At 74.3% G+C, this 40689-nt stretch carries 34 protein-coding genes and 1 pseudogene (1 of these 35 running past the window's edge); 15 read left to right on the top strand and 20 right to left on the bottom strand.

The window, feature by feature from the left end:
- Positions 1 to 62, bottom strand: the 5' portion of a protein-coding gene (locus tag LG634_RS11525) for a succinate dehydrogenase cytochrome b subunit (protein WP_226733626.1). Its footprint begins 658 nt before the window's first position; only the first 62 of its 720 coding nucleotides appear in the window; its start codon is at positions 60 to 62; its stop codon lies off the left edge, out of view.
- An 88-nt stretch (positions 63 to 150) separates the two neighbouring features.
- Between LG634_RS11525 and LG634_RS11530 the strand changes: the two genes are divergently transcribed.
- A complete protein-coding gene (locus LG634_RS11530) occupies positions 151 to 1038 on the top strand; it encodes a LysR family transcriptional regulator (protein ID WP_226733627.1) in 888 nt (295 codons plus the stop codon).
- Between the two features lie 21 nt (positions 1039 to 1059).
- Here the strand turns inward: LG634_RS11530 and LG634_RS11535 are convergent, their stop codons facing one another.
- Entirely contained in the window at positions 1060 to 2205 is a 1146-nt protein-coding gene (locus LG634_RS11535; protein ID WP_226733628.1) for a winged helix DNA-binding domain-containing protein, read from the bottom strand.
- A gap of 116 nt (positions 2206 to 2321) precedes the next feature.
- Between LG634_RS11535 and LG634_RS11540 the strand changes: the two genes are divergently transcribed.
- Entirely contained in the window at positions 2322 to 2834 is a 513-nt protein-coding gene (locus LG634_RS11540; RefSeq protein WP_226733629.1) for a mycothiol transferase, read from the top strand.
- A gap of 37 nt (positions 2835 to 2871) precedes the next feature.
- On the opposite strand, the gene LG634_RS11545 is transcribed toward LG634_RS11540, so the two are convergent.
- Both LG634_RS11545 and LG634_RS11550 read right to left on the bottom strand, forming a co-directional pair.
- Entirely contained in the window at positions 2872 to 5034 is a 2163-nt protein-coding gene (locus LG634_RS11545) for a putative bifunctional diguanylate cyclase/phosphodiesterase (protein WP_226733630.1), read from the bottom strand.
- Positions 5031 to 5897 (bottom strand): SAM-dependent methyltransferase, encoded by an 867-nt coding sequence (locus LG634_RS11550; RefSeq protein ID WP_226733631.1) that lies wholly within the window; start codon positions 5895 to 5897, stop codon positions 5031 to 5033. The genes LG634_RS11545 and LG634_RS11550 overlap by 4 nt, the downstream gene beginning before the upstream one ends.
- 292 nt (positions 5898 to 6189) lie before the next feature.
- On the opposite strand from LG634_RS11550, the gene LG634_RS11555 reads away from it, so the two are divergent.
- From LG634_RS11555 to LG634_RS11565, 3 genes are all read left to right on the top strand, one after another.
- A complete protein-coding gene (locus LG634_RS11555) occupies positions 6190 to 6942 on the top strand; it encodes a hypothetical protein (RefSeq protein WP_226733632.1) in 753 nt (250 codons plus the stop codon).
- Between the two features lie 61 nt (positions 6943 to 7003).
- Entirely contained in the window at positions 7004 to 7765 is a 762-nt protein-coding gene (locus LG634_RS11560; RefSeq protein ID WP_226733633.1) for a bestrophin-like domain, read from the top strand.
- 161 nt (positions 7766 to 7926) lie between these two features.
- Positions 7927 to 8466, top strand: coding sequence for a hypothetical protein (locus tag LG634_RS11565; protein ID WP_226733634.1), 540 nt, complete (start codon positions 7927 to 7929; stop codon positions 8464 to 8466).
- A gap of 101 nt (positions 8467 to 8567) precedes the next feature.
- Here the strand turns inward: LG634_RS11565 and LG634_RS11570 are convergent, their stop codons facing one another.
- On the bottom strand, positions 8568 to 9110 hold the full coding sequence (locus tag LG634_RS11570) for a hypothetical protein (protein ID WP_226733635.1): 543 nt from the start codon (positions 9108 to 9110) through the stop codon (positions 8568 to 8570).
- Between the two features lie 343 nt (positions 9111 to 9453).
- Here LG634_RS11570 and LG634_RS11575 point away from each other — a divergent pair, with 343 nt between their 5' ends.
- On the top strand, positions 9454 to 10119 hold the full coding sequence (locus LG634_RS11575; RefSeq protein WP_226733636.1) for a class F sortase: 666 nt from the start codon (positions 9454 to 9456) through the stop codon (positions 10117 to 10119).
- A 64-nt stretch (positions 10120 to 10183) separates the two neighbouring features.
- Here LG634_RS11575 and LG634_RS11580 read toward each other — a convergent pair whose 3' ends face one another.
- The 3 genes from LG634_RS11580 to LG634_RS11590 all read right to left on the bottom strand — a co-directional run bounded on the left by LG634_RS11580 (position 10184) and on the right by LG634_RS11590 (position 15986).
- The gene (locus LG634_RS11580; RefSeq protein WP_226733637.1) at positions 10184 to 11083 is read right to left on the bottom strand and encodes a polysaccharide deacetylase family protein; all 900 of its coding nucleotides are present in this window, start codon (positions 11081 to 11083) and stop codon (positions 10184 to 10186) included.
- A 137-nt stretch (positions 11084 to 11220) separates the two neighbouring features.
- Complete coding sequence (gene lysX / locus LG634_RS11585) at positions 11221 to 14526, bottom strand: bifunctional lysylphosphatidylglycerol synthetase/lysine--tRNA ligase LysX (RefSeq protein WP_226733638.1); 3306 nt, start codon at positions 14524 to 14526, stop codon at positions 11221 to 11223.
- 245 nt (positions 14527 to 14771) lie between these two features.
- Positions 14772 to 15986 carry a CapA family protein gene (locus LG634_RS11590; protein ID WP_372482410.1) on the bottom strand — a complete coding sequence of 405 codons (1215 nt, stop codon included), beginning with the start codon at positions 15984 to 15986 and terminating at the stop codon, positions 14772 to 14774.
- 274 nt (positions 15987 to 16260) lie between these two features.
- Between LG634_RS11590 and LG634_RS11595 the strand changes: the two genes are divergently transcribed.
- Together LG634_RS11595 and LG634_RS11600 are read left to right on the top strand one after the other, a co-directional pair.
- Positions 16261 to 16791: a sigma-70 family RNA polymerase sigma factor gene (locus tag LG634_RS11595; protein WP_226733639.1), complete on the top strand. Its 531-nt coding sequence runs from the start codon at positions 16261 to 16263 to the stop codon at positions 16789 to 16791.
- Between the two features lie 279 nt (positions 16792 to 17070).
- Positions 17071 to 17541, top strand: a complete 471-nt coding sequence (locus LG634_RS11600) for a hypothetical protein (RefSeq protein WP_226733666.1) — start codon at positions 17071 to 17073, stop codon at positions 17539 to 17541.
- A 29-nt stretch (positions 17542 to 17570) separates the two neighbouring features.
- Here the strand turns inward: LG634_RS11600 and LG634_RS11605 are convergent, their stop codons facing one another.
- From LG634_RS11605 to LG634_RS11635, 7 genes are all read right to left on the bottom strand, one after another.
- Positions 17571 to 18791, bottom strand: coding sequence for a histidine kinase (locus tag LG634_RS11605; protein WP_372482411.1), 1221 nt, complete (start codon positions 18789 to 18791; stop codon positions 17571 to 17573).
- On the bottom strand, positions 18788 to 20503 hold the full coding sequence (locus LG634_RS11610; protein WP_226733640.1) for a sodium/solute symporter: 1716 nt from the start codon (positions 20501 to 20503) through the stop codon (positions 18788 to 18790). Before LG634_RS11610 ends, LG634_RS11605 begins: the two co-directional genes overlap by 4 nt.
- Positions 20500 to 20925 (bottom strand): hypothetical protein, encoded by a 426-nt coding sequence (locus tag LG634_RS11615; protein WP_226733641.1) that lies wholly within the window; start codon positions 20923 to 20925, stop codon positions 20500 to 20502. Before LG634_RS11615 ends, LG634_RS11610 begins: the two co-directional genes overlap by 4 nt.
- Complete coding sequence (locus tag LG634_RS11620) at positions 20925 to 21695, bottom strand: LytR/AlgR family response regulator transcription factor (RefSeq protein WP_226733642.1); 771 nt, start codon at positions 21693 to 21695, stop codon at positions 20925 to 20927. Before LG634_RS11620 ends, LG634_RS11615 begins: the two co-directional genes overlap by 1 nt.
- 18 nt (positions 21696 to 21713) lie before the next feature.
- Positions 21714 to 22574, bottom strand: coding sequence for an Fpg/Nei family DNA glycosylase (locus tag LG634_RS11625; protein WP_226733643.1), 861 nt, complete (start codon positions 22572 to 22574; stop codon positions 21714 to 21716).
- 88 nt (positions 22575 to 22662) lie between these two features.
- Complete coding sequence (locus tag LG634_RS11630; RefSeq protein ID WP_226733644.1) at positions 22663 to 24708, bottom strand: SpoIIE family protein phosphatase; 2046 nt, start codon at positions 24706 to 24708, stop codon at positions 22663 to 22665.
- Between the two features lie 51 nt (positions 24709 to 24759).
- A complete protein-coding gene (locus tag LG634_RS11635; protein WP_226733645.1) occupies positions 24760 to 26118 on the bottom strand; it encodes a DUF6777 domain-containing protein in 1359 nt (452 codons plus the stop codon).
- A 227-nt stretch (positions 26119 to 26345) separates the two neighbouring features.
- Here LG634_RS11635 and LG634_RS11640 point away from each other — a divergent pair, with 227 nt between their 5' ends.
- The 3 genes from LG634_RS11640 (at position 26346) to LG634_RS11650 (ending at position 29215) form a co-directional block, all read left to right on the top strand.
- Positions 26346 to 27167: a YndJ family protein gene (locus LG634_RS11640; RefSeq protein WP_226733668.1), complete on the top strand. Its 822-nt coding sequence runs from the start codon at positions 26346 to 26348 to the stop codon at positions 27165 to 27167.
- Positions 27164 to 27697 (top strand): DUF1990 domain-containing protein, encoded by a 534-nt coding sequence (locus LG634_RS11645; protein WP_226733646.1) that lies wholly within the window; start codon positions 27164 to 27166, stop codon positions 27695 to 27697. The genes LG634_RS11640 and LG634_RS11645 overlap by 4 nt, the downstream gene beginning before the upstream one ends.
- Positions 27698 to 27760: 63 nt before the next feature.
- Positions 27761 to 29215 (top strand): lipase maturation factor family protein, encoded by a 1455-nt coding sequence (locus tag LG634_RS11650; protein WP_226733647.1) that lies wholly within the window; start codon positions 27761 to 27763, stop codon positions 29213 to 29215.
- Between the two features lie 32 nt (positions 29216 to 29247).
- On the opposite strand, the gene LG634_RS11655 is transcribed toward LG634_RS11650, so the two are convergent.
- From LG634_RS11655 to LG634_RS11665, 3 genes are all read right to left on the bottom strand, one after another.
- Positions 29248 to 30231, bottom strand: a complete 984-nt coding sequence (locus tag LG634_RS11655) for an NAD-dependent epimerase/dehydratase family protein (RefSeq protein WP_226733648.1) — start codon at positions 30229 to 30231, stop codon at positions 29248 to 29250.
- Between the two features lie 260 nt (positions 30232 to 30491).
- On the bottom strand, positions 30492 to 30662 hold the full coding sequence (locus LG634_RS11660; protein ID WP_226733649.1) for a hypothetical protein: 171 nt from the start codon (positions 30660 to 30662) through the stop codon (positions 30492 to 30494).
- Positions 30663 to 31027: 365 nt separating this feature from the next.
- On the bottom strand, positions 31028 to 32491 hold the full coding sequence (locus LG634_RS11665) for an SDR family NAD(P)-dependent oxidoreductase (protein WP_226733650.1): 1464 nt from the start codon (positions 32489 to 32491) through the stop codon (positions 31028 to 31030).
- A 265-nt stretch (positions 32492 to 32756) separates the two neighbouring features.
- Here LG634_RS11665 and LG634_RS11670 point away from each other — a divergent pair.
- Positions 32757 to 33527: pseudogene (locus LG634_RS11670) on the top strand (DMT family transporter); the annotation flags it as partial.
- A 180-nt stretch (positions 33528 to 33707) separates the two neighbouring features.
- On the opposite strand, the gene LG634_RS11675 reads toward LG634_RS11670, so the two are convergent.
- A complete protein-coding gene (locus LG634_RS11675; RefSeq protein ID WP_226733651.1) occupies positions 33708 to 34910 on the bottom strand; it encodes a transglycosylase family protein in 1203 nt (400 codons plus the stop codon).
- A 736-nt stretch (positions 34911 to 35646) separates the two neighbouring features.
- Here LG634_RS11675 and LG634_RS11680 point away from each other — a divergent pair.
- The 3 genes from LG634_RS11680 to rocD all read left to right on the top strand — a co-directional run bounded on the left by LG634_RS11680 (position 35647) and on the right by rocD (position 39671).
- Positions 35647 to 36837, top strand: a complete 1191-nt coding sequence (locus tag LG634_RS11680) for an alpha/beta hydrolase family protein (protein WP_226733652.1) — start codon at positions 35647 to 35649, stop codon at positions 36835 to 36837.
- 324 nt (positions 36838 to 37161) lie between these two features.
- Positions 37162 to 38457 (top strand): ATP-grasp domain-containing protein, encoded by a 1296-nt coding sequence (locus tag LG634_RS11685; RefSeq protein ID WP_226733653.1) that lies wholly within the window; start codon positions 37162 to 37164, stop codon positions 38455 to 38457.
- Positions 38454 to 39671, top strand: a complete 1218-nt coding sequence (rocD, locus tag LG634_RS11690; RefSeq protein WP_226733654.1) for an ornithine--oxo-acid transaminase — start codon at positions 38454 to 38456, stop codon at positions 39669 to 39671. The genes LG634_RS11685 and rocD overlap by 4 nt, the downstream gene beginning before the upstream one ends.
- Positions 39672 to 39878: 207 nt before the next feature.
- On the opposite strand, the gene LG634_RS11695 is transcribed toward rocD, so the two are convergent.
- Complete coding sequence (locus tag LG634_RS11695) at positions 39879 to 40562, bottom strand: 4'-phosphopantetheinyl transferase family protein (RefSeq protein WP_226733655.1); 684 nt, start codon at positions 40560 to 40562, stop codon at positions 39879 to 39881.
- Between the last annotated feature and the right edge of the window lie 127 nt (positions 40563 to 40689).

Below are 40689 nucleotides of genomic sequence, written 5' to 3' on the forward strand. Positions count from 1 at the left end.
CGGCCGACGGGGGTGCGCGGGGTGGGGGACGGCCGGGGGGCCGTCCGCGTTGCCAGAGCCATGCCGTCGACGCTAGGGCCGCAGGTCCCGAGAGGTCCAAGACATGATGCGGCTGAATTCCATAGGCCATACCTATGCAAGGCTGGTGCGATGCAATTCCAGCAGCTGGTGTATTTCGTGGCCGTGGCCGAGACCCGGCACTTCACCCGGGCCGCCGAGCGGGTGCACGTGGCGCAGCCCTCGCTGTCCCAGCAGATCAAGGCGCTGGAGCGGGAGCTGGGGGCGGAGCTGTTCAGCCGGGCGCGGGGCAACATCGCGCTGACCGACGCGGGCGAGGCGCTGCTGCCGCTGGCCCGGCGGATCCTCGCGGATGCGGACACCGCCCGGCTGGAGGTGCAGGAGCTGGCGCAGCTGCGGCGGGGCCGGGTGCGGCTGGGGGCGACTCCGAGCGTGTGCACGGGCCTGCTGCCGGAGGTGCTGCTCGCCTTCCACTCGGCGCATCCGGGGATCCGGCTGCTGATCGAGGAGAGCGGCTCGCTGGACCTCGTGCGGGAGCTGGCCCGCGGCGCCCTGGACCTGGCGCTGATCGCACTGCCGCTGCCGCCGTCCGCGCCGGCGCTGACCACGGTCGAGCTCCTGACGGAGGACCTGGTCGTGGTGTCCTCGCCGGACCGGCCTGCGCCGGGCGGCGGCGGCCCGCTGACGGTGGCGGAGCTGCGCGACCAGCCGCTGGTCATGTTCCGGCACGGCTACGACCTGCGGGAACTGACGGTGGCGGCCTGCCGGGCGGAGGGCTTCGAGCCGTCGTTCGTGGTGGAGGGCGGAGAGATGGACGCGGTCCTGGGCTTCGTACGGGCCGGCCTGGGACCGGCGGTGGTCCCCGCCATGGTGGCCGAACGCGCCGGCCCGGGCCTGCGCACCACCCCGCTCGCCGGCTCCCCGCTGCGCCGCACGATCGCCCTGGCCCACCGCACCGACGTGGCGCCGCCCCGCGCGGCCCGGGAGCTGATGTGGGACCTCATCGGGCGGTACGCCTGACCGCTCGCGGGACGTGCCGGGTCAGGCGGCGGGCAGCAGCCTGGTCTCGGCGTCGGCGGGGATCTTGCTCCACCAGTGGCCGTAGCGGGCGTACACCTGCGGTTCGCGGCCGGCCAGGAAGGCCGTCAGGGCACGGGCCTCGGCGGCCAGCCCCTCCCAGACGTCTCCGGGCAGCGGGTGGAAGGCCGTGGCCTCGATCCCGCCCGGTCCGGGGCGCCACACCCCGGCCACGTACCCGTCGACGAGCAGCGTCGGCAGGACGTCGCCGTTGCGCCGGATCACGAGTGGCCGGTAGGCGGGCGGGATGACGCGGGAGCGGTCCGCGTACGCCAGCAGGATGCTGTCCCACATGGCCATCAGCCGGGGCGGGGCGGGAGTGCCGGCGTCTGGGCGCGCAGCTCCGGGCAGGTCGAACAGCTCCTCGCCGCCGGGGCCTTCGAGCCGTTCCAGCCGGTCGCCGAGCGCGTGCAGGGCGGCGCGCGCCCGCCCCTTCGGGACCAGTCCGAACTGCGCCACGTCCGCGGCCGAGGCCGGTCCGAACCCCGCAAGGTAGCGGAGCACCAGCGTCCGGAGCCGGGCGTCGGACGTGCCGGCGTCCGCGAGGACCGGCCGGACGTCCGGGGCGCGGTAGGCGGGCCGGGCGCCGAAGGACCAGGGCGGGGCGGTCGGGGCGTGCACCAGCGGCGTGTAGTGCCGCAGCCCCCACCAGGCGCCCGGGTGCGGCGGCGTCCCGAGCCGCTCTTCGAGCCAGGCGGTGAAGTCCGTGTTGGTGCGGGGCCGGTCGGCGTACCCGAGCACCTCGGGGACCAGCCGGTCGGCGTCCTGCGCGGTCAGGCCGGACACGGTGAAGCGGGGGCCGAGCCGGGCGCCGCGGAGCACGGGCTGGAGGGCCTCGTGGAAGGCGGGCAGGTCGTCGGCGTGGACGGCGTGCAGGGTGATGCGCATCAGGGTGGCCTTGACCACGCTGCGCCCGGCGAACGCGCCGTCCAGGTCGGCCGGATCGAAGCCGGCGAGCCGGTTCCAGAGCGCGAGGTAGGGGGAGGCGGGCTGCTGGGCCTGGAGGGCGACGGCCCGCCGCACCCCTTCGGCCGCGCCGAGCGGTTCGCGGTGGAGCAGCATCTGTCGGGCGAGCGTGGCCCGGTTGAGTCCGCGCGCGGTGATCACCATGGTCGTCCCGGCCCCTTTCCCCCGGCCGTCCCTCCCCCGGGGCCGGCGCCGGAAGCCTAACCCGAACGGGTGGCGGCGGCGCACCGGACCCGGAACGGCCTGGCAGGGTGGGGGCCATGAAGGCCACCCAGCTCCTGGCGGACTGTTTCCAGCGCATCCACGAGGTCGTCCACGAGACCGTGGACGGGCTCGGTGCGGAGGACCTCGCCGCACGTCCGGACGGTCACGCGAACTCCGTCGCCTGGCTCGTCTGGCACCTGACCCGCATCCAGGACGACCACGTGTCCGAGCTGGCCGGACGTGAACAGGCCTGGACCGCCGAGGGCTTCGCCGACCGCTTCGCCCTGCCGCTGGCGCCCTCCTCCACGGGGTACGGCCACACCGCCGCGGAGGCGGCGTCCGTACGCGTGGCCTCGGGCGGCCTGCTGCTGGCCTACTTCGACGCCGTCCACTCCCGGACCACTGCCTGGCTGCCCACCGTCCAGGCCGCCGACCTCGACCGGGTGGTGGACACCCGCTGGGACCCGCCGGTGACCATGGGCGTCCGCCTGGTCAGCGTGATCGCCGACGACCTCCAGCACGCCGGCCAGGCCGCCTACGTCCGCGGCCTGCTCCGCCGCGGCGCCTGAGGCGGTCCGCGGCGGCCCTCCCGGGACGGATCGGCGGTCAGGACGGCACGGCGTCCGCCAGCGAGAGGGCGTGGATGCGGTCGGGGGCACCCGGGCGGGCGTAGTACCAGCCCTGGGCGGTGTCGCAGCCCAGGGCGCGGAGCTGGGCCGCCTGGGCGCCGGTCTCCACGCCCTCGACGGTGACCGCGAGTTCGAGGCTGTGGGCGAGGGCGACGATCCCCTCGACGATCTTCACGTCGACCGGGTCGGCGGGCAGGCGCTGCATGCTCTGGGTGAAGGACCGGTCGAGCTTGAGCACGCTGACCGGCAGCCGGCGCAGGTTGGCGAGGTTCGAGTAGCCGGTGCCGAAGTCGTCGAGGGCGATGTCCACACCCAGGGCGGCCAGCCGGCGCAGCGGCTCCAGCAGCTGGTCGTCGGCGCCTATCAGCGCGGACTCGGTGACCTCCAGGCACAGCGCGCCCGGCGCCAGTCCGGACTCCTCCAGGACGGCGACGGTGTCGGCGACCAGCCCGGGGTGGTGGAGCTGGGTCGGGGAGAGGTTGACGTTGATGCGGAGCGGGCCGCCGTGCTCGCGCTGCCAGGTGCGGGCCTGCCGGACCGCCTCCTCCAGGACCCAGCGGCCCAGGGGGACGATCAGGCCGGTGCGTTCGGCGAGCGGGATGAACCGGTCGGGCCCCAGCACCCCGTGCTGCGGGTGGGACCAGCGGACCAGGGCCTCCGCGCCGTGCACGCTGCCGTCGTGGAGGTGGACCAGCGGCTGGTACTCGATGAAGAACTCGCCGCGCTCCAGGGCCGCCGGGAGGGCGTTGGTCAGCCCGTGGCGGGTGATGGCGCGGGCGTCGGCCTCCGCGTCGGCCAGCTCGAAGCGGTTGCCGCCCGCGCCCTTGGCCCGGTACATCGTGATGTCGGCGCTGCGCAGCACCTCGGCCGGGCCGCGCTCCCCCGCCGGGCCCTCGACGATGCCGATGCTGCCGCGGACCGAGAGTTCGCGGCCGTCGAGGCGGACCGGCGCGGAGAGGGTGCTGAGGATCCGCATCGCGAGGTCGGTGACGTCCTGCGGGCCGGCGGCCGAGGTGGTGAGGGCGACGAACTCGTCGCCGCCGAGGCGGGCCACCATCTCGCCCGGGCCGGTGGCGCAGCTCTGCAGCCGGTCCGCGACCTCCACCAGGAGCCGGTCCCCGGCCGCGTGGCCGAGGCTGTCGTTGACGGCCTTGAAGCCGTCGAGGTCGAGGTAGCAGAGGCCGAAGCGGCCGCCCTTGCCGGCGAGCGCCTTCTCCAGCCGCTCGAAGAACAGGGTCCGGTTGGGGAGGCCGGTGAGGGCGTCGTGGGTGGCCTCGTAGCGCAGCCGCAGGTTCAGCAGGCGGCGCTCGGTGGTGTCCTCCATCAGCGCGAGCTGGTACTGCGGCTTGCCGTCCGCGTCGCGGAGCAGGGAGACCGTCAGGTTGGTCCACAGGACGGTGCCGTCGTGGCGGTAGTACGGCTTCTCGACGCGGTAGTGGTCGCGCTCGCCGCGGACGAGTTCGCCGTACATGCGCCAGACCTGCGGGGTGTCCTCCGGGTGGCTCCAGTCACAGACGTTGCGGCCGCGGATGTGGCCCTCGACGCCGCCGAACATCCGGGTGAGGGCCTCGTTGCACTCCAGCACGTTGCCGTCGAGGTCGGCGATGCCGATGCCGACGGCGGCGTCCTCGAAGACGGCGCGGAAGCGCGCCTCGCTCGCGTGCAGGGCCTGCTGGGCGTCGGTGCGGGCGCTCAGCGCGGAGCGGGCGATGGCCTCCTGCTCGCCGAGGGTGCGCTCGCGCAGGGCGCGGGCGTAGCCGGCGGCCAGGGCGTGCTGGAGCCGGGCGCAGCGGGCCCGGTACTCCTCGCCGTCCTCGCGGCCGGCGGGGCCGCAGTAGAGGACGAGGTACGACTCGATGACCCCGAGGGTGCCGGAGAGGGCGTCGGGGTCGGTGCAGTGCACGGCGACCAGGTCGGCGCCGATGCGCTGGGCGGGGGCCGGGTCGAAGGGCTGGGCGTGCAGGGCCCGGGACAGCTCGCGGGCCAGGGGGACGAGGTGGACCTCGAACTCCTGGCGGGTGAGGGAGGTGGCGGTGACCGGGAAGATGGCCCGGCTCCAGATCCGCGCGAAGCGCGTGATCCGGTCCTCCGGGCTGTCGGGGAGCGCGGTCGCCTCCCCCGTCTGTACGGGGATTCTCACGCCTTGCGTCCCACGCCTGCGAATCCCGCGAAGGTGTACGGGTCCTCGTCGTCGTCCGGCCCGTCCGGGAGGGCGGCGCCGGGGTCGCCGGCGGGGGCGTCGGGGTCGGCTTCGGGTTCGGGGCGCCAGCGGGGCATGGCGACGACGCCGGGTTCGAGGATCTCGAAGCCGTCGAAGAACGCGGTCACCTCCTCGCGGCTGCGCATCACGAGCGGGTTGCGGGTGCCGCGGTAGACGTCGACGGCGCCGCCGGCGACCTCGCGGGCGGTGGGCAGCCCCTCGTAGGAGGCGTGGGTGAGGACGATCAGGCTGCCGGGGGCGAGGGCGTCGCGGAGTTCGGCGACCGCCTCGTGGGGGCGGTCGTGGTCCTCCAGAAAGTGCAGGACGGCGACGAGGAGCAGCGCGACGGGCCGGTCGAAGTCGAGGAGGGACAGCGCCTGCGGGCTGTGCAGGATGTCGGCCGGCTTGCGCAGGTCGGCCGCGACGATGTCGCTGCGGTCGTCGGCGGCGAGGACGGCCCGGCTGTGGGCGACCGCGACCGGGTCGTGGTCGACGTAGACGACGCGGGCGTCGGGGGTCGCCGCCTGCGCGACCTCGTGGACGTTGCCGAAGGTGGGGATGCCGGAGCCGATGTCGAGGAACTGGGTGATGCCTTCGGCCACCGCGTGGCGGACGGCGCGGCGCATGAACGCGCGGTTGGCCTGCATGATCTTGGGGAGGCCCGGCAGGAATTCCATGGCCCGGCGGGCCGTCTGCCGGTCGACCTCGAAATTGTGCGACCCGCCCAGGTAGTAGTCGTAGATACGGGACACGCTGGGCACCGATATGTCGATGCCTGGCGGTGCCCAGTCCGGGCGCTCCATCACTTCTCCAAGACCTAGTCCGACGGCTGTCCGAGCCGAATCTACTGATCATTGCCCAACCGGGCGAGCCAAAGCGGAAATTGGCGATCCGTTCTTCGTCACACACCAAAGGCACGTGCCCGCACCCGCGCAAGCGTTGACCGAAGCCGACAAATCCCTTTTGGGTTTTAACGACACCTGACCGGGTAGACGGCATCCTTGGCTCAAACCTATCGGGTTGAAAGTCCGCCCGATCGGGCGAATCCGGTGGGCTCGCCGCGTGTGCCGCGGGCCGCTCGCCCATGCTCCCCGCGTGAACAGACCCAGAGCCAGACGGATGGCGGCGGTCACGGTCCTGCTCTGGGCCGCACTCGCCGTCACCCCTGCCGTGGCCGATAGCTGCGCCTTCGGCTGCGCGGACGACACCGGCGCGGCGGCGCTGCCGTACGCCGTCCCGGGCCCCGGCGCGTTATCCGGGGGTGGCGACCGTCACAGTCGCGGCGCGCCCGGCGAAGGCCGGGGCAAGGGCCACGAGAAGGGCCGGGGCAAGGGCCACGGCAAGGACCGGTGCCACGGCAAGGGGCACGGCTGCCGCCCCGGCTGCCACGGTCACGGCCATGGGCACGGCCACTGCAAGTGCCACTGCCCGTGCCCGAAGCCCACCCCGACCCCGACGCCCGAGCCCACCCCCAAGCCGACACCGAAGCCCACGCCGAAGCCGACTCCCAAGCCCACGCCGACGCCGACGCCGACCCGGAAGCCGACGCCCGAGCCCCGCCCGACGCTCACCGAGGCACCCCCCGTGCCGCCGCGCCCCGCGCCGCCGTCGCCCGCCGGGCCCCGGACCGCAGCGCCGCCCGTGGTCCGCGCCGAACCGGTGCCCGCGGCGCCGCGCCGCACGCCCGCCGCGCGGCCCACCCCGGCGCCGACCCGCACCCCGGTCCCACGGCCCGCCTACCGCGCCGCGGCCCGCAAACCGCCGCAGCACCACATCTCGCCGGTGACCTTCACCCTGCTCGCCACGGCGCCCGCGGTGCTCGCCATCGTCGCCCTGCGCCCGCGCTGACCCGCCGACGGCAGGCACCCGCAAGCCCGCAGATCCCGTCCGCTCGCACCCGGAGACCCCCTTGTCGGAATGGCTCGTCCTGTCCCTCGCGATGGCCGCGGCATGCGCCGTGGTCCTCTCCATCGCGTTCCTCAACCACCGGCGGATCGGCGACGACGACGATCCCTCGGAGACCCCCGACGTCATCGAGTACATGACGATGATGATCGGCGTGATCTACGCGATCGTGCTGGGCCTGGCCATCGCCGGCGTCTGGGAGGGCCGCAGCGCGGCCCAGGAGTACGTCCGCCAGGAGGCCCAGGCCCTGCACGAGGTGAGCGTCCGGGCGGAGGTGTACCCGGCGGACGTGCGCGCCCGGATCCGGGCCGACGTCACCGCCTACGCCGCGTACGTCGTCGAGGACGAGTGGCAGGTGATGGCCGAACGGGGCGAGCTGACCGACGAGGGGGAGCGGCTGCTGGAGCGGATCCGCCGGGACGTCACCGACTACGAGCCGAAGACCGACCACGAGGGGCAGGCGTACCAGCCGCTGGTGGACCAGGTCGCCGCCGTGGACGACGCGCGCAGCGCCCGGGCCGCGGGCGCCGGCGCGACCATGCCGGGGGTGGTCTGGTTCGGGCTCATCGCCGGGGCGGCGGTGACCGTCGGTCTGATCTTCACCCTGCAGATCAGGCGCTCGTTCCGGGAGATGCTGCTCGCCGGACTGTTCAGCGCGCTGATCGCCTTCCTGCTGTTCCTGATCTGGGACTTCGACGCGCCGTTCGGGCGGGGCATCTCCGCCACCGCGGACCCGTTCTTCGAGAAGTTCCCGGGCCTGCGCTGACGGCGGGGTTCGCCCACACGGACGAGACGGCTCCCCCGTTCGCCTGACCCTGATCGCGGGTCACCTTGCGCGCACCTAGCGTGGCGTTCATCGAGGTGCACGAACCCCCACATGTGGAACAGGTTTCCGCAGCGGCTCCTCGGGGACCCGGAGGTCCGACCATGCGCGCGATACGCAACACGTCCAGGCATCTGATCGCGGCGGGCGCCGCAGCCGCCGTGCTCTCGCTCTCCGCGCCGGCCGCCGTGGCGGCCGGCACCCAGCCGATCACACCGTTCGGCTTCGCCGTCACGCCGTCGACCCAGGTCCAGCCGGGCGGGCAGGTCAGCCTCATGCTCACGAGCTGCGACGGCCCGGGGCAGGCCTCGTCGGGGATCTTCGACACCGTCAACTTCGCCCGCGGGACCACCACGGCGTCCGCCACCGTCGACCTGGACGCCCGGCGCGGCGACAGCTACGCGGTGACCTTCACCTGCAACGGAGTGTCAGGCTCGACCAACCTCACGATCGCCGCGGCCCCCCTACCGTCGAGCTCCCCCGTCACCAGCTCGACGACGGCGGCGGCGCAGGGCGTGCGCGGCGGCTTCGGCGGCAGCGTCTCGGGCGTCTCCGGCGGCCAGATCGCCACCGGCGCCGCCCTCTTCCTCATCGCCGCCGCGGGTACGACGTACGCGATGCGCCGCCGGCCCGGCCGGCGCTGACGGGACGCCCGCCCGGGTCCCCCGAACCGCCCGGAGCCCCGAGTCCGCCGTGGACTCGGGGCTCCGGGCGGTTGCGCGTCGGGCCCGGGAGGTTCGGGCGGTCAGATGCGGCCGCGGAGCGAGCGGCGGCGGCGCATCACGTGCACGCCGGCGCCCAGCGCCGCCACGCCCACCAGCCCGGCGCCCATCGCGGTCTCGGCGGTGGACGGGCCGAACGAGCCACCGAGGCCGCCCTGCGCGCCACGGGCCGGGAGGACCCGGAACTCGTGGGTGCCGAGGACGTCGCTGCCGTGGCAGCGCACGGTCAGCGTGTGGCGACCGGGCCGGGCCTCGTCGAAGATGCGGACCGTCGCGAAGCTGATCCGGCCCGGGGACATCTTCTTGTCACGGAAGGCATCGGGGGACTCGACCTCGCCGCCGTCCCGGCAGCCGGTCGCGGTGACGTCCATCCGGGCACCCTGGTGCACGTTGAGGGGGTTGACGGTGATGTCACGGGGGCCCCGGCCGTCACCGCCGCCGCCGTTGCCGCCGCGGCCGCCGCCGTCCCCGCCCACGGGGGCACCGCCCGCGAGGGCCGCCGGTGCGGCCAGGCCGATGGCTGCGACGGCTGCGGCCGTCGCCAGGAATACGCGTGCAACACGCATGGTGGAACCTCCAGAGGAGAGGCGCGCCGGGGCAGTTGCCACGGGCTGATCGACGAGAACGCCTCCCATGACGAACCCTCACGGAGTCTTTGATTCCGCGCATTTTGGACCGGGGCCGCCCCGCCCGCCGACACGCCGGGCGAATCTGACGGATCCGCAGGTCACACACCGTCAGGTGTTTTATATGACCTTTACTCGTATGGGCGCATCCGTCCCGGTCCGGGGCCGGCCCGGCCACTCGTTCGCCGCCTCCCCGGTCGCCGCCCGCAGCGCGCCGCCCTACGGTGCGGGACAAGGGGGAAGAGAACGCGGGCGGGGAACCCCGCGTCGGGAAGGGAGAGAGATGACCGAGGACGAGACCGGGCCGGACCGCAGGAAACGCTCCCCGTGGGGGGTGCTGGCCCTGGTCATGCTCACCGGCCTCGCCATGATCCGGAACGGGGCGGACGCCGAGAACGGCCCGCCTCAGCCGGCCGCGGCCGCCGCGGTCAAGGTGCAGCCGGACAGCCAGGCCGCGGCCGCGCCCACGCCCCCGGCCGGCCTGGAGGTCCTGGACCACTCCACGGTGGAACGGATCCGGATCCCCTCGATCCGGGTGGACGCGCCGACCATGACGGTCGGTCTGGACGCGGAGGGCTGGATCGACGCGCCTCCCCCGCAGGACCCGAACCTGGCCGGCTGGTACCTGAACGGCGTCGCCCCCGGGCAGCGCGGCACGGCCGTGGTCGTCGGCCACGTCGACAACGAGAAGGGCCCGGCGGTCTTCTACGGCCTGGGCTCGGTGCACAAGGGCGACGAGGTGGAGGTGGCGCGGTACGACGGCCGCACGGCCGTGTTCGAGGTGTACGGCGTCGAGGTCTTCTCGAAGCACGACTTCCCCGGCCCGCGGGTCTACGGCGACACCGGGCACGCCGAACTCCGCGTGATCACCTGCGGCGGCGGCTACTCCAAGGCCGGCGGCTACGACGGCAACGTGGTGGTGTTCGCCCGCATGGTGGCGGTGCGCTGAGACCCGTCGTCGAACGCGGACTGCATGAACGTTGCTGCGGGCCCCTCGCCGGGGCCCGCAGGCGTCAGTCGCGCAGCGGCAGTGCCGGCAGGGTCATGCGGTAGCCGCGCTCCAGCAGCCGGGGCAGGTAGCTGCGCAGGGCGGCCACGCTCTGCGAGCGGTCGCCGCCCGCGTCGTGGGAGAGGACGACCACGCCGGGGGCGGCGCCGCGCAGCACCCGGGTGACGATCGTGGAGGTGCCCGGCTCCTGCCAGTCCAGCGTGTCCACGGTCCACGCCAGGGGTTCCATGCCGAGGTCCGCCCCGATCTCGAACGCCGCCCGGTTCCAGGCGCCGAACGGGGCGCGGAACCAGACGGGTGCCGTGCCGGTCACACGGTCGACGAGTTCGCTGGTGCGGCGGATCTCCCGGTCGAGGGCCGGCCGGCTCAGCCTGGGGATGAGCGGGTGGGTCCAGGTGTGGTTGCCGATCACGTGGCCCTCGTCGGCCATGCGGCGCAGCAGGTCGCGGTGTTCGGTGGCCATCTCCCCGCAGACGAAGAACACCGCCTTGACATCGTGGCGGGCGAGGGTGTCCAGGATCTTCGGGGTGTAGCGGGGGTCGGGTCCGTCGTCGAAGGTCAGCGCCATGCTGCTGCCGGCGGGCGGCATGTCGAGCAGCGGGCGGGTGCGGACCGGCGGCTTGGCGGGGCGGCGGCGGGGCATCTCGTCGGCCATCGGGCTGAGCCGGTACGGGGCGCGGGCCCCGGGGCGCACCGCCTGCGGGGGGCCGGGGGCGGGTGCGGGGGCAGCACCCGGCGCCGCTCCGCTCGCCTGCGGTCCGCCCGCCCCGGGGGCGGCGGCCGTGTGCCGGCCGGGGGTTCCGGCCTCTCCCCCGGTGAAGAGTCCGGAGGCGACGGCGGCTCCGAGGAAGACGGCGGTGCGCAGCACCATCCGGCGACCCGGAATCAGCTCTTCAGATTTCATTACCAACAGCTCGCACGCCAGACAGCGTGGAGCGCTCATCGACACTGGTCAAGTGGGTTAAAGCACCCGATGGGAGGAGCCCGCACGGGCGGTGGCCGGTTTCGCCCGGTGCGGCCGGAAATCGCCGGCCGAGTGTGTCAGGACCTGCGGACCAGCGGGAACGGGAGCGTCTCGCGGATCGTGAGTCCCGTGAGGAACATGACGAGCCGGTCGACGCCGATGCCCAGGCCGCCGGTGGGCGGCATCGCGTACTCCAGGGCGTCGAGGAAGTCGTTGTCGAGTTCCATCGCCTCGGGGTCCCCGCCGGCGGCGAGCAGGGACTGGGCGGTGAGCCGGCGCCGCTGCTCGACCGGGTCGGTCAGTTCCGAGTAGGCGGTGCCCAGTTCGGTGCCGAAGGCCACCAGGTCCCAGCGTTCGGCGAGCCGCGGGTCGGTGCGGTGCTGCCGGGTGAGCGGGGACACGTCCGTGGGGAAGTCCTTGTAGAAGGTGGGGAGCTGGGTACGTTCCTCGACGAGCCGCTCGTACATCTCCAGGACCACGTCGCCGCGGGTGTCCTCGGGGGTGTGCGGGACGCCGGCCCGGTCGCAGAGGGCGCGCAGCACGTGCTCCTCGGTGTCGGCGTCGACCGGCTCGCCGAGCGCCTCGCTGACCGCGCCGTACAGCGTCTTCACCGGCCAGGGGCCGGAGATGTCGTGTTCGACGAGCCGGCCGTCCTTGCCGGCCTTGCGGGCGACGGGGGCGCCGAAGGCTGCGGTGGCGGCGCCCTGGATCAGCTCGCGGGTCAGCTCGAGCATCACGTCGTAGTCGGCGAAGGCCTGGTAGGCCTCCAGCATCGTGAACTCGGGGTTGTGCTTGTACGAGACGCCCTCGTTGCGGAAGGTGCGGCCCATCTCGAAGACCTTCTCCATGCCGCCGACGCAGAGCCGTTTGAGGTACAGCTCGGGTGCGATGCGCAGGTAGAGGTCGAGGTCGTAGGCGTTGATGTGGGTGGTGAAGGGGCGGGCGTTGGCCCCGCCGTGGATCTGCTGGAGCATCGGGGTCTCGACCTCCAGGAAGCCGCGTTCCAGCAGCCCCTGGCGGAGGGCCTGGACGGCCGCGGAGCGGGCCCGGACCACGTCGCGGGCCTCGGGACTGGCGACCAGGTCCAGGTAGCGGCGGCGGACCCGGGCCTCGGGGTCGGCGAGGCCCTTGCGCTTGTCGGGCAGCGGGCGCAGGCACTTGCCGGTGAGCTGCCAGGAGCGGACGAGTACCGACGGCTCCCCGCTGCGGCTGGCGGCGATCTCCCCGGTGGCCGTCACGTGGTCGCCGAAGTCGACGTCGGCGGTGAACGAGCCGAGGGCGGTGCCGGAGCCGTCGCGGGTGAACATCAGCTGGAGGTCGCCGGACCAGTCGCGCAGGACGGCGAAGACCACGCCGCCGAGGTCGCGGACGACCATCACCCGGCCGGCCACGGTGACCGTGTCGCCGGTGCGGGCACCGGGGGCGAGTCCCGGGTGGGCCGCGCGGACCTCGGCGAGGGTGTGCGTACGGCGTGCGATGACGACGGGGTACGGGTCGGTGCCGGCGGCGCGCAGCCGCTCCAGCTTCCGGTGCCGGACCCGGACCTGATCGGGCAGCGCGGGCCCGGCCGTCTCCTGTTCCTCCTCGCCGAGGCCGAGGGAGGCGATGGAGGGCAGGCCTTCGGTGGTGGCGGGGGCGGTGACGCCGGACGGGTGCCCCTTGCCCCACAGCTTGCGCAGGCTCGGTACGGAGACGAACCCCTCGGCGATGCCGGAGGCGAGGCTGATCCGGGCCAGCGAACCGGCGTCGGCGTAGCAGAGCATCCGCGGGTACCACTCGGGCCCGTACTTCACGTTGGAGCGGTACAGGGCCTCCAGCTGCCACCAGCGGGAGAAGAACAGCAGCAGCCGGCGCCACAGCCGCAGGACGGGGCCGGCGCCGATCCGGGCGCCCTCCTCGAAGACGGAGCGGAAGACGGCGAAGTTCAGTGAGATCCGGCGGATGCCGAGCTTGGGCGAGGCGGCGCACAGTTCGGCGACCATGAACTCCATGACGCCGTTGGGGGCGCGGCGGTCGCGGCGCATCAGGTCGAGGGAGATGCCGTCCTTGCCCCAGGGGACGAAGGACAGCAGGGCGATCAGGGTGCCGTCGGCGTCGAAGGCCTCGACGAGCAGGCAGTCGCCGTCGGCGGGGTCGCCGAGCCGGTCGAGGGCCATGGAGAAGCCGCGTTCGGTCTCGGTGTCGCGCCACTGGTCGGCGCGGTCGATGATGCGGTTCATCTCCTCGTCGGTGAGGGCGGAGTGGCGCCGGATCTGCGTGCTGCAGCCGGCCCGCCGGACCCGGTTGACGGCCTGGCGGGTGACGCGCATGTCGCGGCCCGCCAGGTCGAACTGGGCCACGTGCAGGATGGCCTCGTCGCCCAGCTGGAGCGCGCCGAGACCGGAGCGGGCGTAGGCGGTGGCGCCGTGCTCGGAGGCGCCCATGACGGCGGGGGCCCAGCCGTGTTTGCGGGCCACCGCGAGCCAGGCGTCGACGGCCGGGGTCCAGGCTCCGGGGTCGCCCACCGGGTCGCCGCTGGCGAGGCAGACGCCGGCCTCGACGCGGTAGGTGACGGCGGCCTTGCCGTTCGGGGCGAACACGACGGCCTTGTCGCGGCGGGTGGCGAAGTAGCCGAGCGAGTCGTTGTGGCCGTAGGCGCCGAGCAGGGCGCGGATGCGGGGTTCCTCGTCGCCGTGCAGGGCGGCGGTGAGGCGCTGGGAGCGGAAGAGCGTGGCAGCGGCGTTCAGCAGGGCGAGGGCGCCGAACAGGCCGCAGAAGAAGAACAGCGGGCGGGGCGGGCGGCCGTCGAACTGGCGGGCGGAGAAGAGGCCGCCGAAGACCTGCTTGGCGGCCCAGTCGAGCCACTGGCCGCGCGGGAGGGTGCCGGGCCAGATGGCGACGAGGCCCCAGCCGAGGAGGACGGCGGCGAGGAGGCCGAGGCCGAGGACGAGCAGGGCGCGCCAGAAGGCGCCGCTGCGGGAGGCGGCGTAGAACTCTCCGCGGGCCAGGACCAGGACGACGGTGGCGGCGACCGCGAGGACGAAGGAGGCGGCGCCGATCACGTACTCGCCGTCCGCCATCCAGACGAGGTCCACGAGGATCAGGAGGCCGAGGTAGCAGACGACGATCCACCAGGCGACCTTCTTGCGGGCGCCGAGGGCGGCGGCGAGGAGGAAGAGGAAGACGGCGTAGGCGAGGTTGGCGCTGACGGGGACGACGATCTCGTCGAGGAAGCGGACCACCGGGCGCAGGAGGCGGCGCAGGCCGGGTGAGAGGGCCAGGAGGGCGCAGAGGAGGCCGAGGGTGCCGAAGAAGGCGGCGAAGCCGTCGGGGATCCGGTTCAGGAACCGGATCCCCGCCGCCGCTTTGCGGGCCGTGTGGGTGTCCTCCGCGCGCACGCTCATGCTTGGACTGTAGGTACGCCACGCCCGGCGCGCGCGCCGTGCACACCCTCGGGGGCCGGCGCCCCCGCTCCCGGGGCTCCGCCCCGGACCCCGGTCCTCGATCGCCGGACGGGCTTGATGTGTCGCCCGGCCCCGGCATCGGACGCTGCGGGGCAAAAACAAGCCCCGCCGATTGAGGCGCGGGGGTCCGGGGGCGGAGTCCCCGATCTTTGGGCCCCGCCGGCGACTGAGGCGCGGAGCCCCCGTCAGCGGCCCAGGGTGAGGCCGGCGCGGGCCGCGCCCCGGCTGAGGACGGCTTCGGAGACGGCGTCCAGGGCCACCCGGTAGTCCTGCCGGCCCGGCTCGGCCGCAAGTCCGTCGGGCAGGTGGACGAGGCGGCCGACACCGGTGTCCATCCACTGCGGCACGAACTCCGCCTTCGTCACCCGCCACCGCTCCCCCACCCGCCCCGGCGGCTCGAAGCGGAACCGCGCGAGCGACCCGTAGTTGCCGCGCGGATCGAAGTCGCCGTCGTGGTTGACCATCCGCCCGGCGATCTGGTCGCCCATGCCGTAGACCACCCAGGTCCCGTTGACCTTCTCGTACGCCTGCGGCACGTGCGCGTGCGTGCCGAGGATCAGGTCGACGTCCGGCCGCCCGCCGGTCGTGGCGGCCGTCAGCGAGCGCCCCAGCTCCAGCTGGACCGCGTCCGGCGCGGTCTGCCACTCGCTGCCCCAGTGCAGGCTGACGAGGACCACGTCGGCGCCGCCCCGCCGCGCCGCCCGCGCGTCGGCGAGGATCTTCTTCTCGTCCATCAGGTTGACCGCCCACGGCTGCCCCTCCGGCAGCGGCACGTCATTGGTCCCGTACGTGTAGGCCAGATGGGCGACCTTGGCGGTGCCGGCGGTGTACGTCTGCGGTGCGGCGGCCTCCGCGGCCGTACGCGCCGACCCGGCGTGGCCGAGCCCCTGCCGGTCGAAGGCGTCGAGGGTGCGGCGCAGCCCGTCGGCGCCGTCGTCGAGGGTGTGGTTCGAGGCGGTGGAGCAGCCGTCGTACCCGGTGGCCTTGAGGGCGGCGGCGATCTGCGGCGGGGAGACGAAGGCCGGGTAGCCGGTGAACGGCCCCTCCGCCGGCCCGTACACGGTCTCCATGTGGCACAGCGCCAGGTCGGCCTTGCCGACCAGCGGTTTCACCGCCGCGAACATGGGCCGGAAGTCGTATCCGGCGCCCTCCGCGTCCACCGCGGCCTGCCGGATGACCGAGTCGTGCGGGAGGACGTCGCCGCTGGCGACCAGGGTGAAGCCGCGGGCGGCGGCGGTGGTGGCCCCGGCCGCCGGCGGGCGGTCCGGGCCGCCCATCCGCGCGGGGGCGGCATCCGGTGCCGAGCAGCCGGCGAGGGCTGCCGCGAGGACCGCTCCGAGGACCGCGGCCGACGCCGCCGAAGCGGTGGCGGGTCTGCGCGGTGTGCCGTCTCTGCCCATCAACCCCAGCTCCCATTAGTAGGACTATCCGATCTTCACAATTGACTCGGGAACGGGTGGCCCGTCAAGGCGCCGCACCACCGCGGTCCCCGGATCGGATGCGCCCGGCCCGCCGTTCACCGCAGCCGACCGACCGTTCGTCGCAGCCGCCGTCCGTCCGGCGGACCCCGGCACACGCTTGGGCGCCCCGCCCCGGCCGGGCGGTTCCCGGGCCGCGGGCCGCAGGTCAGGGTGGGTGCACCGGATCTCCGCGGCCCACGGAAGGAGCCCACCGGTGAGCAGCTCGACGACCCTGCGGCGGACCGGCGCCGAGGCCCTGGCCGATCTCCAGCGCGAGCACGGCCGGGCCCTGTTCGGATTCCTCCTCGGGCTCACCCACGGTGACGCGCAGCGCGCTGAGGACCTCGTCCAGGAAACCCTCGTACGGGCCTGGCAGCATCCCGAGGCCTGGGAGAGCCCGCACGCCTCGATGCGGCCGTGGCTGTTCACGGTCGGCCGCCGGCTGGCGATCGACGCCCGGCGGGCCCGGCTGTCCCGGCCGCAGGAGGTGGAGTCGGAGCCGCTGGAGCTGACCCCGGCCCCCGAGGACGCTGTGTCGGGCGCGGTGACGGCCATCGACGTGCGCCGGGCGGTCGGTTCGCTGGGGGCACAGCATCGGGACGTGCTCGTGGAGGTCTACTTCCGCGGCCGTTCGGTCACCGAGGCCGCCCGCCGGCTCGGGATCCCCGCCGGAACGGTCAAGTCCCGTACGCACTACGCACTTCGGGCACTTCGGCAGGGACTGCCGGGTTACGGGCGCCGCTGACCGCCAGCCGGCCCGACGGTGAACTCCGTTGCGCGGAGCGGCTGTTCTCCGGCCAAGATCCCGCAACCTGACCGATTCTGGCCGATTCGGTGAACAGTGCGCGCAACCGGTGCATCGAATTCGCCATCAGAGCGTTCAAGTTGAGTAAACGGCCCCCGCCCGGTCAGCCCTGACGGCAAGGCTCGTCCCCTACGGCCGGAAGCTCGACGCACGGGAGAAGGTGGCACGGTGCAGCCGGAGGGTACGAACGGCACCAGCGGCGGTGGGCTCGCGGTCCCCATGGCATGGCTCTACGCGGAGTACATCGCGGACGAGCTGCTGCGCACGGGCCGCCTGATCCCCGTGAGCACACTGGAGTTCCGCGCCGGGCGGGACACCCTCGCCCTCACGATCTACCTCTCGGACGCGGCCGGTGAGCTGTCCGGGATCCGGGTGGTCTCGCAGCTGGACGAGTGGCTCTCGCTGACCGCGTACAACCACCCCTGGCGGGACTGGGTGCACACCCGGTTCCTCGAACTCGGGGAGGAGGCCCGCGAGCGCGGCGGTCCGGCCGATCCCGATCTGGAGCTGGCCCGCGCGGCCTGGCACTGGCTGGACCGCACCGAGCTGTACGCGACCAACCTGGACCCGGAGGGCTTCCCCGGCGACCCCGGCGAGGTCCCGGCGGCCGTGGACGAGAGCGCCCGGGTGTGGACCCCGGCCTGGCAGCTGGGCCTGCCGCTGGGCCACCTGGCCATGCACCTGTTCTGACCGCCCCGGGCGGCGGCCGCCGCGGGCGGTCAGTCGGGGCCGCCGCCCGGGTGGACCCCCGCCCGGTACTTGGGCACCCGTACGGTCACCTTCATGCCCGCCCCGACCCCCGTCTCGACGACCAGCCCGTAGTCGTCGCCGTAGACCTGCCTCAGCCGTTCGTCCACGTTGCGCAGGCCGATGCCTGAGGAGGCGGGGCCGGCGCCCGCGAGCAGGGCGCGCAGCCGGGCGGGCGCCATGCCCACCCCGTCGTCCTCGACGGTCACCACCGCCTCGGTGCCCGCGTCCTGCGCCGCGATGGTGATCCGGCACCCGGAACCGGCCTCGCCCGGACCGTGCTTGACGGCGTTCTCGACGAGCGGCTGGAGGCACAGGAACGGCAGCGCGACCGGCAGCACCTCGGGCGCCACCTGGAGGGTCACCGACAGCCGGTCCCCGAACCGGGCCCCGGCCAGGGCCAGATACTGCTCGATGGACCGCAGCTCGTCGGCGAGCTGCGTGAACTCACCGTGCCGGCGGAACGAGTAGCGGGTGAAGTCGGCGAACTCCAGGAGCAGTTCACGGGCCTGCTCGGGGTCGGTGCGGACGAACGAGGCGATCGCCGCCAGGGAGTTGTAGATGAAGTGCGGCGAGATCTGCGCCCGCAGGGCACGGATCTCCGCCTCGATCAGCCGGGTCCGCGACCGGTCCAGCTCGGCGAGTTCCAGCTGTACGGACACCCAGCGCGCCACCTCGGTCGCGGCGCGCACCAGGACCGCCGACTCCCGCGACCCGTAGGCGACGAGCGCGCCGAGCACGCCCTCCTCCCCCGTCAGCGGGGCGATCACCGCCCAGCGCAGCGGGCAGTCGGGCTGCTCGCAGCCGGTGCGGAAGCTCTCGCTGCGGCCGGAGTCGAGCAGCGCGTGCACCCGGGTCATCACCCGGTGCTCGTGGTGGCCGGCGCCCGGCCCGTCCCAGGCGAGCACCCGGGTGCGGTCGGCCAGGCAGAGCGCCTCGGTGCCCAGCAGCGGGCGCAGGCCGCGCACCGCGTGCCGGGCGGTGTCCTCGGTGAGCCCGGCGCGCAGCGGCGGGGCGGCGAGGGAGGCGGTGTGCAGGGTGTGGAAGGTGGCGCGTTCGACGGGGGTGCCGAGGTCGATGTCGGAGCGGTCGCCGCGGCGGTCCGCGGAGAGCCGGCCGAGCAGGACGCCGAGGGCGGTGCCGGTGCCCAGCAGGGCGAGTCCGGCGGGCACCAGGGTGGCAAGGGCGGTCACGGGCGGGCCTCCCGGGCGAGTTCCTCGGGCAGGTGGAGGCGGGTGAGGATGGCGGCGGTGCCGGGCGGGACGCGGTGCGCGGTGGCCAGTGAGACCAGCACCATGGTGAGGAAGCCGAGCGGCACCGACCAGACCGCCGGCCAGGCCAGCAGGGTGTGCGGCCAGCCGCCGCCGGCGATACCGGCCCGGGTGGCGAGGACGGCGGCGAGGGCGGCCCCGCCGCCGACGACCAGTCCGCAGGCCGCGCCGGGCGGGGTGAGCCGGCGCCACCAGATGCCCAGCACCAGCAGCGGGCACAGGGAGGAGGCGGACACCGCGAAGGCGAGGCCCACGGCGTCGGCGACGGGCACGCTCGCCACGCACGCGCTGGCCGCGAGCGGCACCGCCATCGCCGCCACGGTCGCCAGCCGGAAGTGCCGGACCCCGCGCGCGGGGAGCGCGTCCTGGGTGAGCACTCCGGCCACCGCCATGGTCAGCCCGGAGGCGGTGGACAGGAAGGCGGCGAAGGCGCCGCCGGCGAGCAGCGCGCCCAGCAGGTCGCCCGCGACCCCGCCGATCATCCGTTCGGGCAGGACGAGGACGGCCGCGTCGGCGGTTCCGGTGAGCGCGAGTTCGGGCGCGTAGATCCGGCCGAGGACCCCGTACAGCGGGGGCAGCAGGTAGAAGGTGCCGACCAGGGCGAGCACGGTGAGGATGGTGCGGCGGGCGGCGGCGCCGTGCGGGCTGGTGTAGAAGCGGACGGCCACGTGCGGCAGGCCCATGGTGCCGAGGAAGGTGGCGAGGACCAGCCCGTACGTGGCGTACAGCGGGTGTTCCTCGCGGCTGCCGGACAGCGGCTGGGACCAGCGGGAGCCGCCTTCGCGGCCGGCCCGTTCGGGCACGTGTGCGCCGGCCGGGAAGCGGAGTTCGGTGCCGGCGGCGAAGCGGTGGGTGCCGGCGGCGAGGGTGACCTCCGTGCGGTGGTGGGTGCGGTCGTCGACGCGGCCGGTCACGGTGACGCGGAGCGGTTCGTCGAGGCGGACCCGGACGCTGTCGGCGATGCGGACGGCGGTCTGCTCCCGGAAGGCGGGCGGCTCGCCGAAGCGGGCCCGCGGGGCGTCGTCGCCGAGCCAGGCGGCCGCCAGGAAGAGCGCGGGCACCAGCAGGGCGGTGAGCTTGAGCCAGTACTGGAAGGCCTGGACGAAGGTGATGCTGCGCATGCCGCCGGCGGCGACGGTGCCGGTGACCACCACGCCGACGACGAGGGCGCCGGCCCAGTCGGGGGCGCCGGTGAGGATGTGCAGGGTGAGTCCGGCGCCCTGGAGCTGGGGCAGCAGGTAGAGCCAGCCGATGCCGACGACGAACAGGCCGGCGAGCCGGCGCACCGGCCGGGATTCCAGGCGGGCTTCGGCGAAGTCGGACAGGGTGTACGCGCCGGAGCGGCGCAGCGGGGCGGCGACGAGGACGAGCAGGACGACGTATCCGGCGGTGTAGCCGACCGGGTACCAGAGCATTTCGGGGCCCTGGAGGAGGACGAGTCCGGCGATGCCGAGGAAGGAGGCGGCGGAGAGGTATTCACCGCTGATGGCGGCCGCGTTCAGGCCGGGGCCGACGGTCCGGGAGGCCACGTAGAAGTCGGAGGTGGTGCGGGAGATGCGCAGGCCGAGGGCGCCGATGAGGACCGTGCCGAGGACGACGAGGGCGACGGCGGGTATCGCGTAGGCGGGGTTCACCGGGCGGCTCCGCGGCCGGGTTCCGCTTCGGGTTCGGGGGGTCCGGCGACCAGGCCCGTGAAGTCGCGCTCGTTGCGTTCGGCGCGGCGCACGTACCGGCGGGCGGTCAGCCACAGCACCGGGTAGACGGCCACTCCGATGCAGGCCCAGACGACGGGTGCGGGCGCCGGGCCGCGGCCGGGTCCGGCGGGCAGCGCGAACAGCAGCGGGAGGCTGCCGACCAGCAGGGCCAGGGTGGCCAGGGCGGTGAGGGCGGCGCGCAGCTGGCTGCGCATCAGGGCGCGTACGTAGGTGGCGCCGAGGCTGGTCTGCTCGCTGATCTCGGAGCGGGCGGGGGTGTGCCCGGGCGGCCGGCGGCGGGCGCCCAGCGGGACGCCGGTGACGGTTTCGCGGCGCGGCGCGGCGCCGCCGGGTCCGGCCATCAGCCGCGGGCCCGGCGCAGCAGGAGGTCGCGCAGTTCGCGGGCGTGCCGGCGGCTGACGGCGAGTTCGGCGGCGCCGATCCGCACGGTGGTCGCGCCGGCGTCGACGCGGAGTTCGTCGATGCGGCCGAGGGCGACCAGGTGCCGGCGGTGGATGCGGACGAACCCGCGGGCCGCCCAGCGTTCTTCCAGCGTGGACAGCGGGATGCGGACGAGGTGGCTGCCGGTGGCGGTGTGCAGGCGGGCGTAGTCGCCCTGGGCTTCGGCGTACGCGATGTCGTCGACGGGGACGAAGCGGGTCACGCCGCCGAGTTCGACGGCTATCTGCTCCGGGGCGGGGGCGGGCGGCCCGGCGGGCGCGGCTGCGGGTGCGGCGGCTCCGGCGGCCTGGTCGCAGACCCGGCGGACTGCCTCGGCCAGCCGCTCCCGGCGGACCGGTTTGAGGACGTAGTCCACGGCCTTGAGGTCGAAGGCCTGGACGGCGAAGCCCTCGTGGGCGGTGACGAAGACGAGGTACGGGGGCCGGGCGAAGCCGGACAGCAGGCGGGCCACGTCCAGGCCGGTGAGGCCCGGCATGTGGATGTCGAGGAAGACGACGTCGATGGCGTCCGCGCCGTCGGGTCCCGCCTCCAGGGCGCGGCCGATGCGGCGCAGCGCGGCGGTGGCGTCGGGGGCGCCTTCGGCGGTGTGGATCCGAGGGTCGGCCCGCAGCAGCCAGAGGAGTTCCTCCAGGGCGGGTTTCTCGTCGTCGACGGCCAGTGCGCGCAGCATGACCGGAGTGTAGAGGGGCTATTTGAGCAGGCGGGAGAGGCGTCGGTCGGCGAGCGGCCGGCCGCCGGTCTGGCAGGTGGGGCAGTACTGGAGGGAGGAGTCGGCGAAGGACACCTCGCGGATGGTGTCGCCGCAGACCGGGCAGGGTTCGCCGGTGCGGCCGTGGACGCGCAGACCGCTCTTCTTCTCGGCCTTGAGGCGGCCGGCGGCCAGTCCGTGCGAGCGGGCGACGGCCTCGCGCAGGGTGGTCTGCAGGGCGGTCCAGAGGCGGTCGGTCTGCTCGGGGCCGAGACCGGCGGCGAGGGCGTACGGGGAGAGCTGCGCGGCGTGCAGGACTTCGTCGCTGTACGCGTTGCCGACGCCGGCGATGACGCTCTGGTCGCGCAGCACGCCCTTGATCCGGCGGCGTTCGCCGGCGAGGAGGGCGGCGAAGGCGGCCCGGTCGAAGCCGGGGTCGAGCGGGTCGGGCCCGAGCCGGGCGATGCCGGGGACCTCGGCCGGGTCGTGGACGACGTACACGGCGAGCCGCTTCTGGGTGCCGGCCTCGGTGAGGTCGAACCCGCCGCCGCCGGCCAGGGCGACCCGCAGTGCGAGCGGCCCCTTGCCGGGGCGGGGCGGCTGCTCGGGCAGGGTGTCGTGCCAGCGCAGCCAGCCGGCCCGGGCCAGGTGGGTGACGAGGTGGAGCCCGGCGACGGGCACGGCGAGGAACTTGCCGTACCGCCGGGCGGGACCGGCGGTCCCGCCTTCCAGGGCCGTCAGCGGCGGGTCGTACGTCTTGAGCACGCTGACGGCCACGGGCCAGGCCTTCTCGATGGTGCGCCCGGTGAGCGCGCCGTCGAGAAACTCCCTGAGCGCTTCGACCTCGGGCAGTTCCGGCATGCTCCCAGCCTGCCGCACCGCGCCCGGCGGGGCACGGCGGGGCACAGCCGGGCACCGTGGCGGGCGGGGAGGGGTCCGGAGGGGGCGGTCAGCCCATGACGAATTCGCACCACACGCATTTGCCGTTGCCTCGGGATTCGACGCCCCAGACGTCGGCGAGGCGGTCGACGAGCATCAGGCCGCGGCCGGACACACCGGATTCGCCGGCTTCGCGGCGGCGGGGCAGGGCGCTGGAGCGGTCTTCGACCTCGACGCGCAGGCGGCGTTCGGGTCCGGACAGGACGCGGAGGGTGACGATGGCCGGTCCGTCCGTGTGCATGAGGGCGTTGGTGATCAGTTCGTCGGCGACGAGTTCGATCTCGTCGGAGCGTTCCCGGGCACCCCAGGACCGGACCGCCGCGCCGATCATGTGGCGGGCGGAGGCGAGGGCTTCGGGGTCGCCCTGGGCCACGTGCTGCTGGAGCCGGCCGCCGCTCTGCGGGGCGTCCTCGACCCGGCGGCGCAGCAGGAGCAGCGCCATGTCGTCGTCGCCGCCGCGTTCGTCGACGATCTCGCAGAGCCGGTCGGCGAGCTGGCCGAGGTCGGCGGGGCCGCTGCGGATGAGGGAGGAGAGCAGCCGGATGCCGTCGTCGAGGTCGGCCCCGGGGTGTTCGACGAGTCCGTCGGTGCACATCAGGAGGGTTTCGCCCGGGTCGAGTTCGACGGTGGTGACGGGGTATTCGAGGTGGCCGAACTCGGCGGACAGGCCGAGCGGCATGCCGCCGGTGACGAGCAGCCGGCGGCAGTCGCCGTGCCGGGTGCGGATCAGCGGGTCGATGTGTCCGGCGCGGACCACCTGGACCACGCCGGTGGCCAGGTCGGCCTCGGCGTAGGCGCAGGTGGCGAACCGGTCGGTGTCGAGTTCGTGGAGGAACCCGGAGGCGCGGGCCATGACGGTGGCCGGCGCGTGCCCTTCGGCGGCGTAGGCGCGCAGCACGATCCGCAGCTGGCCCATGACGGCGGCGGCGTGCGTGTCGTGGCCCTGGACGTCGCCGATGACGGCGCCGACCCGGCCGCCGGGCAGCGGGATCACGTCGTACCAGTCGCCGCCGATGTCCCGGCCCATCCGCGCCGACCGGTAGCGGACGGCGATCTCCGCGCCGGGGACGTCCGGGATCCGGCGGGGCAGCATGGCCTGCTGGAGCCCTTCGGCGAGGTCGTGCTCCTGTTCGAGGAGCATGGCGCGCTGGAGGCTCTGCGCGATGCTGCTGCCGAGGGCGACGAGCAGGTTGCGCTCCTCCTGGGTGAAGCCGTCCTTGTCCTGGTAGAGGAGGCCGATGGCGCCGATGGGGCGGGCCTGGGCGATCAGCGGCAGATAGGCGGCGGCCGAGATCTGCATGTACGAGATCTTGGACCAGAGGCCGGGGTAGCCGGCGGCGAACTCGTCCTGGGAGTCGATGAACCGCGGCTGGAGGGAGCGGACCACCTCGCTCATCGGGTACTGCTCGTCGATGCGGGTGTAGCGGGTGCCGGGCACGAAGCTGCCCTGGGGGCCCTCCGCGACCAGGTGGATGCGGCCGGCCTCGACGAGGCCCATGACCATGCCCATCGAGCCGAGGCGCTCCAGGCCGTGGCTGTCGCTGAGGGCGTCGATGACGTCCTTGACGGTGCGGGCGTGCGCGAGCGCGGCCGTGGTGCCCTCGACGACGCTGGTCTGGCGGCGGCGTTCCTCGTCGAGGCCGAGCCGTTCGGCGGAGTGGCTGAGTTCCTCGGTGGCGTCGCGGACGATGCCGATGATCCGGTACGGGCGGCCCTGGCCGTCGCGCAGCACCCGGCCCTGGGTGTGGGTCCAGCGCAGCCGGCCGTCCCGGCAGCGGACCCGGAAGTACGCCCCGTAGCTCTCGTGGCCGCCCTTGAGGGCGCTGGAGACCAGCGCGTCGAGGCGGGTGGCCTCGTCGCCGGGGACCCTCGGGGAGAGTGATGCGGGGCGGCCGTCGTAGTCGCCGGGGCGCGTGTCGAAGACGTCGAGGGCCGCCGGGTCCATGTGCATGAGCCCGGCGACGAGGTCCCAGTCGAAGCTGCCCATACGGTTCAGCGCGAGGCTCTGGTCCGGGTGCGCGGGCCAGTCGTCCGGCAGCGATACGGCGGTCGGCACCGCTCCACCATGCCACTGTTCGCCGGATTCATCGACAGGAGAACGGCTGGTTCAGGCGGTCTCCAGCGCGTCGGCGCCGCGGGCGGCGCGCTCGTACGGGTCGGGCCCGTAGGGCTCCGAGTCGTAGCGGCCGGAGTCGTACGCGTCGCTGTCGTCGGGGTCGGATCCGTACGCGTCGCCGTCGTACCGGTCCGAGTCGTACGCGTCCGAGTCGTATGCGTCCGACTCGTACGCGTCCGGCAGGTCGTCCGGGTCCCGGGACCCGTCGTGGCCGCTGTCGTAGCCGTCGTCGTACCCGTCGTCGTAGGAGTACCCGTCGTCGTACGGGTCCTGGTACGCCCCCTCGGGCGCGGTGGCGCCGGAGTCCGCGAGGCCGGAGCCGCCGGGCCGGTCCGCGTCGGGGACGTCGGGCGCGTCGGGGACGTCCGCGCCGTCACCCGGCGGGTCCTGCCGGTCCGGTCCGGTGTCGCCGGCCGGGCATGGTGCGGGCCGGCGGCCGGGGGCCTGCGGGTCGGCGGTGCGGGCCAGGCTGTTGCTGGGGGTGCACGGCTCGGTGTCGGACGCGGGGGCGGTGGCCCGCCCGGGGGCCGCTCCGACGGGGACCGGGCCGCCGGCGGGGTAGGGCGGCGGCACCGCGGGGACCTTGTCCTGGGCGCCGTCGTCCCCGGCCCGGCGTTCGAGCCAGGTGTTGGTGCCGATGTTGACGATCACGAGGTTGTCGACGACCTCGTCGGTCGGCCGGACCACCACCACCTGGGAGGGGTCGAAGCCGGGCCACGGGCTGCCCTTGTGGGTGGCGGCGACCGTCTCGGAGGGCGGCATCAGGGGGTTGCCGCAGCTGCACCGGACACGCGGCAGGCCGTACTCGTCCACGAGGACGGCGGTGCCGGACTGGAGCACGGCCTGGAAGGCTGCCGCCCGCCCGCCGCGGAAGCCGTGGCTGGTCACCCGGGTGTCGGCGCGCAGCACGACCGGGGTGAGTCCGCGCAGGAAGTCGGGGAGCCGGGCGGGTTCGACGCCGGCCGCGGCCGCGAAGGCGCGGGCCCGCTCCTTGTCGGCGTCGAAGTGGCGGACCTGCTGCTCGACGTCGCAGCTGCCCCTCTTGTGGGTACCGCCGTACAGGCCGGGTGTGGAGCCGGTGACGGCGCGCAGGGCCGGGGCGCCGGGCCGCCCGGGCGGCCCGGCCGCACCGGCCGCGGCGGTCGGCAGCGCTGCCGTCGAGGTGGCGGTGGAGGCCGTGAAGGGGTCGGGGCCGGCGGCCACGACGGGCTGCAGCAGCACCTCCTGGCCGGGTGCGGCCTGCTTCTCGGTCTGCGGTGCGCTGTCGGCGCCGGTGCCGCAGCCCGCCGCCGCGAGCAGTCCGGCGGCGGCCGTACAGGCCAGGGCATAGCGACGTACCGGTCGGTGCACGTGGGTTCTCCCGCCTCTTCGGATCGGCCCTTCCATGTCTGCCGTACGCCCGGGGGGCCTGCAAGCGGGGTTCGGCCAGCCGGAGCCCCGCTCCGGCGTGTCGCGGTCCGCCTGCACCCGGCCACACTCTTGAACGCGTTCAAGAAACCTCGTATGGTTCCTCCGGGAGGAACTTGAACACGTTCAAGGCCTCGGTCGTCCCTGGGGGGTGGTGCTCCGTGTCCGCGCTGGCGTTCCTGGTCAATCCGGTGGTCACGCTCGGCATGCTGGCCGTCGTACCGGCCGGGCTGGCGCTCATCGACCGCGACGGGCTGGCCCGGGTGCGCCGGCTGTGGCCGCTGTGGGCGGTCCCCGGAGCGGTCGCGCTGTGGCTGCCGCGCGGCGGCTGGGCCACCGCCCTGGCCGCCTGCTACGCCCTGGGCACCCTGGTGCTGGCGCTCCAGGCACCGCGCCGGCTGGCGCGGACCCGGTCGCTGTCGCCCCAGGAGGCAGCGGTTCTCACCGCCCTGGTCTCCCCCGCGGTCGCGGCCACCGCACTCGTCGCCGAGCGGGCCGGGTACCGGCTGTTCGGCTTCGGACTCGACATCCTGGCGCTGACCGTGCCGCACTTCCACTTCGCCGGCTTCACCGCCGCCCTGGTGGCCGGGCTGGTCTGCCGCACCGCCCCCGGCTCGCCCGGCGCCCGCTTCGCCGGCCACAGCGTGCCGGCCGGCACCCTGCTGGTCCTGGCCGGCTACTTCACCGGCGACTGGGTCGAGCTCGCCGGGGCCGTGGTGCTCACCGCCGGGATGTGGGCGGTGGCCCTGCACACCTGGCGGGAGCCGCGGGCCCGGGCCCGCGACCCGCTGACCCGCACCCTGTTCGCCGTCTCGGCCGCCGTCCTGCTCGCCACGATGCTGCTCGCCCTGTGGTGGGCGCTGGGCGAGGCCGCCGACGTCCCGCACCCCACGCTGACCTGGATGGCCGCCACCCACGGCCTCGGAAACGCCCTCGGCTTCGCCCTGTGCGCAGTCCTCGCCTGGCACCGGATCAAGGAGATCGCCCGATGACCCGCATCACCAGCCTCCACCGGGACACCGTCAACTACGTCGAGCGCGGCGCGACCAGGCACCACCCGCTGCCGGCCGGCTACCACCACCTGCACCACCGGGTCGCCATCGGGCACGGCCGCGAGGTCTTCAAGCGGGCCGGGGACGCCGTCACCACCTTCGGGATGCACCGCGCGGCCGGAGTGCAGGTCCGCGCCGACCGGCTGCGGGCCGAGACCGGCGGTCTGGTCGAGTGCGCCATCGGTCTGGGCCCGGCCCGGATCAGCGCCCCGTGCGAAGTGATCTGGACCGCGTACGGCCCCGAGCTGACGGGCTTCGCGTACGGGACGCGGCACGGCCACCCGGAGACGGGCGAGGAGGCCTTCCTCGTGGAGCTCGGCGCGGACGGCACCGTGTGGTTCGAGGTGACCGCGTTCAGCCGCCCGGGCCGCTGGTACACCCGCCTCGCCGGCCCGGTGGTCCCGTTCCTCCAGCTCCGCTACGCCCGCCACTGCGGCCGCACGCTGCGCCGGCTGGCCGCGGGCGGCTGACCGGCCCCCGGCGGATACTGGGGGTACCGGGGGCTCCGGCGGCGGCGTCGAGGGCGAGCGGCGATGGAGTGGTTCACGGCAGACGGGTACTGGCTCAGCCGGCTGGTGTTCCAGCGGACGCTGGCCGTCCTGTACCTCGTCGCCTTCCTCGGCGCGGCGCTCCAGTTCCGCGCCCTGCTCGGCTCGCGCGGCATGCTCCCGATCCCCGAATACGTCCGCTACGTGCCCTTCCGGCGGGCCCCGAGCCTGTTCCAACTCCGCTACTCCGACCGGCTGTTCGCGTGGTGCGCCTGGGGTGGTGCGGGGCTCGCGGCGGCGGTGGCCGCCGGAGCGGCGGACGCGGTGCCGCTGGGCGCCTCGATGGGCATGTGGGCACTGCTGTGGGCGGGCTACCTGTCGATCGTGAACGTCGGGCAGACCTGGTACGCGTTCGGCTGGGAGTCGCTGCTGCTGGAGGTCGGCTTCCTCGCGGTGTTCCTCGGCAACGCCGAAGTGGGGCCGCCGGTACTGGTGCTGTGGCTGCTGCGCTGGGTGCTGTTCCGGGTGGAGTTCGGCGCGGGGCTGATCAAGATGCGGGGCGACGCCTGCTGGCGCAAGCTGACCTGCCTCTATTACCACCACGAGACGCAGCCGATGCCGGGGCCGCTGAGCTGGTTCTTCCACCGGCTGCCGCGGCCGCTGCACCGGGTGGAGTGCGCGGCCAACCACGTCACCCAGCTGCTGGTCCCCGTGCTGCTGTTCACCCCGCAGCCGGTGGCCTCGGTGGCGGCCGGGGTGATCGCGGTCACCCAGCTGTGGCTGGTGCTGTCGGGCAACTTCGCCTGGCTGAACTGGGTGACGATCGCCCTGGCGCTGTCAGCGGTCGACGTCACCGCGTTCGGCGGCCCGGTCCGCACCGGGCCCGGGGCGCCGCTGTGGTTCGTGGTGCTGGTGTGCGCCCTGGTCGCCCTGGTGCTGGTGCTCAGCCGGGGACCGGTGCTCAACATGCTCTCCCGCCGCCAGGTCATGAACCGCTCCTTCGACCCCCTGCACCTCGTCAACACGTACGGAGCGTTCGGCTCGGTCGGCCGGAAGCGCGACGAGGTCGTGGTGGAGGGCACCGCCGACGCGGAACCGCGGCGGGACAGCGAGTGGCGGGAGTACGGGTTCAAGGGCAAGCCGGGCGACGTACGGCGGCTGCCGCGCCAGTACGCCCCGTACCACCTGCGCCTGGACTGGCTGATGTGGTTCGCCGCGCTGAACCCCGGGTACGCCCGGGACTGGTTCGGGCCGTTCGTGACCCGGCTGCTGGAGAACGACCGCGACACCCTCCGGCTGCTGCGCCACAACCCGTTCCCGGACGCGCCGCCGCGGTTCGTCCGGGCCCGGCTCTACCGGTACCGGTACACGGACTGGCGGGAGCTGCGGACCACGCACGCCTGGTGGCACCGGACGCTGGTGCGCGAGTTCCTGCCTCCGACCCGGCTGGCGGACGGCAGGAAGGACGGGCGGGAGGGCCGGGGCGCGGCCGCGGAGTGATGCGGCCGGGCCCCGGGTCCCGCGGTACGCCGTCAGCCGGCGAGGAGCGCCGCCTCGCGGGCCGGGTCGATGCCGGGGGCGGGCCGGTCGGGGCGCTGCGGAGCCGTGCCGCCGAGTTCCCGCAGCCAGCGCCAGGTGTCGGCGACGGTGTCCGCCACCGGCCGGCAGGTCAGTCCGGCGGCGGCCGCCTTGGCGACGTCCCCGCCGTACATGTGGTCGTGCATCTCGCCCTCGGGCAGCCACACCGGAAGCTCGGTCCACGGCGCGACCCCGGCGGCCAGCAGCCGCGCGGGATCGGTCCAGCGCAGCCGGGCGCCGCCGCCGGTGACCTCCGTACAGGCGTCGAGGAGCTCGCCGAGGGTGGCGTGCCCACTCGGGGAGACCACGTCGTAGGGACCGCCGAGGCCGCGGGCGGCCGCGTCGAGCGTCCAGGCGGCGAGGTCGCGCACGTCGATGTACTGGAGCGGGAGGTCGCGCGGGCCGGGGGCGAGCATGTCGCCGCCGCGGGCCGCCCGGTTCAGCCACCAGGGCAGCCGGCCGACGTTCTCGTACCGGCCGAGGATCAGGCCGGCCCGGAGCAGCAGGGCGCGGTCCCCGAAGGCGTCGAGGGCGGCCAGCTCGCCGCCGCGCTTGTCCTCGGCGTATGCGGTGGACCCGGCGTCGGGCGAGCCGTCGACGACCTCCCGGTCCTCCGCGGAGCCGGCCGGCGACGGGTAGGCGTACACGGACCGGCTGGAGACGTAGGCGTACCTGCCGACCCGGCCGGCCAGCAGCCGGGCGCTGTCGCGCACGGCGGTGGGGGCACCGCCCCAGGTGTCCACGGCGATGTCCCATGTGCCGTCGGCGAGGGCGGCGAGGCCGTCGGGGGCCAGCCGGTCGCCGCGGCGGGAGTGGACGCCGGGCGGCGGGGCGTGGTGCCCGCGGTGGAAGACGGTCACCTCCCAGCCCCGGCCGAGGGCCTCTTCGGTGATCGCCCGTCCGACGAATTCGGTTCCGCCCAGCATCAGGAGTCTCATGGCGCCAGCCTGCCCGGGGCCCGGAGCCGGGGAAAGCGGTGATCGCCGACAGCTTACGGGGCACGCTGACCGCGAAATCCGGCCCGGGCCGGGAACCGGGCGGCGGGCGTCCTGTCCGACGGGACGACGGCACGGCCCGGCCCGACAGGCACGGCTCGACACGGTACTGCGGACGGCACGGGGCTGCGGACGGCACGGGCGGCCACGGCGCGCGCCGCCGCCCCCGCGGCCGGGTGGCGCGGGGGCGGCGGCGGAGCGGATCAGTCGATGCCCTGCAGGATGTGCGGCTCGGCGAGGTCGTCCTCGTAGCCGGCGAGCCGGATCGGCGCGGACCGGGCCCACACCTCCAGGCTGCCGAGTTCGTCGGACCGGTGCCCGCGATCGGACCTGTCGGCCGGGGCCTTCTCGTACTGCTTCAACTCTGGTGTCACCGCGCACTCCTTCGTGTCGCGTAACCCTCGGGCGGGGCCGCGGCCGTTCATTGCCGGCCTTCTCGGCCGTCCGTCGGGGCAGGGGGAAAGGGCAGTCCGGTCGCGGTGGCGCCGTTCGTTCGGTACGGATCGGGCCTTGGTGGGGCCTTCCGTGTGCCTCAGGGTACACATATGAGCGCGGTTCCGCTCGATAGGGGGAGCAGATCCGGCCTGTCTCGTTCCCGACGTCCTGCGTTTGCCGGGCCGACGTGCCACGGACACGTGCCGGGGAATGCGGGCCGGCGGCCGGGCGCGGACATGCCGAAGGCCCGGCCGATGACGGCCGGGCCTTCGATGCCGCGGGCCCCCTGGGGGCGGTGCGGCTGCTACCAGTTCGCGGGCGCGTAGTCCTTGAGGAAGACGCCGTAGAGCTCCTCGCCGGCCTCGCCGCGGATGATCGGGTCGTAGACGCGGGCCGCGCCGTCCACCAGGTCGAGGGGGGCGTGGAAACCCTCCTCGGCCAGCCGGATCTTGTCCGGGTGCGGGCGCTCGTCGGTGATCCAGCCGGTGTCGACCGCGGTCATGAGGATCTTGTCGGCCTGGAACATCTCCTGCGCGCTGGTGCGCGTGAGCATGTTCAGCGCGGCCTTGGCCATGTTGGTGTGCGGGTGGCCGGCGCCCTTGTAGCCGCGGCTGAACACGCCCTCCATCGCGGACACGTTCACCACGTACTTGAAGGCGGCCGGCGAGGCGGCCATGGCCGCGCGCAGCTTGCTGATGAGGATGAACGGGGCGGTGGAATTGCACAGCTGGACCTCCAGCAGCTCCACCGGGTCCACCTCGGAAACCGTCTGGATCCAGCTGTTGGTGTCGTGCAGGTCCGGCACCAGGCCGCCGGCGTCGATGGCGGTGCCGGCCGCGATCCGCTCCAGGGAGGCGGAGCCGGAGACCAGCGCCAGCTCGGTGACGTCCTGCGCGCTGAGCTTGTCGCCGTTGCCTGCGGGCAGCGCGGCGACCCGGTCCACGGTGCCGCTGCCGAAGGTGCCGATGACCTCGGCGGCGGGCAGCTCGCCCGCGGGCAGCGGGGCGCTCTCTGCGGCGACCAGCTCGCTGTACGCCTGCGGGGAGCGGCGCACGGTCTGCGCGGCGTTGTTGATCAGGATGTCGAGCGGGCCCTCGGCGGCGACCGCGTCGGCCAGCGCCACGACCTGGGCCGGGTCGCGCAGGTCGATGCCGACGATCTTCAGGCGGTGCAGCCACTCGTGACTGTCGGGCATCGCCTTGAAGCGACGGATGGCGTCGTTGGGGAAGCGCGTGGTGATGGTGGTGTGCGCGCCGTCGCGCAGCAGCCGCAGCGCGATGTACATGCCGATCTTGGCGCGGCCGCCGGTGAGCAGCGCGCGGCGGCCCGTGAGGTCGGTACGGGCTTCCCGGCGGGCCCTGTTGAAGGCCGCACAGTCCTGGCAGAGCTGGTGGTAGAACGCGTCGACCTCGACGTAGCGCGTCTTGCAGACGTAGCAGGAGCGCGGGCGCTGGAGTATGCCGGCGATCGGGCCCTTGCTGGCGGTGGTGAGCGCCAGGCCCTGGGTCTCGTCGTCGATGCGCTCGGCGGAGCCGGTGGCGGTGGCCTCGGTCACGGCCTTGTCGTTCGCGGTCTTCGCGGCGCGGCGCTCGGAGCGGCGGCGCTGCTTGACCGTGCGGTAGATGCCGGCCGTGGCACGGCGCACGGTGATCGCGTCGGGGTGGTCGACGTCGAGCTTGTCCAGCTCGTCGAGCACGCTGAGGCAGACGGCCAGACGCTCGGGGTCGATACCCGGCCCGTACACCTGGTTGTCTTCAGTCACCGTCATCGCCGCTGCCGTTTCTCGATCGCTCACTGGGGGGATTCGCTGGGGAAGCGCTCGCGGGGAAGTCCCGGAAGTCCCGAAGAGAGAACCTTACGGAGGGCCGCCCCCGGTCTCCAAACCCGGTCACGGGCTGCTACGGGGTGCTCACGGCGGCACGGGTGGGGGCGGCCTCGGTCGGCTGGGGGCCGGCCGGGGTCGTCGGCCCGAGGAATACTCGAGTCCGCCCCGGCATTGTGGTGTTCATGGACGCACCGACCCGGATCTCCCCATGAGTGCGCTGGCGCTGGCGGTGCTGCTGTCGCTGGTGTCGGCCGTGGCCTACGCCGGCGGAGCCATCGTCCAGGAACGGGTGGCGGTCGGGACCCCCGACCGGCCGTACGCACCGCTGCGGCGGGCGGCCTGGTGGGTGGCCGTGGGCCTGAACGGGTTCGGCGCGCTGCTGCACGTCGCGGCGCTCGCGTACGGGCCGCTGAGCCTGGTGCAGCCGCTGGGCGCGCTCACCATCGTCTTCGCCCTTCCGATGGCCGCCCTGTTCGTGCGCCGCAAGGCCGGCCGGACGGCCTGGCAGGGCGCCCTGCTGGCGACCGGCGGGCTCGCCGGGCTGCTGGCCCTGACCGGGCCGGGGCACTCCGTTCCGCTGTCCGGCTCCGACCGCGGGCTGCTCGTCACGGTGACGGCGGCGGGCGTGGCCCTGCTGTTCGTGCTGGCCCGGGTCGCGCACCGGGCGGTGACGCGCAGTGTGCTGCTCGCCGCCGCGGCCGGGGTGGCGTTCGGCATCGCGTCCGTGTTCACCAAGACCGTGGCGGAGGCATGGGACGGCTCCGCCCCGCTGGCCGAGCTGCCGGGCATGCTGGCGATCGCCGTGCTGGCGACCACCGGACTCCTGCTGTCCCAGGCGTCGTACCGGGGTGCCGGGCTGACGGCGCCGCTGGCCACGGTGACGGTGGTGAACCCGGTGGTGGCGGCGACGGTCGGCCTCACCCTGTTCGGCGAGACGTTCCGCCACGGCGCGGCCGGCACGGCGGTGGCCCTGGTCTGCGGGGCGATCGCGGCGTTCGGCATCGTGCTGCTGACGGCCGAGCGGCTGTCATCGGCCCGCGCGGTGGCTCCGGCGGCGGGCGCTGCGGCCGGGGCCGCGGCGCCGCGGCCGGTCCGTGGCGGACCGGCCGCGGGGCAGCGTACGTCGGCTCCGGCACGCCCGGAGCGGCCGCTGCGGCGGTCAGATCGAGACGCCCCGGCCGCGCAGGTACGCGAGCGGGTCGATGTCGGAGCCGTAGCCGGCTCCCGTGCGCATCTCGAAGTGCAGGTGGGGGCCGGTGCTGTTGCCGGTCGAGCCGGAGCGGCCTATCCGCTGGCCGCCGGCGACCTGCTGACCCGCCCGGACACCCACCGCTGACAGGTGGGCGTACTGGGAGTACTTCCCGTCCGTGTGCCGGATCACGACCTGGTAGCCGTACGCCCCGCCCCAGCCGGCCGACACGATCTCGCCGGCGGCGACGGCCTTGACCGAGGTGCCGGTGGGCACGCGGAAGTCGACGCCGGTGTGGTAGCCGCTCGACCAGGAGGCCCCGGACACCCGGTAGGCGGTGCCGATGCTCGCCTCGACGGGTGCGAACCAGCCGCCGCGCGCCGTGTCCCGGTTCGGTTTGGTCACCTTCGCGGGTTTGGCCGGGACCGGTTTCGCGGTCCGCGGCGGCTTCTCGGGGGACGGCCGGGGCGCGGGCGGTGCGGGCAGGGTGCGCGGGTGGCCGGTGACGGTCAGGCTGAGGCGCTGGCCGGGATGGATCATGTTCGGGTCGCTGCCGACGACCGTGCGGTTGGCGTCGTAGAGCGCCTGCCAGCCGCCCTGGACGCGCTGCTCGCCCGCGATCCCGGAGAGCGTGTCGCCGGGCACGACGGTGTACGGCGAACCCATCGCGGGGCGCGCGGTCTTGGGGATGGCCTGCCGGGCGGGGGCGGGCCGGTCCTGGGCGGCCTGCTTCGGCACCGCCTTGGTCTGCCGGGTCTGCGGCTTCGAGCCGGTGTCGACGTCCGGTGCCGGGCCGCCGCGGGTGAGACCGGCGGCGGGCCCGCAGTGCGGCCAGGCGCCGGGGCCCTGCCCGTCGAGGACCTTCTCGGCGATGGTGATCTGTTCGCCCTTGGAGGCGAGGTCGGCGCGCTGCGCGTAGACGGTGCCGCCGAACTCGCGCCAGGTGCTCTGGCTGAACTGCAGCCCGCCGTAGTAGCCGTTGCCGGTGTTGATGTGCCAGTTCCCGCTGGACTCGCAGGCCGCGACCTTGTTCCAGGTGTCGGCGGAGGCGGCATGCGCCGTCCCCGCACCGATCAGGGGGAGCATGATGCCGGCCCCGCCCGCGGTGACCGTGAGCGAGGCCCGGTTGATGCTGCTCGGCTGGTACCGGCGGTGCCGGCCCCGTACACCCATGGGAGCCCCCTTGAAGACATCAGGAGCCTCGCAACCTAACGGTGCTCCGCACCTGTGACAAGGGGCTCGCCGGGGGCTCAACGGCGCACACGCAAGTGACAGTTGGGGTTCCCGAAGGCCTTGGGACGGGTGGTACCGGCAAAGGCCGAGGTGACGCCGCTCCGGGGGGCGGGGGCGCACGCCCAGGGCGCACCCGGGCGCGCGCCGGTACCGGTCGGACTCAGGGAAGCGACGTACCGGCGGGTGGTACGGCGGGGCGAGGCGGCCTCACACGCCCGGCACCGCCGGGAGGCCGCCCGGCCCGTCGGCCCGGGCGGGTCCCGTCAGCCCAGCGGGCCGGGTTGCGGGAGCGGAGCGGGGCCGGGCGGCGGGGGGATGGGGTCCGGTTCGGGGACGGGGCCGGGGACGGGCGGGGGCGGTGGGTCGGGGTGGGGGACCGGGACCGGGATCGGCTCCGGGTCGGGGAAGGGGGCCGGGTCCGGCGGGGGCGGCTGGGTGTCTGTACGGAGATGTCCCATGGGTGCCACTGTGCCGCGCGGTGCGGCCGGGCGCCTCCGGCGTGCAGCCGACCGGGTGGGGCCGGCCGTGCAGCCGGCCGGCCGGGGTCAGCATCGAGGCGTACGCCGCGGGGCGCCGCCTCCTTCCTCGGGTTGATCGTCTTCTCCTCCGCGGGTCGGGACCCGGCTCCACCTGGGAGTTGAAGACCGGGGACACCCCGCCCCCTACCTTCGAACCCATGACGCGCATGCGAACGGCAGCCGCCGCCACGTTACTTGCCCTGCTCCTCCCGCTCCCGGCCCTGACCGCGACCTCCGCCGCCGCGGCCGGATCCGGCACCACGGCCTCCGCCGCCCGGACCGCCCCCGCCGACCCGGGCCGGACCGCCGCCCTGCAACTCCCCCGCCCGACCGGCCGGTTCCCGGTCGGTCAGGACACCCTGCACCTGGTGGACCGCAGCCGCACCGACCCGTGGGCGGGCACCGGTCCGCGCGAGCTGATGGTCACCCTGCGCTATCCGGCCCTGGCGGGGACCGGCCGGCCGGCCGCGTACGTGGACCTCGAAGAGGCCAGGCAGCTGCTGGCCTCGCGGGACCTGGACAAGGTCGTCCCCCCGGAGAAGTACGCCGGCACCCGGACCCACTCCCGCGCGGGCGCCGAGCCGCGCACGGGCCGCCACCCGCTGGTCGTCCTCTCCCCCGGCTTCACCGTGCCCCGCTCCACCCTGACCGCCCTGGCCGAGGACCTGGCCTCGCGGGGTTACGTCGTGGCCGCGGTCGACCACGCGTACGAGAGCGTCGGGGCGGCGTTCCCGGGCGGCCGGAACCTGCCGTGCCTGGCCTGCGACCAGACCGGGGAGTCCGGCGAGTACCGCAAGGTCAGCGACGGCCGCGCCAAGGACGTGTCGTTCCTGCTGGACCGGCTCACGGGGTCCCGTCCCGCGTGGCGGCACGCCCCGCTGATCGACCGCAAGAGGATCGCGATGGCCGGGCACTCGATCGGCGGCGCCTCGACGGCCGCGACGATGGCCGTGGACCGGCGGGTGAAGGCCGGCGTGAACCTGGACGGCTCCTTCATGACCCCGGTGCCGGCCACCGGTCTCGGCGACCGCCCGTTCATGATCGTGGGCGCGGCGAACGGCAAGCCCGGCGAGGAGGCCAGCTGGGACCGCGACTGGCCGCTGCTCGACGGCTGGAAGCGCTGGATCACGTTCGCGGACTCCGGCCACTTCACGTTCACGGACTTCCCGGCGCTCGCCGACCAGCTCGGCCTGCCTGACCCGGAAGCGCCGCTCGCCGGCGACCGCTCCGTCCAGCTGACCCGCCGCTATGTGGCGGCCTTCTTCGACCGGCACCTGAAGGGCGTCTCCCGTCCGGTCCTGAACGGCCCCACCCCGCAGAACCCCGAGGTCACCTTCCACCACCGCTGACCCCACCACGGGCGACCGCCCGTGGACCCGCTGCCACGGACGGCGGGTCCACGGGCGGTCCCGTTCCCTCCCACGTCGGTGGTGATGCCCCGGTCCCGTTCCGTCCGCAGGCGTCGGGTCCGGCGTAAGCGGGCCGTTCAGCCTCCGGAGGCAAGGGTGCTCGTCATGTGTCCGCGCGCATGAACCCGGCGCGGACGCGCGGGGCTCGTGCGCGGTCATAGGGTCCGTTTCGGTGCGGTGGAGCCATGCATGCCATCGGGTCGACCGGTGATCCTCCACGGCGGACCGAAAACGACTACAGCCCCTGTTCCGAGGTGACTGACGATGTCAACCAGTTCCCCCAGCCATCCGACGCGCGTGGCGTTGGTCGACGCCTATTCGATGGGAAACCAACTCGTTCCCGCCCTCCAGCGACAGGGTGCGGAGTGTCTCCACGTCCGGTCGCTCAACCCCGACATCCACACGGTCAAGCTGAAGTTCCCCGAGGGTTTCATCGCCGACATCCGGCACGACGGCGACGTCGCGGCCACCGCGTCCGCGCTGCGCGAGTGGGGGGTGAGCTGTGTGCTCGCCGGCGGCGAGTCGGGCGTCGAGCTGACCGATCAGCTCTCCGCCGCGCTCGGGACGCCCGGCAACGGAATGACCCGGCCGGCTTCCCGCCGCGACAAGTACGAGATGGTCTTGGCGCTGCGGGACGCAGGAATGGTCCACGCGGCGACCATCGTCTCGTCCGATGCCGACGAGATCATCGCCTGGGCCGAGGCGAACACGGGCTATCCGATCGTCCTGAAGCCGGTCGCCAGTTCCGGCAGGGACAACGTCGTGGCGTGTGCGTCCGCGGAAGAGGTCCGCGCCAGTCACCGGCGGATCACGAGCACGACCGACCGCGTGGGCAAACCCAATACCGTGGTGCTCGCGCAGGAGTTCCTGGACGGGGACGAGTACTTCGTCAACACGGTCAGCCGCGACGGCATGCACCACACCGTCGAGATCTGGCGGTACCACAAGCGCCGGATCGCCGGCGGCCACACCATCCACGACTACACCGAGCCGCTGGCACCGGACGACCCGAAGGCCGGAAGGCTGGAGACCTACGCCCACCAGGTGCTCGACGCCCTGGAGATCCACAACGGCGCCAGCCATGCCGAGATCATGCTGACGGCCAAGGGCCCGGTGCTGGTCGAGTGCGCCGGACGCGCCGGCGGCGGTGTGGTCCCGGAGATCCTCTCCCGCGGTCTGGGCGCCAACCAGATCGACCTCCTCGCCCTGTCGGCCGCCAGGCCGGACGAGTTCAACCGCCTGCCCACCAGCGTGTTCCGGCTGCTGCGGCACACCCGGTTCGTGAACCTGATCAATCTGGCGGACCACGGCATCGCACCGTCCCACGAGGCGATGGCCGCGATCCGCGCCCTGCCCTCCTGCGCCCATGTCGTGCTGATCCACCAGGAAGGCCGGCCACTGACCCGGACGGTCGATTTCGCCACGCAGCCGGGGTACGTGTTCCTCATCTCCGACGACCTGGCGCAACTCCGCGCCGACTACCGGAAGCTGCGGGAGATCGAAGAGGACCTCTACACCGGAAGTCCCGACAGGCAGCCCGCCGAAGGAGTGTCGCCGTGACCTCGGACGCCCTCTCCTCCCGGGACCACATCGCCCTCGCCGAGCGCTGGGGCGCGCACGACTCGGTACCGTTCCCGGTCGTGCTCGCACGGGGAGAGGGCGCCTGGGTCGAGGATCTGGACGGCCGGCGCCTCCTCGACTTCCACGGCGGCTACTCGGCGATCAACTTCGGTCACCGGCACCCCGCCCTCGTCGCCGCGGCGAAGGCCCAGCTCGACCGGGGTCTGACGCTGAGTACCCGGGCGTTCCACCACGACCAGTACGGGCCGTTCTGCCGTGAGCTGGCCGAGGTGACGGGCACCGAGACGGTGCTGCCCTCCAACTCCGGCGGCGAGGCCGTGGACACGGCCCTGAAGATCGCCAGGAAGTGGGCCCACCAGGTCAAGGGCGTGCCGGACGGAGCCGCCGAAATCATCGTCGCCGGCTCGAACTTCCACGGCCGCACCATGGCCATCGTCTCGTTCTCCACCCAGCCGAACCACCGGGCCGGCTTCGGCCCGTTCATGCCCGGCTTCAAGGTGGTGCCGTTCGGCGACATCGAAGCCCTGCGCTCGGCGGTCACCGGGAACACGGCGGCGGTCCTCCTGGAGCCGATCCAGGGCGAGGCCGGCGTGATCGTTCCGCCGAAGGGATACCTCGCCGAGGTCCGCGAACTCTGCGACGCCAACGACACGTTGTTCATCGCCGACGAGGTCCAATGCGGACTGGCCCGCCCCGGCACCACCCTGGCACTGGACCACGAGGGGGTCCGCGCGGACCTGTACACCCTGGGCAAGAGCCTCAGCGGCGGACTCGTGCCGCTCTCCGCGGTCATCGGCCGCGCCGACGTCCTCGGAGTGATCACGCCCGGCGACCACGGCTCGACCTTCGGCGGCAACCCGATGGCGTGTGCGGTCGGCCGTGCAGCGGTGGGCCTGCTGGCCACCGGGGAGTTCCAGGAACGCTCCCGCGAACTCGGCGCGTACCTGCACTCCCGCCTCGGCGAGCTGGACGGCGTGTCCGAGGTGCGCGGGCGCGGTCTGTGGGCCGGTGTGCAGATCGACGAAGAGCGGCTGGCCGGACGCCGGCTGACCGAGGAGCTGGCCGCGCGCGGGCTGTTGTGCAAGGAGGCCAGGGGACATCTCCGGATCGCTCCCCCGCTGGTCGTCACGCGTGAGGAGATCGACCTCGGCGTGAGCATCATCGCCGACGTGCTGGCCGGAACGGGCGGCTGATCCGGTGGCCGCCCGGGCCGTGCCCGCCGTGGACAACGGCATGCACGCCCTGCCGGGGCTGCACCCCCCGGGCAAGGCGTAGGCCGTCTCTTCCGGATCTTGCCTGACCCGGCCGGACGGGAGTACGCCACCGCGGGCCGCAGGGGTTCTCCCCCGCGGCCCGCGGTGTTCGCGTGGAAGTCGGCGCCAGTCCGCTCCCGGGACGTGTCAGACCGGCCGGACCCGCGCGGCGTCCCCGACCCGGTCCGCACCGTTGCGGACCGAGGGCGACGGTCCCGGCCCCAGTACGGCGAGCGCCCCCACGTAGGGGGCCGGCAGCGGGAGGTCGAAGAGGGCGTAGTCCTCCGGGCGGCCGAGTTCCTCGGGCAGGGCGAGCAGCGTCGTGCCACGCAGCTCGATGCGGCCCGGATGGACCGCAAGCCCCTTTCCGGCGGCCTTGAGCACGGCTTCCTTGCGGGTCCACAGCCGGGCGAAGCCGGCGTAGCCCGGGCAGGTCTCGCGTTCCCGCTCCGTCAGTGCCGCAGCCGGCGGCTGCGCCCCGGCCGTGGTGTCCTCGACGTCGACGCCGACGGGCCGGTCCGATACCGCGACCACCGCGAGCCCGCCGGTGTGCGAGACGGAGAAGTCGAGCCCCGCGCCGGCCGTCCCCACGACCGGTTTCCCGTGGCTCCGGTCACCGCAGTGGCGGCAGGTGCGGTCGAACTCCAGTGCTGCCGGGTCCCGGTCCAACCGCTCGCCGAGGACGATCCGCGCCAGCACCCATGCGGCCAGGAAACGGCTCCGGTCCGCTTCGCGCACGATGCGGCGGCGGCGGGCCCGGTCGTGCCCGTTGAGGAGTACGGCGAGCGACTCGGGTACCTGGTCGACGCCGACGTACCAGACATCAGCCACGGGTGCTCCGTTCCTCCCTGCGGTCCTGATCATCTGCCATGGACCCGCTCCCGGCCGTCCGCCACCCGCGGACGGCACCGTCGTGGGGGGGGGGGGGGGGGCGCGGCGCCGCCCGGGGGGGGGGGGG

This window comes from Streptomyces bambusae (assembly GCF_020532645.1).
GTDB lineage: Bacteria > Actinomycetota > Actinomycetes > Streptomycetales > Streptomycetaceae > Streptomyces > Streptomyces bambusae.

What these genes read in the sequence shown, in the direction of transcription:
- LG634_RS11590 (WP_372482410.1), bottom strand. Translation starts at nt 15,986, where the DNA reads ATGGGCAGAGACGGCACACCGCGCAGACCCGCCACCGCTTCGGCGGCG.
- LG634_RS11535 (WP_226733628.1), bottom strand. Translation starts at nt 2,205, where the DNA reads ATGGTGATCACCGCGCGCGGACTCAACCGGGCCACGCTCGCCCGACAG.
- LG634_RS11645 (WP_226733646.1), top strand. Translation starts at nt 27,164, where the DNA reads ATGACCCGCATCACCAGCCTCCACCGGGACACCGTCAACTACGTCGAG.
- LG634_RS11620 (WP_226733642.1), bottom strand. Translation starts at nt 21,695, where the DNA reads ATGCTGCGCGCACTGGCCGTCGACGACGAGAAACCCGCCCTGGAGGAA.
- LG634_RS11540 (WP_226733629.1), top strand. Translation starts at nt 2,322, where the DNA reads ATGAAGGCCACCCAGCTCCTGGCGGACTGTTTCCAGCGCATCCACGAG.
- LG634_RS11685 (WP_226733653.1), top strand. Translation starts at nt 37,162, where the DNA reads ATGTCAACCAGTTCCCCCAGCCATCCGACGCGCGTGGCGTTGGTCGAC.
- LG634_RS11675 (WP_226733651.1), bottom strand. Translation starts at nt 34,910, where the DNA reads ATGGGTGTACGGGGCCGGCACCGCCGGTACCAGCCGAGCAGCATCAAC.
- LG634_RS11570 (WP_226733635.1), bottom strand. Translation starts at nt 9,110, where the DNA reads ATGCGTGTTGCACGCGTATTCCTGGCGACGGCCGCAGCCGTCGCAGCC.
- LG634_RS11575 (WP_226733636.1), top strand. Translation starts at nt 9,454, where the DNA reads ATGACCGAGGACGAGACCGGGCCGGACCGCAGGAAACGCTCCCCGTGG.
- LG634_RS11550 (WP_226733631.1), bottom strand. Translation starts at nt 5,897, where the DNA reads ATGGAGCGCCCGGACTGGGCACCGCCAGGCATCGACATATCGGTGCCC.
- LG634_RS11600 (WP_226733666.1), top strand. Translation starts at nt 17,071, where the DNA reads ATGGCATGGCTCTACGCGGAGTACATCGCGGACGAGCTGCTGCGCACG.
- LG634_RS11650 (WP_226733647.1), top strand. Translation starts at nt 27,761, where the DNA reads ATGGAGTGGTTCACGGCAGACGGGTACTGGCTCAGCCGGCTGGTGTTC.
- LG634_RS11530 (WP_226733627.1), top strand. Translation starts at nt 151, where the DNA reads ATGCAATTCCAGCAGCTGGTGTATTTCGTGGCCGTGGCCGAGACCCGG.
- LG634_RS11565 (WP_226733634.1), top strand. Translation starts at nt 7,927, where the DNA reads ATGCGCGCGATACGCAACACGTCCAGGCATCTGATCGCGGCGGGCGCC.
- LG634_RS11655 (WP_226733648.1), bottom strand. Translation starts at nt 30,231, where the DNA reads ATGAGACTCCTGATGCTGGGCGGAACCGAATTCGTCGGACGGGCGATC.
- LG634_RS11615 (WP_226733641.1), bottom strand. Translation starts at nt 20,925, where the DNA reads ATGGCCGGACCCGGCGGCGCCGCGCCGCGCCGCGAAACCGTCACCGGC.
- LG634_RS11680 (WP_226733652.1), top strand. Translation starts at nt 35,647, where the DNA reads ATGACGCGCATGCGAACGGCAGCCGCCGCCACGTTACTTGCCCTGCTC.
- LG634_RS11665 (WP_226733650.1), bottom strand. Translation starts at nt 32,491, where the DNA reads ATGACGGTGACTGAAGACAACCAGGTGTACGGGCCGGGTATCGACCCC.
- LG634_RS11625 (WP_226733643.1), bottom strand. Translation starts at nt 22,574, where the DNA reads ATGCCGGAACTGCCCGAGGTCGAAGCGCTCAGGGAGTTTCTCGACGGC.
- lysX (WP_226733638.1), bottom strand. Translation starts at nt 14,526, where the DNA reads ATGAGCGTGCGCGCGGAGGACACCCACACGGCCCGCAAAGCGGCGGCG.
- LG634_RS11580 (WP_226733637.1), bottom strand. Translation starts at nt 11,083, where the DNA reads ATGAAATCTGAAGAGCTGATTCCGGGTCGCCGGATGGTGCTGCGCACC.